Annotated in this window: 49 protein-coding genes (1 of these 49 cut by a window edge); 9 read left to right on the forward strand and 40 right to left on the reverse strand. The window is 71.2% G+C overall.

Annotated elements, in window-relative coordinates:
• Positions 1–799 precede the first annotated feature (799 nt).
• Positions 800–1,930, forward strand: coding sequence for a helix-turn-helix domain-containing protein (locus QIS96_RS30700; protein ID WP_282546084.1), 1,131 nt, complete (start codon positions 800–802; stop codon positions 1,928–1,930).
• A 23-nt stretch (positions 1,931–1,953) separates the two neighbouring features.
• On the opposite strand, the gene QIS96_RS30705 is transcribed toward QIS96_RS30700, so the two are convergent.
• Positions 1,954–2,523 (reverse strand): transcriptional regulator, encoded by a 570-nt coding sequence (locus tag QIS96_RS30705; RefSeq protein WP_282546085.1) that lies wholly within the window; start codon positions 2,521–2,523, stop codon positions 1,954–1,956.
• A gap of 337 nt (positions 2,524–2,860) precedes the next feature.
• Between QIS96_RS30705 and QIS96_RS30710 the strand changes: the two genes are divergently transcribed.
• On the forward strand, positions 2,861–4,180 hold the full coding sequence (locus QIS96_RS30710) for an MFS transporter (protein ID WP_349017426.1): 1,320 nt from the start codon (positions 2,861–2,863) through the stop codon (positions 4,178–4,180).
• A gap of 88 nt (positions 4,181–4,268) precedes the next feature.
• Here QIS96_RS30710 and QIS96_RS30715 read toward each other — a convergent pair whose 3' ends face one another.
• From QIS96_RS30715 to QIS96_RS30775, 13 genes are all read right to left on the reverse strand, one after another.
• Positions 4,269–5,102, reverse strand: a complete 834-nt coding sequence (locus QIS96_RS30715) for an NmrA/HSCARG family protein (protein WP_282546086.1) — start codon at positions 5,100–5,102, stop codon at positions 4,269–4,271.
• A gap of 88 nt (positions 5,103–5,190) precedes the next feature.
• The gene (locus tag QIS96_RS30720) at positions 5,191–6,369 is read right to left on the reverse strand and encodes a nucleotide disphospho-sugar-binding domain-containing protein (RefSeq protein ID WP_282546087.1); all 1,179 of its coding nucleotides are present in this window, start codon (positions 6,367–6,369) and stop codon (positions 5,191–5,193) included.
• An 84-nt stretch (positions 6,370–6,453) separates the two neighbouring features.
• Positions 6,454–7,965, reverse strand: a complete 1,512-nt coding sequence (locus QIS96_RS30725; protein ID WP_282546088.1) for an MDR family MFS transporter — start codon at positions 7,963–7,965, stop codon at positions 6,454–6,456.
• 11 nt (positions 7,966–7,976) lie between these two features.
• Entirely contained in the window at positions 7,977–9,062 is a 1,086-nt protein-coding gene (locus tag QIS96_RS30730; protein WP_282546089.1) for a hypothetical protein, read from the reverse strand.
• 1 nt (position 9,063) lies between these two features.
• Positions 9,064–10,101, reverse strand: a complete 1,038-nt coding sequence (locus QIS96_RS30735) for a hypothetical protein (RefSeq protein ID WP_282546090.1) — start codon at positions 10,099–10,101, stop codon at positions 9,064–9,066.
• A 190-nt stretch (positions 10,102–10,291) separates the two neighbouring features.
• Entirely contained in the window at positions 10,292–11,350 is a 1,059-nt protein-coding gene (locus QIS96_RS30740) for an LLM class flavin-dependent oxidoreductase (RefSeq protein ID WP_282546091.1), read from the reverse strand.
• Between the two features lie 49 nt (positions 11,351–11,399).
• Positions 11,400–11,798 (reverse strand): PPOX class F420-dependent oxidoreductase, encoded by a 399-nt coding sequence (locus tag QIS96_RS30745; protein WP_282546092.1) that lies wholly within the window; start codon positions 11,796–11,798, stop codon positions 11,400–11,402.
• 22 nt (positions 11,799–11,820) lie between these two features.
• Complete coding sequence (locus QIS96_RS30750) at positions 11,821–12,531, reverse strand: class I SAM-dependent DNA methyltransferase (RefSeq protein WP_282546093.1); 711 nt, start codon at positions 12,529–12,531, stop codon at positions 11,821–11,823.
• Between the two features lie 144 nt (positions 12,532–12,675).
• Entirely contained in the window at positions 12,676–13,140 is a 465-nt protein-coding gene (locus QIS96_RS30755; RefSeq protein WP_282546094.1) for a nuclear transport factor 2 family protein, read from the reverse strand.
• Positions 13,141–13,454: 314 nt separating this feature from the next.
• Complete coding sequence (locus QIS96_RS30760) at positions 13,455–14,369, reverse strand: NADP-dependent oxidoreductase (RefSeq protein WP_282546095.1); 915 nt, start codon at positions 14,367–14,369, stop codon at positions 13,455–13,457.
• A gap of 192 nt (positions 14,370–14,561) precedes the next feature.
• Positions 14,562–15,542 (reverse strand): 3-hydroxyacyl-CoA dehydrogenase NAD-binding domain-containing protein, encoded by a 981-nt coding sequence (locus QIS96_RS30765; RefSeq protein WP_282546096.1) that lies wholly within the window; start codon positions 15,540–15,542, stop codon positions 14,562–14,564.
• On the reverse strand, positions 15,539–16,609 hold the full coding sequence (locus QIS96_RS30770; RefSeq protein WP_282546097.1) for an LLM class flavin-dependent oxidoreductase: 1,071 nt from the start codon (positions 16,607–16,609) through the stop codon (positions 15,539–15,541). Before QIS96_RS30770 ends, QIS96_RS30765 begins: the two co-directional genes overlap by 4 nt.
• A gap of 34 nt (positions 16,610–16,643) precedes the next feature.
• Positions 16,644–17,114 carry a nuclear transport factor 2 family protein gene (locus QIS96_RS30775; RefSeq protein ID WP_282546098.1) on the reverse strand — a complete coding sequence of 157 codons (471 nt, stop codon included), beginning with the start codon at positions 17,112–17,114 and terminating at the stop codon, positions 16,644–16,646.
• 216 nt (positions 17,115–17,330) lie between these two features.
• On the opposite strand from QIS96_RS30775, the gene rfbA reads away from it, so the two are divergent.
• Entirely contained in the window at positions 17,331–18,263 is a 933-nt protein-coding gene (gene rfbA / locus QIS96_RS30780; protein ID WP_282546099.1) for a glucose-1-phosphate thymidylyltransferase RfbA, read from the forward strand.
• Positions 18,264–18,356: 93 nt separating this feature from the next.
• On the opposite strand, the gene QIS96_RS30785 is transcribed toward rfbA, so the two are convergent.
• Positions 18,357–19,259, reverse strand: a complete 903-nt coding sequence (locus QIS96_RS30785) for an oxidoreductase (RefSeq protein WP_282546100.1) — start codon at positions 19,257–19,259, stop codon at positions 18,357–18,359.
• Between the two features lie 228 nt (positions 19,260–19,487).
• Here QIS96_RS30785 and QIS96_RS30790 point away from each other — a divergent pair, with 228 nt between their 5' ends.
• The 5 genes from QIS96_RS30790 to QIS96_RS30810 all read left to right on the forward strand — a co-directional run bounded on the left by QIS96_RS30790 (position 19,488) and on the right by QIS96_RS30810 (position 24,862).
• Complete coding sequence (locus QIS96_RS30790; RefSeq protein ID WP_282546101.1) at positions 19,488–20,645, forward strand: DegT/DnrJ/EryC1/StrS family aminotransferase; 1,158 nt, start codon at positions 19,488–19,490, stop codon at positions 20,643–20,645.
• Between the two features lie 90 nt (positions 20,646–20,735).
• A complete protein-coding gene (locus QIS96_RS30795; protein WP_282546102.1) occupies positions 20,736–22,007 on the forward strand; it encodes a beta-ketoacyl-[acyl-carrier-protein] synthase family protein in 1,272 nt (423 codons plus the stop codon).
• On the forward strand, positions 22,004–23,272 hold the full coding sequence (locus QIS96_RS30800; RefSeq protein WP_282546103.1) for a ketosynthase chain-length factor: 1,269 nt from the start codon (positions 22,004–22,006) through the stop codon (positions 23,270–23,272). The genes QIS96_RS30795 and QIS96_RS30800 overlap by 4 nt, the downstream gene beginning before the upstream one ends.
• 80 nt (positions 23,273–23,352) lie before the next feature.
• Positions 23,353–23,880, forward strand: coding sequence for a flavin reductase family protein (locus tag QIS96_RS30805; protein WP_282546104.1), 528 nt, complete (start codon positions 23,353–23,355; stop codon positions 23,878–23,880).
• A 43-nt stretch (positions 23,881–23,923) separates the two neighbouring features.
• Positions 23,924–24,862, forward strand: coding sequence for an MBL fold metallo-hydrolase (locus tag QIS96_RS30810; RefSeq protein WP_282546105.1), 939 nt, complete (start codon positions 23,924–23,926; stop codon positions 24,860–24,862).
• Positions 24,863–24,991: 129 nt separating this feature from the next.
• On the opposite strand, the gene QIS96_RS30815 is transcribed toward QIS96_RS30810, so the two are convergent.
• The gene (locus tag QIS96_RS30815) at positions 24,992–25,936 is read right to left on the reverse strand and encodes an aromatase/cyclase (protein ID WP_282546106.1); all 945 of its coding nucleotides are present in this window, start codon (positions 25,934–25,936) and stop codon (positions 24,992–24,994) included.
• A gap of 229 nt (positions 25,937–26,165) precedes the next feature.
• On the opposite strand from QIS96_RS30815, the gene QIS96_RS30820 reads away from it, so the two are divergent.
• Complete coding sequence (locus QIS96_RS30820) at positions 26,166–27,296, forward strand: acyl-CoA dehydrogenase family protein (protein ID WP_282546107.1); 1,131 nt, start codon at positions 26,166–26,168, stop codon at positions 27,294–27,296.
• Between the two features lie 19 nt (positions 27,297–27,315).
• Here QIS96_RS30820 and QIS96_RS30825 read toward each other — a convergent pair whose 3' ends face one another.
• The 24 genes from QIS96_RS30825 to QIS96_RS30940 form a co-directional block, all read right to left on the reverse strand.
• Positions 27,316–28,164, reverse strand: a complete 849-nt coding sequence (locus tag QIS96_RS30825) for an AfsR/SARP family transcriptional regulator (protein ID WP_282546108.1) — start codon at positions 28,162–28,164, stop codon at positions 27,316–27,318.
• A gap of 190 nt (positions 28,165–28,354) precedes the next feature.
• The gene (locus QIS96_RS30830; protein WP_282546109.1) at positions 28,355–29,275 is read right to left on the reverse strand and encodes an alpha/beta fold hydrolase; all 921 of its coding nucleotides are present in this window, start codon (positions 29,273–29,275) and stop codon (positions 28,355–28,357) included.
• Positions 29,268–30,284: a Gfo/Idh/MocA family protein gene (locus QIS96_RS30835; RefSeq protein ID WP_282546110.1), complete on the reverse strand. Its 1,017-nt coding sequence runs from the start codon at positions 30,282–30,284 to the stop codon at positions 29,268–29,270. The genes QIS96_RS30830 and QIS96_RS30835 overlap by 8 nt, the downstream gene beginning before the upstream one ends.
• A complete protein-coding gene (locus tag QIS96_RS30840; RefSeq protein WP_282546111.1) occupies positions 30,254–31,672 on the reverse strand; it encodes an NDP-hexose 2,3-dehydratase family protein in 1,419 nt (472 codons plus the stop codon). Before QIS96_RS30840 ends, QIS96_RS30835 begins: the two co-directional genes overlap by 31 nt.
• A complete protein-coding gene (rfbH, locus tag QIS96_RS30845; RefSeq protein ID WP_282546112.1) occupies positions 31,669–32,973 on the reverse strand; it encodes a lipopolysaccharide biosynthesis protein RfbH in 1,305 nt (434 codons plus the stop codon). The genes QIS96_RS30840 and rfbH overlap by 4 nt, the downstream gene beginning before the upstream one ends.
• Positions 32,970–33,980: a dTDP-glucose 4,6-dehydratase gene (gene rfbB, locus QIS96_RS30850; protein WP_282546113.1), complete on the reverse strand. Its 1,011-nt coding sequence runs from the start codon at positions 33,978–33,980 to the stop codon at positions 32,970–32,972. Before rfbB ends, rfbH begins: the two co-directional genes overlap by 4 nt.
• A gap of 108 nt (positions 33,981–34,088) precedes the next feature.
• Positions 34,089–34,829, reverse strand: coding sequence for a 4'-phosphopantetheinyl transferase family protein (locus QIS96_RS30855; RefSeq protein ID WP_282546114.1), 741 nt, complete (start codon positions 34,827–34,829; stop codon positions 34,089–34,091).
• Positions 34,830–34,850: 21 nt separating this feature from the next.
• Complete coding sequence (locus tag QIS96_RS30860; protein ID WP_282546115.1) at positions 34,851–35,798, reverse strand: aromatase/cyclase; 948 nt, start codon at positions 35,796–35,798, stop codon at positions 34,851–34,853.
• Between the two features lie 47 nt (positions 35,799–35,845).
• Entirely contained in the window at positions 35,846–36,640 is a 795-nt protein-coding gene (gene fabG, locus QIS96_RS30865; protein WP_282546116.1) for a 3-oxoacyl-ACP reductase FabG, read from the reverse strand.
• A gap of 53 nt (positions 36,641–36,693) precedes the next feature.
• A complete protein-coding gene (locus tag QIS96_RS30870) occupies positions 36,694–36,957 on the reverse strand; it encodes an acyl carrier protein (protein ID WP_282546117.1) in 264 nt (87 codons plus the stop codon).
• A 103-nt stretch (positions 36,958–37,060) separates the two neighbouring features.
• Positions 37,061–38,278 carry a ketosynthase chain-length factor gene (locus QIS96_RS30875; protein WP_282546118.1) on the reverse strand — a complete coding sequence of 406 codons (1,218 nt, stop codon included), beginning with the start codon at positions 38,276–38,278 and terminating at the stop codon, positions 37,061–37,063.
• Entirely contained in the window at positions 38,275–39,543 is a 1,269-nt protein-coding gene (locus QIS96_RS30880; RefSeq protein WP_282546119.1) for a beta-ketoacyl-[acyl-carrier-protein] synthase family protein, read from the reverse strand. The genes QIS96_RS30875 and QIS96_RS30880 overlap by 4 nt, the downstream gene beginning before the upstream one ends.
• A 214-nt stretch (positions 39,544–39,757) precedes the next feature.
• A complete protein-coding gene (locus QIS96_RS30885) occupies positions 39,758–40,543 on the reverse strand; it encodes a response regulator transcription factor (RefSeq protein WP_282546120.1) in 786 nt (261 codons plus the stop codon).
• A gap of 190 nt (positions 40,544–40,733) precedes the next feature.
• A complete protein-coding gene (locus QIS96_RS30890; protein ID WP_282546121.1) occupies positions 40,734–41,543 on the reverse strand; it encodes a thioesterase II family protein in 810 nt (269 codons plus the stop codon).
• 59 nt (positions 41,544–41,602) lie between these two features.
• A complete protein-coding gene (locus QIS96_RS30895) occupies positions 41,603–43,153 on the reverse strand; it encodes a class I adenylate-forming enzyme family protein (RefSeq protein ID WP_282546122.1) in 1,551 nt (516 codons plus the stop codon).
• A gap of 30 nt (positions 43,154–43,183) precedes the next feature.
• Positions 43,184–43,654: an ester cyclase gene (locus QIS96_RS30900; RefSeq protein WP_282546123.1), complete on the reverse strand. Its 471-nt coding sequence runs from the start codon at positions 43,652–43,654 to the stop codon at positions 43,184–43,186.
• Positions 43,651–44,904: an MFS transporter gene (locus QIS96_RS30905; RefSeq protein WP_282546124.1), complete on the reverse strand. Its 1,254-nt coding sequence runs from the start codon at positions 44,902–44,904 to the stop codon at positions 43,651–43,653. Before QIS96_RS30905 ends, QIS96_RS30900 begins: the two co-directional genes overlap by 4 nt.
• A 35-nt stretch (positions 44,905–44,939) precedes the next feature.
• Entirely contained in the window at positions 44,940–45,908 is a 969-nt protein-coding gene (gene acpS, locus QIS96_RS37995) for a holo-ACP synthase (protein ID WP_282546125.1), read from the reverse strand.
• A 20-nt stretch (positions 45,909–45,928) separates the two neighbouring features.
• Positions 45,929–46,741 (reverse strand): hypothetical protein, encoded by an 813-nt coding sequence (locus QIS96_RS30915; RefSeq protein WP_282546126.1) that lies wholly within the window; start codon positions 46,739–46,741, stop codon positions 45,929–45,931.
• 5 nt (positions 46,742–46,746) lie between these two features.
• Positions 46,747–47,013 carry an acyl carrier protein gene (locus tag QIS96_RS30920; protein ID WP_282546127.1) on the reverse strand — a complete coding sequence of 89 codons (267 nt, stop codon included), beginning with the start codon at positions 47,011–47,013 and terminating at the stop codon, positions 46,747–46,749.
• 47 nt (positions 47,014–47,060) lie between these two features.
• On the reverse strand, positions 47,061–48,332 hold the full coding sequence (locus QIS96_RS30925) for a type III PLP-dependent enzyme (protein ID WP_282546128.1): 1,272 nt from the start codon (positions 48,330–48,332) through the stop codon (positions 47,061–47,063).
• Positions 48,329–49,303, reverse strand: coding sequence for a ketoacyl-ACP synthase III family protein (locus tag QIS96_RS30930; RefSeq protein ID WP_282546129.1), 975 nt, complete (start codon positions 49,301–49,303; stop codon positions 48,329–48,331). The genes QIS96_RS30925 and QIS96_RS30930 overlap by 4 nt, the downstream gene beginning before the upstream one ends.
• Before the next feature lie 61 nt (positions 49,304–49,364).
• Complete coding sequence (locus QIS96_RS30935) at positions 49,365–50,324, reverse strand: 3-oxoacyl-ACP synthase III family protein (protein WP_282546130.1); 960 nt, start codon at positions 50,322–50,324, stop codon at positions 49,365–49,367.
• A protein-coding gene (locus QIS96_RS30940; protein WP_282546131.1) for a type I polyketide synthase crosses the window boundary here: on the reverse strand, positions 50,321–56,335 show its 3' portion. The gene runs 117 nt beyond the window's last position; the window shows 6,015 of its 6,132 coding nt (coding positions 118–6,132); its start codon lies beyond the right edge, outside the window; the stop codon is at positions 50,321–50,323. Before QIS96_RS30940 ends, QIS96_RS30935 begins: the two co-directional genes overlap by 4 nt.

The raw sequence follows: 56,335 nt of genomic DNA on the forward strand, positions 1-56,335 counted from the left end.
ACTCCTAAACGACAGCCACTCAGATGAGGGGCGCTCTGGCGCGAGCTGCAGACTCTCTCTCGAAGGTGCGAAGTTCCCTCGAATTGCCGGAAGTTGAGTAACCAGGTCAACTGGTCGCCATCAAGTCGACCTTGCGGATCGATGCAGGCCACGCCTGCCGAGTCGTGTGCGTCAAACAAGAGCACCAGATAGATTATGGAATAGAGGCGCACACCCCGTACAGCCCGATTGCCTCCATTGAGGTGCCATCGCGAAACCTCGGCTGGATTCCAGCCAACACCTACAAACACCGGAACACGACGCTCCGCCACTACGTGGTGGAGCGGATTATTCGCTTGGCTCCCGAAGCGGCAGGTCAATCCGTGGCCGGCCGACGGCCAACTCCGTTGTCCGCAGTGGTATTTATTCGCTCTGCAACCACCACTCAGCATTCCCCCTCACATGCAGTCTGCGGCAAGTCAATCGGTACGCCCAACTTGCGTCGTAGGACAAGGAAAAGGGTGCTTGTACGACAGAAGAGGCGCTCCGGATGAACGATCCGACTCGTACCGATAAACTAAGTCAAAGCGACCGATCTCGTTTCCGCATTCCTGACATGCCATCCCCTCTGGGGCATAGCATGCGTACTGATATGTCGGTTCCATTGACGCTGTCACGACTGCCTCTTCCTGCCGGTGGTGCCGCCACCTTGAGGATCGATCAGAGCGAGGCTCCCCAGTAGGGGCATCTCTAGGGGCAACGCAGGGCCAACTCCCCATTTGAGCAAGGCAAGTGGCATGCGTAGGGGCATCATGGAGGGATGGACGTAAGCACACTCATCAGGGAGCTGCGCAAGACACGCGGCTGGTCTCAGGGACGCTTGGCCTCAGAGCTCAACAAGGCGTTCGGTACCAACCTTGATCGGGAGTACATCAGTCGCTGGGAGCGTTTCAAGGTCACACCGGGGGCCTACTACCTTCGGTGCTTGTCTGCTGTGCTAGACGTACCCCTATCTGTACTTGAGGACGATGTGAAGCGCCGCAACTTTCTGACCGATGCTGTTGGGGCGTCCATAGCCCCAGTCGTGGCTTCAGATCTGCTGTCACAAGGATTCTCCGCGAGACTCAACGGCGGTCCCACGATAAGCGATTGGGAGGGCAAACTAGCCACGTATGGAACCGAGTACATGTCGCTGGGGGCCGCTGACATTCAGCGCCGTATCAGCGGAGAATTGGTTGCCGTGCAACAGCAGCTCGACCAGCCTCAATTGTGGTCAGTGGCAAGTCGTTTGATGACCCTCTATGCGAAGACTTTCCCAGGGTCGGACGGTTCCAAGGCAGTGCATTGGTACCGCATGGCAGCAAAGTCCGCTGACCAATCCCAGGACGACGCCGCCCGAGTATGGGTACGCGGCCGTGCTGCCATCGCGCTGGGGTACGAAGGAGCTGCTCTGGGAGTTGCTGATGTGCTCTCTGATCAGGCGCTGGCCATCGGAGCCAAAAAGCCCTCTCTGGGGCTTCTCAATGCCATTTACGGCAAGGCCCATGCAGCTGCTCTGCGCGGAGACGCGGAAACGGCGAGGAATCTGGACACCCAGGGACGTCTGGTGTTCGACCGGACCGGGTCATTCGAGCAGACCTCCGACTATGCCGTCCCCTACTGGCGACTCAACGTGTTCCGTTCGCTGTTGCTCGCCCGCCTCGGGGATGAGAAGGGCGCAGTCGAGGCCCAGGAAGCGGCTCGCGCGGAGCTCCCAGCTGAACTACCCCGATTCGCAACCCATTTGGAGTTGCACCGAGGCCTGATGATGGCCCGCTCCGGAGACAAGCACGGTGGCTTTGCCCATGCCCGACAAGCCATGGACGCACTACCTCCAGAGAAGCACTCGTTGACACTCCGCATGCTGGTCGACGAGATCAGTGGGTCGGGAGGCACAGTCGAAGGCGGCTAGACGGGTATCCACCGCCGAAGGCCTTACGCCGCGAACCCCACCGTCGTCACATACTCGTACTGTCCCCATTGCGACCCGAGAGCGGTGATCTCGTCGCACCAGAGATCCTGGAGTGCTCGTCGGTCGCCGGCGGCCCAGGCCGTGATGATGTGTTTCCACTGACGGATGTTCAACGTGCGGAATTCCAGGATGCGTTGGTAGCGGCGGTCGACGTGGGACTGGTTGAGGGGGTGGATTTCGACTCTGGTGCCACCGCGTGACTCGAGTCGTCTGTGGAGGTAGCGGGCGACGTTCTGGCGGCGGACGGTCCAGTAGGCCTGCTCGATGCGTTCCAGGTTGCGTTTGTTGGGTGTGCGCTCTCCTGCCAGCCAGGCCTTCAGCGTGCGATCGGTAACCGTCAGGCCCGCCGCGCGGGCCGCTGCCTTCGCTCTCGGGGTTCTCGTGAGGTAGCGCAGGTGCGCCTGGAGACCCCTCCTGGTGGTGATGGGTGAGGCGATTCCGTCGACCAGGCGGTCGAGTTGACGGGCCACGGCTTCGCCGCCCTCGATTCCTGAAGCACCGTGTTTGCCGAAGTCCTTTGTCCGGTCCGGCACTTGGCTCCCTCACGTTGCAGTGGATCTTTCTTCCACTGCAACGACACCCGACCGTCGGAGATGCGCCGGAGTGAGTCCTCAGCGAAGTCCGAAATCCTCCGCCCAGGCATTCACGTCCGCTGCGGACAAGGGTCTGGGCGTGCCGCCCCGTCCCCAGGCATCGGGTCCGCTTGAGACATGACGGAGATTCGCCAGGGTCTGAACCGGGGTGCGTTGAGGCTGCGTGCGGCCAACAGTAGCCTCGGCCTCAGCGACGTCTTCGCCGCGCAAAGAAGCATCCCAACGGGCCTATTTCACAGGGGAGTTCAGTGGAGGTGTACTCGCTACGGCGATCCGCATGCGCAACATGACCAAACGGCAGCCCGATCCCCGTGCCCATCGCCTGAACATGTCCCGCTTCCTGTCGAGCACGTTCCGGTCCCTGCGGGTGCGTAACTTCCGTCTCTTCACGGTGGGTCAGCTCGTCTCTGTGGCCGGCACCTGGATGATGGTCGTCGCTCAGGACTGGCTCGTACTGTCCATCACCGACGGTTCCGCACGCGCCCTGGGGCTGGTCACCGCCCTCCAGTTCACGCCGCTGCTCTTGTTCACTCTGTACGGCGGACGTCTCGCCGACCGTTACGACAAGCGGACCCTGCTGGTGGTGGCCAACCTTGCCTCGGCATTGCTCGCCTGCGGTCTCGGCGTGATCACGCTCACCGGTCGGGTGCAGCTCGCCCATATCTGTCTCTTCGCGCTCGGCCTCGGTGTCGTCAACGCGGTCGAAGTGCCCGCCCGGATGGCCTTCGTGGGCGAGCTCGTGGGCTCGGAACTCCTGCCCAATGCCTCGGCTCTCAGCGCCGCGTACTTCAACGTGGCCCGGGTCGCGGGTCCCGCGCTGGCCGGTGCGCTCATCGCGTGGCTCGGTACGGGGACGGTGATGTTGCTCAACTCCGTGAGCTACGCAGCAACTCTGGCAGCGCTTCTGCTGATGCGCACGGCGGAGATCCACCGGGCTCCGCGGCCGGCCGAGCGGGGTCGCGTACGCGACGGGTTGCGCTACACAGCGGGCCGTCGGGATCTGGTTGTCGTGCTGGCGTTGGCGGGCGCTGTCGGTGTCTTCGGGATGAACTTCCAGCTCACCCTGCCCTTGATGGCGAAGACCGAGTTCCGCTCCGATGTGGCCGCCTTCGGCTGGCTCACCTCTGCCCTGGCCGCCGGTTCACTGGCCGCAGCCCTGGTCGCCACAGCGCGCCGCTCGCGCCCCAGCGCTCGTATGGTCACCGGCGCTGCGCTCGCCTTCGGCGCCGCGGAGACAGCTGCCGGATACGCGCCCTCGTTCGTCACGGCCCTTGCGCTGCTCGCCCTGACCGGTTTCACCAGCATCTGGTTCGCTCAAGCCGCCAACCATCGGCTTCAACTGGGCACCGCGCCCCAGTACAAGGGGCGCGTCCTCGCCCTTTACACCTTGGTCGTCCAAGGCTCCACCCCGATCGGTGCGGTCCTCGTCGGTGTGTTCACCGATCTCACCGGCGCCAGAGCGGGACTCGTCGTCGGAGGCCTGCTGTCCTGCGTGGCCGCGGCGGCCGCCATCGCCGCCGAGCGCACCCGCAGCAAACAACCCGCCGCCCTTGCGGAGATCCCCCAGTCACCCCTGCGCCCCGAGAAGCTCACCTGACGGCGAACGTGGCATTGGCGAAGGGCAGGGGCAGGTCTCCACACGAGACCTGCCCCTGCCCTTGCGTTGTTGCCGGAGTGATCCTGGGTCAGGAGGCCGGCTTGAGGCGGCGGGTGAGGAACTGTTCCAGGGTCATCAGGCCTGCGTGCCGACGGCGCAGCTGCGGGATGTCCGCCTGGTAGCCGTCCTCGGCGAACCACTCGAACATGCGGTCGTCGATGGGCTGCGGCTCGAGGCGGCTCGGGGTGCCGGTGACGCGCTCGTAGACCGCGGCGACCTCGGTGAACGTGATCTCGTCGCCGGCGAGTTCGATCTGCTTGCCGATGAACTCGTCGGGGTTGTCGAAGGCGTCTGCGGCGAAGTGGCCGATGTCGTCGGAGGCGATCAGCTGGATCGGCTTGTCCGGCTTGACCGGCAGCTCCATCACGCGCTCGCCCTCGGCCTCGGCGTAGCCGAGGAAGTTGTTCATGAAGAAGACCGGGCGCAGGACGGTGGTCGGGATGCCGAGTGCGGCGATGTGCTGCTCGATCTCGGCCTTGGTCTCGAAGTGGTCGATGCCGGTGTTGCGTTCGGCTCCGCCCACCGAGCTGTACACCAGGTGCGCGATGCCGCTCGCCTTGGCCGCGTCGGCAACGGCCTTGCCCTGGCGGACCTCTGCGGCGAGGCCTTCCGGGTCCCAGCCGAGCGGCTGCACGCTGTAGACGCCGTACACGCCGGTCATGGCGCGGCGCAGGGACTCGGTGTCGTCCATGTCGCCCTGCACGAGCACGGCGCCCTTGGCCTTGAGCTCCTGGGCCTCGGGCTTGTCGGCGTCGCGGACCAGGGCGTGCACGGTCCAGCCGCGGGAGAGCAGTTCGCGGGCGGTGGCGCCGCCCTGGTTCCCGGTGGCGCCGAGGACGAGGACGATCTTGTTTTCACTCAACGTGGTACTCCTTGATAGCTGTTGAGAAGAGTCTTGAACCTCATGTGGGGTTGAGGTCAAGGCCGGGGGCCCGCAGGGGTGGGGCGGGTCAGTGTTCCGCCAGCCTCACCAGGCGCGGCACGATCTCGCCGGGGCCCGGCGACTGGGCCAGCACGCTCGCCGCGTCCCGTACGGAGTCGCGCAGCCCGTCGTCGTAGAGCAGGGTCTTGAGCAACTCCGTGTCCACGTCGGCCGGTTCGCGGTTCAGGCCGAGTCCGCACCGTTCGAGCATGGCGGCGTTCAGCCAGTTGTCGGCGCCGTGCGGCATCGCCAGCTGGGGGATGCCGGCGTGCGAGGAGGCCAGGGTGGTGCCCGCGCCGCCGTGGTGGATGATCGCGTCGCAGGTGGTCAGCAGGGTGCTGAGCGGTGTGAAGCCGACGACCCGCACGTTGTCGGGCAGCGTGCCGAGGGGGGCCAGGTCCGGGTCGTCGCCGAGCGCCAGCACGAACTCCGCGTCGAGGCCGGTGGCCGCCTTCAGCACGCTCTCCACGCTGCCGACGCCGTTGACCTGGGGCACCGTGGTGCCGAGCGTGACGCAGACGCGGGGCCGGGTTTTGGGCTCGGCCATCCAGTCGGGCAGGGTGCCGCCGCCCTGGAAGGGCACGGACCGCATGGTCCAGCCCTCGCCCTCGCCGTGCATCATGTGCTCGGGAGCGAAGTACAGGGACGTGATGGCGGGCAACTCGGCCGGGACGCCGACGCGTTCGTACAGGGACGTCAGATACGGCAGGTAGCGGCCGGGCAGCGCGCCCTCGCGCATGAAGCTGAAGCCGTGGTCGACGGCGGGCACGCCCAGGGCGCGTGCGGCGACCAGGGCCGCGCCCTGCAGCCGGGAGTACACGATCAGGTCCGGCTGCCAGGCCTCGGCGAAGCGCAGGGTGCCGTCCAGCATGAGCTCGCTGACCCGGGAGAACTTCTCCAGGATGGTGTCCGGCGTCTGTGGGTTCTCGGCGACGGCGAGACCCAGCTCCCGCATGGCGCGCGCCTTGTCCGCGGCGGAGCCCTTGCGGCGGAAGACGGCGGCGAAGTCGGCGCCGGGTGATACGTCCCGTACCGCGAAACCCGCGTGCGCCGCGGCCTGCGTGGAGACTCCCGAAGTGGCTACGGCTACATCGTGGCCGGCGACGCGGAACGCCCAGGCGAGCCCCAGGGACGGATAGACATGGGCCAGTCCCGGAGAGACGGCGAACAGCACGCGCATCGCGTCGACCTCGTTTCCATGAGACACCGTGAGAGTTGACGGCTACCGGCGCAGAGACTGCCGGGCGCTTCTCGACGCGTCCTTGAGAACTGAGCCAGAAGATCCAGAAGGTCACGAGGCGGTGCGGCCGGAATCCGACCGTTGCTGCGGTTCCGCGTCCGCGGCGTCCGTGCCGTTGCCGTTCGCCTCTGCTCCGTCGTCGTCGGCGGGCTGTTGCTCGGCGGCGCCCGGTCTGATGCGGGGCAGCAGGGCGGCCGGGATCAGGGCTACGAGGGTCAGTCCCGCCGCCCACCAGAAGGTGTTGCCGTAGGCCTCCGCCTCGCCGGCTTTCGTGGCCGAGACGTCCGCCAGCTGTAGCCCGAGGACGAGGGCGATGGCCGCGGTGCCGGACGAGGCGCCGATCCGTTGGACGACGCTGATGGTGCCGGTCGCCCGGGAGATCCGCTCCTGCGGCACGTCCCGGTAGGCGGCCGTGGCGTTGGCGACCCCGAGCAGGCCGACCCCGAATCCGCGCACCACGAGCGCAACGCTGAGCAGCGCCACCGGCGGGTCCGAGGAGAGCTGGGTGAAGGGCAGCGTGCCGGCGAGGGTGAGGACGGTGCTGCCGATGACGAGGGGCCGGGGCCCGTACCGGTCGGCCAGCGCCCCGGCCACCGAGATGCCGATCAGCGACCCGATGCCCTGGGGTGCGAGCAGCCAGCCGACGGTGTCCGCCTCGTAGCCACGGACCCGGGCGTAGAACAGCGGCAGGAGGAGCAGGGGTCCGTAGACCGCGATGCCGTGGAGGAAGGTCATCACGGCGGAGGCGGTGAACGTCCGGTGGACGAACAGCCGCAGGTCGATCAGGGGGGCCTGCGCGCGCAGCGCGTGCACGACGAACGCGATGAGCAGCGCCGCGCTGGCGACCAGGCACAGTACGGGGACCGCGCCGACGGCTTCTCCCGCGTCGGCGACGCGGGAGAAGCCGTACACGAGCAGCACCAGGCCGGGCGGCAGCAGGGCCAGGCCCACTCGGTCAAGGGGTGCCTTGCCCGGGGGGACCGCTGCGGGCAGTACCCGCCAGGACAGGGCGAGCGCGAGCAGGCACAGCGGGATGTTGACGAAGAAGATCCAACGCCATCCGAGTGCGCCGACGATCACGCCGCCGAGCACGGGCCCGAGGATCGGGGCCAGTTGGCCGGGGATGCCGACCATGCTCATGATGCGGCCGAACCGGTCCGGTCCCGCTGCCTGGGCGAGGATCGCCATGTTCAGCGGCAGGACGAGGCCGCCCCCGATGCCTTGGAGGACGCGGAAGGCGACCAGGCTCTCCAGCGACCAGGCCAGGCCGCACAGTACCGAGCCGGCCAGGAAGACCGTCAGTGCGAACATCCACATGCGTCGGGCACCGAAGCGGTCGATCGCCCACCCCACGACGGGGGTGACCAGGGCCATGGTCAGCAGATAGGCCGTGCTGACCCAGGCGACCGCGCTCTCCGAGACACCGAACTCCCGGGAGGTGACGTCCAGGGCGACGGTGACGATGGTGGCGTCGAGCAGTGCGGCGAACGAGCCGACCATCTGGACGCCGGCGAGCACGATCAACGGCCGTCCCAGGGGCGGCGCTTCGGATGTCGAGGGCATGGGAGCCTGCCTCAGTCCTTCCAGAGTGCGGGCAGCGTGGCTCCGTCGTCGGACGTGGTGTAGCCGGCGACGTCCCCGTGGGCGTTGATCATGTATCCGTCGCTGTCGCCGGGCGTGAGGTCGCCGAGCTTCGTGACGGTGCCGTCGGGGGCCCATCGCACGGCGTGTGTCCGGCCGCCCGGCGTGTACGTGTAACCCGTGCTGTAGCCCTCGTCGTTGATGCCCCAGGAGGAGCCGCCGGTGTCGCCCGGCAGCAGGTCGAGGGCCGTCGCGTTGCCGTCGGCGTCCCACCGCAGGGGGCGGATCAGCGGCTGGGCGCCGGCGACGTACGAATGGCCCACGGCGACGCCCTTGTTGTTGATCCAGCTCGCGTGGCTGGAGTCGTCCCCGGGCAGTGGCCTGAGCTCGGTGGGTGTGCCGTCGGCGGCCCACCGCAGGGATGTGAGGACGCCGCCGGGGGTGCCCGAGTAACCGACTGCCACACCTTGGTCGTTGATGCCGCCGACGCCGCCGGCCGGGTCGCCGGGCAGCGTGGTCAGTGCGGTGACTTCGCCCGACGGGCTCCATCTGACCGGCCGGTGCACGCCGTCCGGGGTGCTGGAGATGCCGACGGCGGCGTCGTTCTCGTTGACGCCGTAGGCGCGGGTCACGGTGGCGCCGGGCAGGCCGGGCAGCCGGACGGCGCCGGACCGGGTCCACTTGACGGCGTCCTCGACCTTGTCGGGCCCGACGGACGTTCCGACGGTCAGGCCGTCCTCGCGGCCGGTGTACGCGGTGCTCTCGGTGTCGCCGGGCAGGGTGCCCAGGTCCTCGACCCGGCGGCCGTCCGCGCTCCAGCGCACCGCGTGCCGGGTCCCCGCGGCGGTGCCGGCGTGGCCCACGACCGCGCCGTTGTCGTCGATCCCGAAGGCCGTGCCGGATGTGCCGCCGGGCAGGGCGGGCAGCACGGTGCCGGTGGGCGCGGCGTGGGCTGGGGCGGTGGCAGTGGCGGCCAGGACCGCGCCGGTCGCGAGGACGGTGAGCACGCGGCGGGCTAGGCCGCCCCGGCCCTCCGTGCGCGCGGGCGTGTGCCCGTCGGCCATGGGGTGGGTTCTCACGTCAGTCCTTCCACAGGGTCGAGCGGTTCTTGCCGTCGGCCTTGCTGGTGAAGCCCGCCGTCACACCGGCGTCGTTGATGCCGTAGACCCCGGAGTCGCCCTCTCCGCCGGGCAGGTGGGTGACCGTGCCGTCGGCGCTCCAGGTGACCGCCTTCTTCTTGCCGGCGGCGTCGACGGAGAAGCCGATCACGGTGCCCGCGTCGTTCACGCCGAACGCGTTGGCCGAGGCGTCGCCCGGCAGCGGCTTCAACTCGGTGACCTCGCCGTTCGGGCTCCAGCGCAGCGCGTGCCAGGTCCCGCCGGCGGAGGAGTTGCCGACGACGATGCCGGTGTCGCTGGCCGAGATCGCCTGGGCGTTGGTGTGGCCTTCGGGGGCGTTGAGCGGGGTGACCTGTCCGGCGCTGTTCCACGTCACTGCGCGGCTGACGCCCGCCGCGTCCTTGGAGTAGCCGGCGACCGTGCCGCGGTTGGTGATCCAGGCGGCGCCCGAGGCCTTGTCGCCCGGCAGCGCGGGGAGCAGGGTCAGCTTGTTGTCCGCGTTCCACTTGACGGCCTTGTACACGCCGTCGGCGCCGGTCGCGAAGCCGACGGCGGTGCCGTCGTCGTTGACGGCGTACGCCCGGGAGGTGGTGGCTCCGTCGGGCAGGGGCAGTTCGGTGACGGCGCCGGAGCGGTTCCACTTCACCGGCTGCTCGTCGACGCCGTGCTTGTTGTACGACGTGCCCACGAGGGCGGTGCCCTTGTCGTTGACGGTGTACGCGACGCTGTTGCTGTCGCCGGGCAGCACGCCGAAGTCCTTGGCGCGGCCCTGGGCGTCCCAGAGCACGGCGCGGTTCGGGCCGCCCGCGCTGGCGTTGGAGTAGCCGACGACCAGGCCGCCGTCGTTCACGTCGAAGGCGAGGCTGTTGTCGCCGCCGGGCAGCACGCCGAGGTCGGTGCCTGCGGTCTGCTCCGCACCGGTGGCGGCGGTGGCCGTACCGGCGGTCATGGCCGCCGCGACGGCTATGGCCGCGATGCTCAGGGCAGATCGGGTCTTCATGTCGTTCCTCTCATGGGGCAGGGAGTTGGGCGCAGGCGTGGGGCCTGCAGTGCGGGTGTGCGCCGTGGCGCGGGCGTCGGTGCCGCGTGGTGGGGGCCGGAGACGCGATGGGCGTCCGGGGCACGCGGTGGGGGCGCAGGCGACGTGGGGCGTCGGGGGCGCACGGGGAGGGGCGCGGTGGGTGTTCCGGTCAGCGGCGCGCGGCGCGCGGCTGCAGGCCGAAGACTTCGGCGAGCAGCTCGTAGCAGCGCATCCGCGCCTTGTGGTCGTGGATCGAGTTGATGACGATCACCTCGTCGACGCCGAGGGTGTCGGCCAGTTCGCTGATGCGGGCGTGGACCTGCTCGGGCGTGCCGACGGCGTTGCGGACGTAGGGGTCGTGGCCCTCGTGGCCCGGTCCGGGGTCGGGGGCGAGCGCGACGTCCTCACCCAGCTCCTCGATGGCCTGCCGCGGCGAGGGCACCGGTCCCATGACGCCGCGTTCCATGCGGTGCCGGAACAGCCGGTGGCCGGAGAACAGCGCGTTGGCCTCCTCCTGCGTCTCCGCGCAGTACACGCCGATGCCGAGAATGGCGCGCGGCTTCCCGGCCGGCTCCCCCGGAGCGGTGTGCGCGACGAACTCCTCGTGGTAGCGGCGTACCGCTTCGACGGTCTGGTCGGGTCCGAGGAAGTGCGCGTAGGCGTACGGGAGTCCGAGCCGCGCCGTGGCCACCGCGCTCGACGTGCTCGCGCCGAGAACCCACAGGTCGGGGCGGCCGGGCGTCTCGGGCGAGGGACGCAGCCCGGCGTAGGTGTGGCCCGCGGGGAATTCGTCGCCGCCGAGGAACGCCCGCAGCTCCTGGACTTTGTCCAGGAAGTCGTGCGTGGCGGTGGGGTCGGCCGCGTCCCGGCGCAGCGCGCGTACGGCGGGTTCCCGGGACAGATGTGCACGGCCCAGGCCCAGGTCGACACGGTCCGGGTAGAGGGCGTGCAGCACCCGGAAGGTCTCGGCCACCTTGAACGGGCTGTAGTACGGCAGCAGTACGCCGCCGGAGCCGACCCGGATGCCGGTGGTCCGTGCCAGGATCTGGCCGACCATGATCTCGGGTGCCGGTCCGGCCTGGAACGGGGAGGCGTGGTGCTCGGCGACCCAGTACCGGTGATAGCCGAGCCGGTCCGCGAGGGTGGCCAATTCCAGGGTGTTCTCCAACGCCTCGGCGGGGGTGGACCCTTCGGGCACCGGTGACTGGTCGATTACCGACAGATGCATGCGCGTATCTCCTTCAGCTCCTGCTCCCGGGGCCCGGCGCCGGGCGGTGTCATGCGGCGTCGGCCACGTCACGGGCTTGCGTCTTGGGGTGCTCCGGGTCGAGGCCGAGGGTGAGGATCCGGGTCGGGTGGATCCGGATGATGGCGTCGTTGCTTCCCGTGGGACCGGAGATCGCCTCGGCGCGGCCGCGGATCTCCACGCAGCGCACCTGCCACGGGTCGGTGGAGGGGATGTCGTCGACCACCAGGCTGACCCGGGGGTTGGCCGTGACGTTGCGGAACTTCTGGGTGGTGCCCATGGTGTGGCCGGCGATGTCGATGGTGCCGGTCCTGGTGTTGACCGTGAAGGCGACCGGACGGTTCTGCACCTGCCCCTTGGGGCTGACGGTGGCGAGCCTGCCCAGCGGCTGCTCGCGCAGATAGGCACGTTCGAGTTCGGTGAAGGGCATTACTCGCTCCCTGTGCTGGGTGTCAGACCGCGGTGCCGACGAAGTAGCCGGGCCTCGGCCCGGTGGGCTCGGCGTAGTCGACCTTGAGGCCCGCCTGGCTGAAGGCCGCCTCGTACTGGTCGGGGGTGAACAGTGTGAGTTCGTCGATCTCGCTGCGGTGCTGCACGCCCTCGCTGTCGGCGAGTACGTAGTGGAGTTCCATCCGGGCCACGTCGCCGACCCGCGTGGAGTGCGAGACGCGCGTGATGGTGCGCCCGCCCTGGGTGAGGGCATGGCCGGAGACGTGCTTGTCGAGGAAGGTCTCCGGGAAGTACCAGGGCTCGATCACCAGGACGCCGCCGGGGTTCAGGTGCCGGGCGAAGGTGGCGAGGGCGGCGTTCAGGTCGTCGGCGGTACGCAGGTAGCCGATGGAGCTGAACATGCACACGATCGCGTCGAAGCTGTTGTCCAGCCGGAACTGCCGCATGTCACCGCGGTGCAGCACGGTGCCGGGCAGCCGCTGGGCCGCCACCTGAAGCATGTGCTCGGACAGGTCCACGCCCTCGACCCGCCCGAAGTGTCCGGCGAAGGCCTCCAGGTGGATGCCGGTGCCGCACGCCACGTCGAGCAGGCTGTCGGCGTCCGGCTTCCGCTGTCGGATCAGCTCGGCCACCTCGCGCGCTTCGGCCGGGTAGTCCTTCCTGTCCTGGTAGAGCAGGTCGTACATTTCGGCGGCGCTGTTGTTCTCGTACATGAGCCATCCCAGTTCGTCGCGTTCGGTTCGCCGGGCGGGCTGCGCCGCGGCCGGTCCGTGCTGAGCAGGGCCTATCGTCGGGACCTCGCCTAGAAGTGCGCTCGACGTCCGTTCGACGTCTCGCGGCGGCTGCCGGCGCTGTGTTCAGGCGGGCAGGCCGTCCGCTTCCAGGTGACGCCGGCTCACCAGCCAGCGGCCGTCTCGGCGCACCAGCTCGTCGCGGCAGAGCATGTGTCCGCGGATCTTCAGGGAGCCGCCCTGGGGAGTGGCCATGGCCAGGGCGTAGTAGCGGGTGTGCAGGCTGCCGTCCGGCTGCTCCTGGACGTCGACCATGCCGAACCAGTGCCGGAAGTCGACCGGTCCTTGTCCGTGGATGTGCTTCAGACCGCCGTTGAGGCTCTCCAGGATGGCGGCTCGGCCGACGTCCGGCTCCTCCTGCATGTTCGTGCCGAACACGGCGTCCTCGGTGAACGTCTGCGACCACGCCACCGGGTCGATGTCGCTGCCGTCGAGGAGACTCATCTGGCGGGCGTAGAAGGCCTGTACCTCGGCGTAGAGCTCCGCGGAGACGTACGGCGCCTCGGCCGGGCGGGCAGCGGTCGTCGTCATGCTGGTCCTCTCTGGTGCGGGCCGGAGCGCGAGATGTCTCACCGCGACTGCCGGCGCGATTGGGCACGGGGCGTACGGGCAAGGGGCGTACGGACATGGGGCTACGGGCACGGACGTACGGCTGACGCGGTACGTCATGGCGCGGTACGTCATGCGGTGTCGGGCACGGGGGCGTTCGACCCCGGGGCGAACGCCCCTTGTGCGGGGCGGTGTTGACCGCACTCGGCGGCCCCGTCCGCGCACCCCCTTGTTCCCGGGCACCGTCTCCCGGGGCGGGTGGCCGACGTGGCCGCCGAGTGCGGACGGGCCGGGAGTCAGTCCACGAGCAGGACGATCTTTCCGCGGCCGTGGCCGGTCTCGATCTCGCGGTGCGCGTCGGCGGCCTGCGCCAGCGGGTACGCCGCGCGGAGGTGAATCCTGATCAGGCCCTCGGCATAGAGCGCGGTGAGCTCGGCGAGCTGCTCCGCGGAGCGGTGCGGCTTCAGCAGCGGGATGCCGAGTTCCGACGCGACGTCGTCGTCGATCATGGTGCGGATGCGGCTCTTGTCCTTCACCACCTCGGCCGAGGCGCGCAGGGCTTCCTCGCCCACGTTGTCCATCGCCGCATCGACGCCCTGCGGGGCCACGGCACGGATCCGCTCGGCCAGGCCCTCTCCGTAGGTCACCGGGATCACGCCGAGCGAGCGCAGGTAGTCGTGGTTGGCCTCGCTCGCGGTGCCGATCACCGTGGTGGCTCCCCAGGCCTTGGCGAGCTGCACGGAGAACGTGCCGAGCGCACCGGCCGCGGCGTTGATCAGCACGGTGTCGCCCGAGCCGACGCCCATCTGCCGCAGGCACATGGCGGCGCCCTGACCGTTGCCGGTGAAGCCGCCGGCGACGTCCCAGGGCATGTTCGCGGGCTTGGGCACGACCTGGCCGACGGGCGCGACGACGTACTCGGCGTAACTCCTGGTCGTGGTGTAGCCGAGCACCTCGTCGCCCACCGCGAAGCCGTCGACGCCCGCACCGACCTGGTCGACGACGCCCGAGAACTCGTTGCCCGGGATCACCGGAAAGGTCATGTCGACGGTGGGCGGCGCCCAGCCCCGGCGGATGCGGGTGTCGAAGTGCTGGACGCCGGCGGCCCGAACCCGCACCCGGACCGTGCCGGCACCGGCCTCGGGCGCCGGCACCTCGGTCAGGGACAGGACTTCCGGGCCTCCGAAGGACGTAAGGGCCGCAGCCTTCATGGCAATCACCGCATTCTCGCTTGGTTGCTTGCCGGGGGTCGGGCACCGCGTCTGCCGACGCCGCCGGTTGGACGAAGGGTCGGTGAGCCGTCTCGAAACGACCTCAAGACCGGCTCAACGACGGTTGCCGCCCACCGGAGTTGCCGCCGCCGAGGGCTGCGCCCCCGACCCCCTGGTCGGGGCTGAACGCGCTCAACTTCGAACTTCGGACGGGCTGTCGGGGTTCCGGCCGTCAGCGTTGGACACCTCCGCGAGCGTTCTGAGGATCGCCGTCTGCTTCGTGTCGCGCTCCCGCACCAGCTCCTCGTACGACTTGTCTCCGTACGCCTCGTCCGCCTGGGCGATCAGCAGCTGGATCGTCTCGTCGTCCATGGGAGGCCGGCCGAGCAGTTCCCAGCCCTGCTCGAGGCCCGCGCCGAGCGTGGTCAGCCACTTGCGCAAGCCGCCCTGGCCGCCGCCCAGATGGAAAGCGAGGAACGGGCCGACGGTGGCCCAGCGCAGCCCGACCGAGTGGGTCACGACCCGGTCCAGCTCCTCCAGCGTCACCACGCCTTCCCGCACCAGGTGCACGGACTCGCGCAGCAGCGCGGACTGCAGCCGGTTCGCGGCGAAGGCCAGGATCGGCTTGTGCAGCACCACCGGCTCGCGGCCCACCGACGAGAGGAAGGCGACGGCCTCCTCGATCGCCTCCGGTGCCGTCCGCTCACCGCCGACGACCTCCACGAGCGGCACGACGTGCGGGGGGTTGAAGGGGTGGGCGACGACCAGGCGGCTGGAGTCCGCCATCCGCGCGCCCATGTCGTCGGGGTTCAGAGTCGACGTGGACGACAGGATCAGCGCCTCGGCCGGGGCCGCCTTGCCGATCGCCTCGAAGAGCTCCTGCTTCAACTCCAAGTTCTCCGGCGCGTTCTCGACGACGATGTCGGCGTCCGCCACCGCCCGCTCGAGGTCCGGCTCGAACTCCAGGCGCCCGGCGAAGGTCGACGGGTCCTCGGTGCCCTCGGGCAGATGGGGCGCGAAGAGTTCGAGGGCCTCCTCGACGATGCGCGGGGCCTCGGCCCTGCGACTGTTGACCCGCACCCGCAACCCATACCCGAGGAACAGGGCGATCCAGCCGAGGCCGATCGTGCCCGCGCCGACGACCGTGACGGTCGGCTGTCGTGTGCCGGTCATACGCGGCCTCCCTTGAGCTTCGGAATGACGTCCTCGGCCATCAGCCGCATCGTGGTCTCGGCGTCCTTGAAGGAAAGATGCCCGGAGTGCACGCTCAGGCTGACGCTGATGTCGTCGCCGAACCAGTCGGCGATCTGCTCCAGTTGGGCGCGCACCTGATCGGGAGCGCCGATGAGCAGCTTCTTCTGCTCCATCTTGGAGTCGAAGTGGGACTGCTTGGTCGCCGCCACGAGCCTCTCGTAGCCCGGGTAGGCCTCGGAGCGGGTGGTCTCCCAGGAGGCGACGGCGGCCGCGATCGCGGCGGTGTTGCGGTCGTCGTCCAGGCGGCCCTTGGCGCGCGCCGCGTCGCCGTCATGCGCGACCACGCACGGGTAGCTGAAGTGGATGCGCTCCGTGCCCGGTTCGCGGCCGGAGGCCGCCCACTCCGCGCGGTACACGGCCAGCCGGCTCTGCAGCTCCTCGGTGGACATCACGTTCGGCACGGTCTGCAGGTGGTGGCCGTTGCGCCCGGCCTCGGCGCAGGACTCGGCGCTGCGCGCGGTGGTCACGAACACCGGCGGGTGCGGCTGCTGCACCGGGCGCGGCAGCAGCGTCACCGGACCGAACTGGTGGAAGCGGCCCTCGAAGACGACGTTCTCCTCGCTCCACAGCCGCTTGATGGCCTCGGTGCCCTCGACGAAGCGGTCCTTGGACTCATCCATCGGAATACCGAACGCCTTGAACTCGTCCGGCAGGAAGGCCCGCCCGAAGGCCGCGTCCAGGCGGCCGCCGGAGATGTTGTCCAGCATGGCCAGCTTGCCCGCGAGCTTCACCGGGTGCTGGAAGGCGGGGATGGTGGCGCTGGTGCCCAGGCGGATGCGCTTGGTACGCCCGGCCGCTGCGGCCAGGAACGTCGTCGGGTCGGGGCTGTAGCCGCCGTACGGGAAGAAGTAGTGCTCGACCATCTTCACGTGGTCGTAGCCGAGTTCCTCCGCGAGGTCGACCAGGCGCAGGGCCTCGTCGAAGTACTCCGGGGCCGGCTTGTCCGCGGGGCCCACGGTGGGAAAGAAGACGATTCCGAATTTCACAGTGCCTCCCTGGCTGGGCCTGTCCGGGCCCGGGTCAGTCGCGGTTGGAGCCGTCGTGGTGGAGTTCGCGGCGGGCGACCTGCCAGCCGCCGTCGACGGGCACCAGGTGGTCGTTGCACACGACGCTGGCGAAGATGTCGAGACTGCCGCCGCGGGGGGTGCGCATGGCCAGGGCGTAGGCGCGGGTGCGCAGGGTGCCGTCCGCCTGCGGGTGGACCTGCAGCATGGCCAGCCAGTGCCGGAAGTCGATCTCGGCCTCGTCGAGCCGCTGCTTGCGGGCCCGGGAGGACTCGCGGATCGCGTCGCGGCCGCGCAGCGGCTCGTCGAGCCGGCTCGCCTCCTGGAACACCGCGTCCTCGGTGAAGGTGGCGGACCAGTCGTCGGGCCTGCCGTCGTCCAACAGCCCCATCTGACGGGCGTAGAACTGCTGCACGCGCGTGTACAGCTCCGCAGAGACCGGGGAGTCCGACTCCGTGAGGGAGCCGATGGGTGTCGAGTCGATCATCCGAACCGCCTTTGCTGAGTGTGCCGACTGGCCGGCTTCCGTACGTGCGGGCAGTCCGGCTCACACTGGTGGCACGGGATCCAGGGCAGCTGGAAGGGTGCTCAACACCGGGGAAGTCAGGCTGTCTTCCAGATGTGCTCGACCGGCGCCCCTCAGCCTCGACGGACCGAGGCCGCTCACGGCCTTCAGGCCGAACCGGACATGAGGTGACCGTTGATGAAAGGCATCGTGCTGGCCGGCGGAAGTGGCACCCGGCTGCATCCGATCACGCTGGGCATGTCGAAGCAGCTGCTCCCGGTCTACGACAAGCCCATGATCTATTACCCGATGTCGGTCCTGATGCTGGCCGGCATCCGGGACATCCTCATCATTTCCACGCCGGGGGACCTGCCCCAGTTCCGCAGGGCTCTGGGGGACGGATCCGCTCTCGGGCTGTGTCTGTCGTACGCCGTCCAGGACGAACCGCGGGGCCTCGCCGAGGCGTTCACGATCGGGGCCGACCACATCGGCGACGAATGCGTCGCCCTGGTGCTCGGCGACAACATCTTCCACGGGCCGGGCTTCTCCGTACTGCTGCAGGAGCACATGCCGCACACCGACGGGGCTCTGCTCTTCGGCTATCCGGTGCGCGATCCGGAGCGGTTCGGGGTCGGCGAGGCGGATGCGGACGGGCGCCTGATCTCCATCGAGGAGAAGCCGGAGCGGCCGCGCTCCGACCGGGCGATCACCGGCCTGTACTTCTACGACAACGACGTGGTGTCCATCGCCCGCGGCCTCGAGCCCTCCGACCGCGGCGAGTTGGAGATCACGGACGTCAACCGGGCCTATCTCGCCCGCGGCAAGGCGCGGCTCGTCGACCTCGGGCGCGGCTTCACCTGGCTCGACACCGGCACCCACGATTCACTGCTCGACGCGAGCCACTACATCCAGACCCTGGAGCGCCGCCAGGGGCTGCGGATCGCCTGCCTCGAGGAAGTGGCCCTGCGCATGGGGTTCATCGACGCGGACCAGTGCCATCGGCTCGGCGCCCGCCTGGAGAAGTCCGGGTACGGCCGCTATGTGATGGACATCGCCGAGTCGCTGCGGGGCGCCGACCCCGCGGTGCGCAGCGGCTCGTTCGCGACCGCGGCGGCCCGCACCCCGGCGTGACCGCCCACGGAGCCGGGCCCCGCCCTCGCACGGAGGACGGGGCCCGGCCGTCTCACGGGTCGCTTCGGGGTCCGGGGGCGCGGCCCCCGGACGTCACGCCGCCGGGCCCTGCGTGAAGTCCGTCGTACGCGCGAGACCCTCCCAGGCCTGCCACTCGTCGAGGCGGTCGCGCAGCACGCGCGGCGCGAGCTCGACGGCGCCGTTGCCGAGCAGGATCCGCAGCGGCGGCTGCTCGGCGCCGACCAGTTCCAGCAGGGCGCCGGCGGCCTTGTCCGGGTCGCCGGGCTGCAGATGGGCGTACGCGCCGGAAAGCCCGTGCCGCGGCTTGGCGAGGATCTCGTCGTACGCCGCCATCGGGGCGGACCGCACCATGCTGCCCGCGCTCCACTCCGTGCGGAACTCGCCCGCCTCGATGAGCGTCACCTTGATGCCCAGCGTCGCGACCTCGCGCGCCAGTGTCTCGCCCATGGCCTCCAAGGCCCACTTGCTCGCGCAGTACATGCCGAGGTTGGGGTACGTGGTGACGCCGGCGATGCTGGACATCTGCAGCAGGTGGCCGCTGCCCTGCCGGCGCAGCACCGGAAGCACCGCCTGCGTCACCCACAGCGCGCCGAAGAAGTTCACGTCGAACTGGGCGCGGACGTCGTCCTCGGCGACCTCTTCGACGGCGCCGGCCAGACCGTATCCGGCGTTGTTCAGGACCACGTCGATCCGGCCCACCCGCTCGGCGGCCTCGGCCACCCCGGCGAAGGCTGCCGCGCGGTCGGTGACGTCCAGGACGAGCGGGATGAGCCGCTCGCCGTACTGCTTCACCAGGTCGTCCAGGGCGCCCGCGCGGCGGACGGTGGCGACGACGGTGTCGCCGGCCGCCAGCACACCGCTGGTGATGGCCCTGCCGAGACCGCGGGACGCGCCGGTAATCAGCCAGACCCGGGGCGCTGCGCGGTCCGTCCGCGCCGCGGTCGCCGTGGCGTTCTCCTCGAGGTCACCGGTCATCGTCGCACTGCCCTTCTGATCGGCCGTCGCTGATCTGTCCCGAGCAGGATTCGGGGGGCCTCTGGAGAGCGGCTCGAAGAGCCGTGGGGGACGGCTCGCCGTCGCATTCATGCCGGACCGAAGACCACCGGCGACGGCCGGGTTCGCCGGGCCCCTCCGCTGAGCTTCGACCGAGGGCCGAGCGTGTCTGGCCAGAGTTGAGGCGATTGCAGGACGTGAGAGGTGGCTATGATCAATCTCTTTCAGCCCCAGGTCGGCGCCGAGGAACTCGACGCGGTCAACGCCGTTTTCGGGGACCGGTGGCTTGGACACGGGCCGCGCACGAAGGCGTTCGAGGAGGAGTTCGCCACGCACCTGGGGGTCGCCCCCGAGCACGTCGTCTTCGTCAACTCCGGTACCGCGGGACTGTTCCTGGCCGTCGAGGCGCTGGACCTCGAGCCCGGCGACGAGGTCGTCCTTCCCTCGCTCAGCTTTCTGGCCGCCGCGAACGCGGTGCTCGCGGCGGGCGCCAAGCCGGTGTTCTGCGACGCGGACCGGCGCACCCTCAACCCGACGCTCGAGGACATCGAGGCGGCCGTCACCGAGCGCACCAAGGCGGTCGTCGTCCTGCACTACGGGGGCTACCCCGGAGACGTCGTCCGGATCGCCGAGCGCTGCCGGGAGCGGGGCATCGCGCTGATCGAGGACGCCGCGTGCGCCGTGGCCTCCCGTGTCGACGGCCGCCCGGTGGGCACCTTCGGGGACTTCGCGATGTGGAGCTTCGACGCCATGAAGGTCCTGGTGACCGGTGACGGCGGCATGATCTACGTCAGGGACCCGGAGCAGGCCGCCCGGGTGCGCCGGCTCGCCTACCACGGCCTCGCCCAGCCCAGCGGCTTCGGCTACGCCAAGGTCTCCGCCCGGTGGTGGGAGCTGGACATCCCCGAGCCCGGCCGGCGTGTCATCGGCAACGACCTGACCGCCGCCATCGGCTCCGTACAGCTGCGCCGGCTGCCCGAACTCGTCGGCCGCCGCAAGGAGCTCGTCGCCCTCTACGACCGCGAACTCGCGGACACCGAAGGCCTGTTGACTCCGCCGCCGCTGCCCGACGGCCACGACTCCACGCACTACTTCTACTGGATCCAGGTGGACCCGCAGGTCCGGGACCAGCTGGCCAGTGACCTGTACGGGGACGGCATCTACACCACGTTCCGCTACGCCCCGCTGCACCGCGTGCCGGCCTACGGCTCCGACGCGCACCTGACCGCGTCCGACTGGGCCGCGGAGCGCACGCTGTGCCTGCCGCTGCACCCGGGGCTGAGCGACGCCGACGTGCTCACCGTGGTCGCCTCGCTGCGCAAGTCCCTGGCCGCGCGGACCGCGGAGACCACCCGGGCCGTGGCGTGAGACAGGTGCCGCGGGGGTCCGCCGCCGCGTGGCATCCGCCCTCGTACCGACTGTCCAGCGACAAGAGGACTCATTCGTGAAGGACACCCCATGACCCGTCGTGTCGTCATCACCGGAATCGGTGTCGTCGCGCCGGGGGGAGTAGGCACCAAGGAGTTCTGGTCCCTGCTCACCTCCGGAACCACGGCCACCCGTGCCATCAGCCTGTTCGACGCCTCGCCGTTCCGTTCCCGGATCGCCGCCGAGGCCGACTTCGATCCGCTGGAGCACGGCTTCAGCGAGCGCGACGCCGAGCGCCTCGACCGCGCCGCGCAGTTCGCGCTCACGGCCGCCGGTGAGGCCGTCGAGGACAGCGGCCTGGACTTCACCGGGCTCGACCCGGCGCGCACCGGCGTGGCGCTCGGCAGCGCCGTCGGCTGCACCATGGGCCTCGACACCGAGTACAACGCCGTCAGCCGGGGCGGCTCCACCTGGAACGTCGACCACACGCTCGCCGTCCCTCACCTCTTCGACTACTTCGTGCCCAGCTCGATGGCGGCCGAGGTCGCCTGGCGGCACGGCGCCCAGGGTCCCGTCGCCGTGGTCTCCACGGGCTGCACCTCCGGCCTCGACTCCATCGGGCACGCCGTGGAGCTCATCCGCGAGGGCAGCACGGACGTGATGATCGCGGGCGCCACGGAGGCGCCCATCTCGCCCATCACCGTGGCCTGCTTCGACGCCATCAAGGCCACCTCGCCCCGCAACGACGAGCCGGGGACGGCGTCGCGGCCCTTCGACGCCACCCGCAACGGCTTTGTGCTCGGCGAGGGTTCGGCCGTGCTGATCCTGGAGGAGGCGGGCAGCGCCCGCCGCCGCGGCGCCCATGTGTACGCCGAGATCTCCGGCTTCGCGAGCCGCTGCAACGCGTACCACATGACGGGGCTGCGCCCGGACGGCCGGGAGATGGCCGAGGCCATCACCATCGCCCTGGACGAGGCCCGCCTCGACCCCACCGCGGTCGACTACATCAACGCGCACGGCTCGGGTACCAAGCAGAACGACCGGCACGAGACCGCCGCCTTCAAGCACAGCCTGGGCGCGCACGCGTACGACGTTCCCATCAGCTCCATCAAGTCCATGATCGGCCACTCGCTCGGTGCCATCGGCTCCCTGGAGGTCGCCGCGAGCGCCCTGGCCATCGAGCACAACACGGTGCCGCCGACCGCGAATCTGCACACCGCCGACCCGGCCTGCGACCTGGACTACACCCCGCTCATCGCCCGCGAGCAGCGCACGGACACCGTCCTGAGCGTCGGCAGCGGCTTCGGCGGGTTCCAGAGCGCCATGGTCCTGACCCGCCCGCGCCTGGAAGAGACAGCATGACCGCGCAGACCCTGAACCGCCCCGACCCCGACCCCGACGCCGCCGCGGCGACCGCGGCGCCCGTCGTCACCGGCCTGGGTGTCGCCGCCCCGAACGGGTTCGGCGTACCGGCCTGGTGGGACGCCGTCCTGAACGGCCGCAGCGGCATCGGCCCGCTGACCCGGTTCGACCCCTCCGGCTATCCGGCCCGGCTCGCCGGGGAGGTACCGGACTTCGACCCGGCCGAGCACGTGCCGGGCCGGCTGCTGCCGCAGACCGACCACATGACGCGGCTGGCCCTCGCCGTCGCCGACGAGGCGCTCGCCGACGCCGGCGTGGACGCCGAGCAGCTGCCCGAGTACGCCGCCGGCGTGGTGACCGCCGGCTCGGCCGGAGGCTTCGAGTTCGGCCAGCGCGAGCTCGAGGCGCTGTGGAGCAAGGGCGGCCAGTACGTCAGCGCCTACCAGTCCTTCGCCTGGTTCTACGCCGTCAACACCGGCCAGATATCCATCAGGAACGGGCTGCGCGGCCCCAGCGGCGTCCTCGTCACCGAGCAGGCGGGCGGCCTCGACGCCATCGCGCAGGCGCGGCGACAGCTCCGCAAGGGCCTCGCGCTGCTCATCACCGGAGGCGTCGACTCCAGCCTGTGCCCCTGGGGCTGGGCCGCGCACCTCGCGGGCGCCGAGCTGTCCACATGCGAGGACCCGGAGCGCGCCTACCTGCCGTTCGCCGCTGAGGCCTCGGGCCATGTGGTGGGCGAGGGCGGGGCGTTGCTCGTCCTCGAGGACGCGGCCGCGGCGCGGGAGCGCGGGGCGCGGGTGTACGGCTCGATCGCCGGATACGCCGCCACCTTCGATCCCGCGCCGGGCAGCGGCGGGGCCCCGCGGCTGCGCGATGCGGCCGAACTCGCCCTGAAGGACGCAGGGTTGACGCCCGCGGACATCGACGTCGTCTTCGCGGACGCCGCGGGCCGGCGCACCGCCGACCGTGAGGAGGCCGAAGCGATCTGCGCGCTCTTCGGCGAACGCGGCGTGCCCGTGACCGCTCCGAAGACGATGACGGGCCGCCTCTCGGCGGGCGCCGCCTCCACCGATGTCGCGGCGGCGCTGCTCACCCTGCGCGACCAGGTCATCCCGCCCACCGTCAACGTCGCGGCTCCGGCCGCCGACTGCCCCGTCGACCTCGTCACCGAAGCGCGCCCGACCACGGGGCTGCGCGCCGCTCTGGTTCTGGCCCGCGGCCGGGGCGGGTTCAACGCGGCGATGGTCGTGCGCCGCGCCGCGTAGCCGGTACGCCGCGGTCGGTACGGCGCACCGCTCGAGGCCGACCGCGGCCGACCGAGAGTCAGGCTCTAGGAGGAGAAACGATGCTCGTACGTACTGGAGGTCCGTTGGCCGCCGTCGACCCCTCCGAATTCACCCGCACCATGGCCCGGGTGCCCACTCCGGTGACCGTGGTGACCACGGTGGACGCGGCCGGGCGGCCCTGGGGGTTCACCGCCAGTTCCTTCAGCTCCCTGTCGATGGACCCTCCCCTGGTCCTCGTCTGCCCCGCCAAGACGGCCTCCTGCCACCCGGCGTTCGTCGCGGCCGACCGCTTCCTGGTGAATGTGCTCTCCGCGACCCAGTCGGACATCGCCGGCCGCTTCGCGCGCTCCGGGCAGGACAAGTTCGGCGACGGCGACATGGTTCCCAGCGAGGAAGGTCTGCCGGGTCTCGCCGGCGCCGTGGCCCGTATCGCGTGCACTCTGCGCGAGGTCCTCGACGGTGGGGACCACAGCATCCTCGTGGGCCATGTCACGTCCGCGTCGGTCTCGGGCCTGGACCCGCTCGTGTACCACGACCGGCGCTTCACCCGCCCGGAGCCGACTCCGAGCCTCACGACGGCCGGCTGACCCTGCCGGACCGCTCAGCGACCCCCTTGTCAGGAGAAGCGCAGTGTCGCAACAGCCCCCGTCCGCAGTCACGTTGGCGGATTCCGCAGCCACGCTGGTCGAGGTCGCGGAGCACGTCTACGCGTACGTACAGCCCGACGGCAGCTGGTGCCTCAACAACGCGGGCCTCATCACGGCGGGCGAGCGGCCCGCCCTGGTCGACACGGCCGCCACGCGGGCCCGCACCCTGGCGCTGCGGGATGCCGCCGCCAGGGTGTCCGCCCGGCCCCCTGGCTATGTCGTCAACACCCACCCGCACGGGGACCACACCTTCGGCAACCAGGTCTTCGCCGAGCACGCCGTGATCGTCGCGCACGAGGGCACGCGCGCGGAGATGGACCTCGCCGGGCTCCATCTGACGGGCCTGTGGCCCGACGTCGACTGGGGCGACATCGAGGTGACGCTGCCCTCCCTGACGTTCCGCGACACCGTCACGCTGCACCTGGGCGAGTTCCGTGCCGAGGTCATGCACCTCGGCACGGCGCACACGACCAACGACTCCGTCGTGTGGCTGCCCGGACAGCGCGTGCTGTTCACCGGCGACATCGTGATGTCCGGGGCCACCCCGTTCTGTATGACGGGCTCCGTCGCCGGCTCGCTCACCGTGCTGAGCGCGCTCAGGGAGCTGGACCCTGCCGTGGTGGTGCCGGGCCACGGCCCGGTCGGCGATGCCGGTCTGCTGGACTCCACCGAGCGTTATCTGCGGTTCGTGCAGCGGCTGGCGGCCGAGTCGCTCGCCGCGGGCCTGACGCCGCTGGAGGCCGCCCGTACGGCGGACCTCGGAGAGTTCGCGGAGCTCCTGGACAGCGAACGCATCGTCCCCAACCTGCACCGCGCCTACGCGGAGGCCGCGGGTGCCGCGCCGGGCCATCTCCTCGACGTCGGGGAGCTGTTCGGCGAGATGACGGCTTTCCACGGCGGCCTGCCCCACTGCGCCGCCTGACTGCACCGGGAGTGGGGCGGACGGCCCGCGCGCATCTCGCACGCGGGCCGTCCGCCATGCCGCGAGGAGCCCGAACCACCGGTCTCGGCCCCGATACGCCGGACCCGGCGGCCCGGCGGCCCGGTGGTCTCAGGCTCCCTCGGCCCGGCGCTTCGCGCCGTCGAGGATCAGGCGCACCTTGGCGCTCAGTTCGCGCCGTATGAACTCCGTCGCGTCCGCGAGCACCTTGCCGTCGCCCAGCATCGCCTCGATACCGTCCTGCTTGATCACCACGGTCTGCTCCGAGCGCACGACGGCACCCCCGTCCCGGCCGGAGACGTGCCAGCGGACGTGGTGGCTGCTGCCGATGGGCGGCAGGACCAGCTGCTTGTACGCGAGGCTGCGCGCCGAGGTCCGCACCCGGGCCGTCCGCATGGCCAGCAGGGAGCCGTTGCCCTCCACCGTGTCGACCTCCACGAACTGCAGGCCGTCCGCGTCCTGGAGCGCCTCGGCGCGGGCGACGTGCGGCAGGAACCGGGGCCAGGACGTGATGTCGTAGAGGATGTCGCCGACGGTCCGCGGCTCGGCTTCGATGCCGACCGTGTCGGTGACGACGAGGCGCAACTCGGGGGTGTGCGCGGTGAGTTCGGCTGCTTCGCGCACCGCCTGCGTCTCCGTTCCGGCCACCGTGTCGATGACCCCGGCGACCTGGGCGCGCGCCGCCGGCGTGTCCTCGGCGAGCGTGTAGGTGTGCAGCAGCCGGACCAGGCAGGCGTGCTCCCCGTCGGGCTCGACGGCCCAGACCCGCTCCATGCCGGTCAGAGGCGGGGGGACGTCCTCGGGGCGGAACTCGATCCGCAGCGCGGCCTCGTCGAGGCGCCGCAGCGCACCCCAGCGCTCGACCCGGTCACCGCCGGTCGTCCACATCCCGAGCCGCTCGAACTCGCCCTCCTGGCCGGTGCGTTCGACGTGCACGAACGGCTTGAAGATCCACGGCCAGTTGTCCAGATCCGCCAGGAGCCGGTAGGTCTCCCGCGCCGGTGCGCGGACCGCGATTTCGTGGACGGCTCGCACCGCTTGCTCGGCTGTTGTCATCTCGTCTCGTCCTTCCGGCTCATGGGCACGCGCCGTGGGTACGCGGCTCGCTACCGCCTCACTGTGCACAGCCGCGGTCGAGGCCGGTTCGAGACGGCGGATGCGGGCCCGTGGACGTCGAGCCCACCTCCAGTGGACCTGGATCGGGCGGCGCCACTGTGACCGCCGTACCTGTCTGTATCGCCATGGCTACGGCCGCCGCACCCAGCCAGAAGGACAAGTGGTCCCGATGCCAGATCAGCCGACGTCAGCCGCGGACCTCAGCGCCTCCGTGCAGAGGCTCGCCTCGGTGGCGGCCCAGTACGCCGCCGAGTCCGACGCACAACGGGCCCTGCCGGACCCGGTGGTCGAGGCGCTCCTCGACGCCGGGTTCGCGGGGCATTTCGTGCCCGGGTGCTGGGGCGGCGCCGACGGCACCGTCCTTGAGCTGCTGCACTCCGTCGCCGCGGTCGCCGAGGGCTGCACCTCGGCCGCATGGTCCGCGTCCGTGCTCGCCGGCACCGGGCGCCTGGGCGCGTACCTGCCCGAACAGGGCCAGCGCGAGCTGTGGGCCAAGGGGGCCGACACGCCGCTGGCGGGCGCGCTGATCCCGCGGGGCAGCGCCACCGAGGTCAGCGACGGCTGGCGGGTGACGGGGCAGTGGGACTTCACCAGCGCGGTGAACTTCTCGGCCTGGGCGCTGGTGTGCGCGCTGCTGCCGCAGGAGGGCGGCGGGGCGCAGCCGTGGTTCTTCGCGCTGCCGCGCGCGGACTATCAGGTGGCGGACACCTGGACGTCGACCGGCATGCGCGGCACGGGCAGCAACACGCTGGTCGTCAACAACGTGTTCGTGCCCCGGCACCGCGGCTTCGCCCGCGACGCCATGGTGGCGGGCCGCAGCGTGGGGTCGGACGCCCGCTGCCACACGGCGCCGCTCCGGCTGCTCAGCGGCGTGCTGTTCGGCGCCCCGGCGCTCGGCGCGGCACGGGCGGCGCTGCGGCTGCGCTCGGCGGAGCAGCCGCCGGACACCACGGACGCCCGGGGCGCGAGCGCCCGGATCGGCCTCGCGCGGGCGGCCGGCACCATCGACGCGGCCGGGTTGCTCCTCGAGCGGGCGGCCCGGGTGGCCGACGCCCCGAGCGCCTCCGCCCTGGCCCAGGCCCGCAACCCCGCGGACTGCGCCCATGCGGTGGCGCAGTTGGTCGATTCGGTCGAGGGGCTCGTGCGGGTGGCGGGCAGTTCGGCGTTCCTGGAGGCGCATCCGCTGCAGCGTGTGTGGCGGGACATCCACAGCATGGCCAGCCATGTGGCGCTGCGGTTCGACCAGGCGGGCGATGCCTACGGCGCCCGCCTGGTCGAAGCGGCCGTCGGCACCGTATGAGGACGTGCCGCCCGGCGGCTTACGCGGGCACGCTTCCCGGAGCGGGCGCCTTCCGCGGCGCGGGCGCGTGCTCCCCGTGCCGCGCGAGGCGGTCCGGGCCCGGCGCGCCCAGCGGCTTCAGCGTCAGCAGCTGAAGCTGCAACTGCTGTAGTTCCGGGGAGGGTTCGAGGCCCAGCTCGTCGGCGAGCACCTTGCGCAGGCTCTGGTACGCCTGCAGGGCCTCGGCCCGGCGTCCGGTGGCGCCGAGGGCGGAGATGAGCTGGCTGTGGAACCACTCGTTGAGCGGGTAGTCGGAGATGAGCCGGCACAGTTCGGGGATCGACTCGCGGTACCGGCCGAGCCGCTCCTCCGCCTCGATGCGGATCTCGTACGCCCGGATGCGCAGCTCCTCCAGGTGCACGATGTGCCCGGCGAGGATGCTGCCGGCCGGAGAGCCGGACAGCACGGGGCCGCGCCACAGGTCGAGGGCCTCGGTGGACGTGCGCAGGGCCGACTCCGGCTGTCCGTCGGCGAGTTCACGGCGGGCCTGCGCCACCAGGCGTTCGAAGATCTTCGCGTCGACCTCGTCCTCGTCGACCTGGATCGAGTAGCCGGGAGCGCTGGTGACGATGAGCTGCCGGTCCTCGGGGACCAGGTTCTCGTTGATCAGCATCCGGCGGGAGTGGTAGACGTACGTCTGGAGCGTGGTGGTGGCGCTGCGCGGGGGTCTGTCTCCCCACAACTCCTCGATGAGCGATTCCGTGGTGACGACCCCGCCGGGCCGGGTGAGCAGCAGGGCTAGCGTCTGGCACACCTTGGGCGTTCCCGGACGGTAGACCCGGCCGTCGTCGGCGACGATCTCAAAGGGGCCTACGAGATTGAAGCGCATGGCGTTGACTCCCGCCGAGTAGGGATGATTTCCGGCACGGTTCGCGGCCCGGTTTCCGGAACAGTTTCCGACACGATCGAATACGTGACGAGTCTCCTCATCGGCATGACAGCACGTCAATGTGGCTTGTTTCAGAGGTCCGTGAATTTGCGTCAGAGAACTGTCGGATTCGGCCGGATTCCACCGGAACTCAATTCCCCGCCCCGACACCGGAGATGCTGCGTTCCAGCAGGCACTCCTCAAGGAACGCGAGCGCCTTGAGATGGTAGGTGCGGGCCGCCCAGCCCAGGCTGATGTTGTGGCCGGCACCGGGCTGCCGGGCGACCTCCGTCCGGGGGGCCGCCAGCGGGGCGCGCAGCTCGGCCAGGGCCCGGTCGTCGTGCTGCCACCACCGCTCCTGCTCGGCGAAGGTGAACCGCACCGGCACCCGCACCCTCGCCGCGATGCCCGGGTAGCGTCCGGGCCACAGGTGGCTCTCCTCGGACTCCCGTACCGGCACCGGCCGCACCAGGTCGCGTCCTCGCCGGAAGGCGTCCGGCGGGTAGAAGCGCAGTGCTCCCCAGTGGCGCCGCCATGCGCCGCCCCGGCCGGCCCCGGGCAGTTCGTGCAGGTCGGCGGCGTAGTTCCGGCCGAGGCCGGAGATGTCGAGCCCGATCAGGCGGCCGGCGCGCGCGTCGGCGGCCGCGGACAGGGCCAGCTTGCCGCCGTAGGAGTGCGCCACGACGAAGAAGCCCGCACCGCAGGCGTGTTGGGCGGCGAACGCGTCGAGGGTGTCGTGCAGCGTCCGTGTCTGCTCCGCGAGGCTCTGCCCGTCGGGCAGCGCGGCCGCCGACGCCCCGTAGCCGGGCCGGTCCACCGCCAGCACCGTGAAGCCAAGGGCGGCGCCGAGGCCGAGCAGCGACATGCCCGGCTGGACCCGGCTGTCGAAGTACGCGGCGCTCATGCCGCCGCCGTGCACCGCCAGTACGACGGCACGCGGCGGCAGCCGCTCCGGCAGAGCCAGCAGCCCCGAGACCGGCACCCCGCGGGCATCGAGCGTGACCCGCCGCACCGGGGCCGCGGGGCCCGCCTGGCTCTCGTCGCCCGCGGCGCTCCCGGCACCGTCAGCCATGGCGGGCCCCGCCCCGTGGGCCCCCGGCCGCGGCCTCGCGTATCGCGTCCAGCAGGTCCGCCTGCTCGACGCACGCGGGGTCGGCCGGTGCTCCGGAGCGGACGGCCGCGGCGAAGGCCTCGACCGTGTGCCGCACCTGGTCGTCGGGGTCGAGCACGAACTCCTCGGTCCCGCCCTGCCGTTGGAGCACGATCCGGGGTGCGTGGCCGGCGGGCGGGGTGAAGGCGGGTTCGACCGTGAGGCGGCCCTGGCTGCCCCAGATCTCGTACGCCGACCGGTAGGAGTGGTCGAGGCCGAAGGAGAGCTGTACAGCGACGCCGCCCGCCGTGCGCAGCAGCGCGGTGCCGGACGTGTCCACCTGGTCCCCGCGGCCCCGGGCGAGCACGGCGCCCGCCACCGACAGCGGCTCGTTCAGCAGGTGAAGGGCGGCGCGGACGGGATAGACGCCGGTGTCCCACAGGGCGCCGCCGCCGAGTGCGGGGTCGAGCCGGATGTCGCCGTCGGGCCGGCGCGGGACCGCGAACGCCGCCTGGAATGCCCGCAGTTCGCCGAGCGCGCCGTCGTCGAGGAGCGCGCGCACCGCCGCGTGCTGCGCGTGGTGGACGAACATCACGTTCTCCATCAGCGCGAGCCCGGCCCTCCCCGCCCGCGCGACGAGCTCCCGGGTGCTCGCGGCACGCGTGGTCAGCGGCTTCTCGGCCAGCACGTGCTTGCCGGCGTCCAGGGCGGCGCCGGCCCACTCGGCGTGCAGCGCCGCCGGCAGCGGCAGGTACACCGCGTCGATGTCGTCGCGCCGCAGCAGGGCCTCGTAGCCGTGCACCGCGGCGCACCCGAAGTCCTGTGCGGTCCGCCGGGCCCGTGCGGCGTCCCTGCTGGCCACCGCGGCCAGGGTGACCTCGGGGCTCGCCGCCATGGCGGGCAGCATGCGGCGGCGGGCGATGTCGGCGCAGCCGAGCACCCCGATCCGTACCGGCCCGCTCACAGCCGTACCGCCCCCGAGGCCAGGCACGAAAGCAGCGTGCGGGCCTGCACGTTGACGTAGTGGTTGTGCCGCAGCAGGCCGTTCAGCTGGCCCGGGGTGACCCACACGTAGCCGGGCGGCGGCTCCAGCGGGGCCTCGTCCGGGGTGGCCTCGACGAAGAGGTAGCGGCTCTCCGCGTTCAGGAACCGGCCGCCCTCCTCGGAGTGCAGGGCCTCGTAACGGATGCGGGACGGCTCGGCGCCGAGGACGGTGTCGAGGAAGGGCGGGCGCTCGGCTTCGGGCAGGCCTGCGTAGTTGGACGGCGTGTACTGGACCGTGGGGGCCAGTTCCACCGTGTCGGCGAAACCGGCCTCCGTGCGGGCGTGCGCGAGCAGGTGGCTCACCCCCTCGATGCGGCGCGTCAGGAACGCCGTCACGCCGGTGCCGGTCGGCTCGAACAGCGGCTGCGTCCACCCGCCCACTTCTCGGCTGCCGGCCTGCACCCCGACGGCCACCACCCGGAAGTACCGCCCGTCCTCCCGCTCGATGGACCGGTCGCCCTGCCACCAGCCGGGCAGCGAGGCCAGCGGGACCCGCTCGGCGGTCACGTCGTGGCGGGCGCGCTCGCCGGTGAACCAGGACAGCAGGCCGGTGTCCGAGTGCAGGGCGGCGGCGTCGGTGTCGTCCGCGCCGGCCTGCGGGGCGCAGGCGAGGACGGTGCGCGCGTCCATGTTCACCACGTTGTCGCGGCGCAGCAGGCGGCCTATCTGGCCGAGGGTCAGCCAGCAGAAGTCCTCGTGCAGCTCGACGTCGCCGACGGCCTCCACGAGCATGTTGCGGTTGCTCTTGCGCAGGAACCAGGCGCCGTGCTCGGACTGCAGCACGTCGGCGAGCACCCGGCCGCGGCCGGGGCCGGTGAAGTAGTCGAGGTAGCGGACGCGGGCGCCGCGGTGCGCCCCGGTGTAGTTGCTGCGGGTGGCCTGCACCGTCGGGGACAGCTGGAGCAGGTTGCGGTTGCCCGGCTCCATCTTGGCCTGCATCAGGAAGTGCAGTACCCCCTGGAACTCCTTGACCACGATGCCGAGTACGCCGACTTCGGGCTGCCGGATGACGGGCTGGTGCCAGCTGCCGAACGGGCCGTCCGTGCCGGTGACCCGCAGGCCCTCGACGGTGAAGAAGCGCCCGCTGCGGTGCACGAGGTTGCCCGACTCCGGCGCGAACGACCAGCCGTCGAGATCCGCGAACGGGATGCGGTCCACCCGGAACGGGTGGGCGCGGCGGCGCTCGGCCAGCCATCCGTCGACCTCGTCGGTGGCGAGGAAGGCGCCCTCGGGCGCGGCGGCGGAGCGCGCGATGCGCCGCGCGAGCTCCCGGTCGCGGCGGGGCCCGAGCCGGGCGACGGCGTCGCGGGGGGCGGACTCGGCGATGGTGGTCATCCGCGCGCTCCCATGAACTCCTTCACCGAGGAGACGACGTAGTCGAGCATCTCCTCGGTGAGGGCCGGATAGACGCCGATCCAGAAGGTCTGCTCGGTGATGATGTCGCTGTTGGTCAGGTCGCCGACGACGCGGTGCTCCTGGTCGATGTAGGCGGGGTGGCGGGTGAGGTTGCCGGCGAACAGTCGCCGGGTGCCGATCTTGCGTCCCTCCAGGAAGTCCACCAACTCGGCCCGCTGGAAGGGTGCTTCGGGGTCCACGGTGAGGGCGAAGCCGAACCAGCTCGGGTCGCTGCGCGGGGTCGCCTCCGGCAGGATCAGGTGCGGCAGCCCGTCGAGGCCGTCGCGCAGGCGGCGCCAGTTGCGCCGGCGCGCGGCGCAGAAGTCGTCCAGCTTCTCCAGCTGGGTGAGGCCGAGCGCCGCCTGGATGTCGGTCGCCTTCAGGTTGTAGCCGACGTGGGAGAAGATGTACTTGTGGTCGTAGCCCGCAGGCAGCGTCCCCATCTGGTACTCGAAGCGCTTGAGGCACTTGTTGGTCTCGCCGGGCTCGCACCAGCAGTCGCGCCCCCAGTCGCGCAGCGACTCCACGATCCGCGCGAGGGCCAGGTTCGAGGTCAGCACGCAGCCGCCCTCTCCCATGGCCAGGTGGTGGGCGGGGTAGAAGCTGACCGTCGTGATGTCCCCGAAGGAGCCGGTCAGCCGGCCGTCGTACGTCGAGCCGACCGCGTCGCAGTTGTCCTCGATGAGGAACAGGCCGTGGTTCTCGGCGAGTTGGGCGATCTCGGCCACCTCGAAGGGGTTGCCGAGCGCGTGGGCGATCATGATGGCCCGGGTGCGCGGCCCGATGGCCTGGGCCACCCGGTCCGCGGTGGTGTTGTACGTGCCGAGCTCGACGTCGACGAAGACGGGCACGAGGCCGTTCTGGATGATCGGGTTGACCGTGGTCGGGAAGCCCGCGGCGACGGTGATGACCTCGTCGCCGGGCACCAGCCTGGCGTCCTCGAGCAGGTGCGAGGTGAAGGACGTCAGCGCCAGAAGGTTCGCGGAGGAGCCCGAGTTGGTCAGGTGCGCCTTGCGGCGCCCCAGCTTGCGCGCGAACCGGGACTCGAACCTGCGCGAGCTGGGTCCTGCGGCGATGCGCATCTCCAGGGCCGCCTCGACGAGCGCGGCCCGGTCGGTCTCGTCGAGTACCGCGCCCGCGGGCCAGATCTCGGTGACGCCCGGCACGAAGGGGCCGTCGTCCTGGCGGCTGAGGTGCAGTTTCCTCGTCTCGTCGAGGATCAGACCCTTGTGGTCGGTCATGAGGTGTGTCCTTCCCGGCTGTTGGGGCCGGTCGCGTTCTCGGGGTACTTCACGGCCTTCCACCAGCCGGGGTTCTCCTGGTACCAGGCGACGGTCTGCGCGAGGCCCTGCTCGAAGGGGATGCGGGGCGCGTAGCCCAGCTCCTCGCGGATCTTGCTCTCGTCGAGGGCGTAGCGGAGGTCGTGGCCCTTGCGGTCGGCGACGCGGCGGACCATGGACTCGTCCGCGCCGCACAGTTCGAGGAGCCGTTCGGTGATGTGCAGATTGGTCTGCTCGTTGCCGCCGCCGACGTTGTACACCTCGCCGGCCCGGCCGCGCGCGAGGACCAGGTCGATGGCGCGGCAGTGGTCGTCGACGTGCAGCCACTCCCGGACGTTGCGCCCGTCGCCGTAGAGCGGCACGGGCAGGCCTTCCAGGAGGTTGGTGACGAAGAGGGGTATCAGCTTCTCCGGGTGCTGATAGGGCCCGTAGTTGTTGGAGCAGCGGGTGATCGACACGTTCAGGCCGTGGGTGCGCCAGTAGGCGCGGGCCATGAGGTCGGAGGCCGCCTTCGAGGCGGCATAGGGCGAGTTGGGGAGCAGCGGCCAGTCCTCGGTCCAGGCACCCTCGGGGATCGAGCCGTAGACCTCGTCCGTGGAGACGTGCACGACCCGTCCGACGCCCGCGGCCAGACAGGCCTCGAGGAGGATCTGCGTGCCCTGCACGTTGGTGCGTGCGAACTCGGTGGCCGAGTGCACGGACCGGTCGACGTGTGACTCGGCGGCGAAGTGCACCACCGCGTCGTGGCCGGGCAGCAGCCCGTCCAGGAGCCGCGCGTCGCAGATGTCCCCGCGGACGAAGTCGAGCCGGGGGTGGGACGCGGGCAGGTTGTCCCGGTTGCCGGCGTAGGTGAGTTTGTCGAGCACGGTGACCCGGGTCTGCCCGTGCCCGTCGTAGCCGCCGGCGAGCAGGGTGCGCACGAAGTGCGAGCCGATGAATCCGGCGCCTCCGGTGACCAGCATTCTCATGCGGTCACCTCGCGGGCGTGCGCGGGGCGGGCGGGATCGAGCCTCGTCATGGGTACGTCGCCTCCTGCGGGCGTAGGTGTCGGCTGCGCGGCGCGGGCGCGTCCGGCCTCAGCGTTCGTCCGGCGGATCCGCACCCAGCCACGCGGCGGGCAGCCGGCGCAGCTCGAGGACGGCAGGAGCGGGGCCGCGGACCGCGGCCGCCGCCGCGAGTGCGGGGCCGCACGGGATGTCGATCAGAGTCCAGCCGGGCAGGCGGCGAGCGGCCTCGGCGCCGACGTAGTCCGCGGCCGGGCCGTGCCTCAGACCCGTTCCGAGTCCTTTGAGATACGCCTCCTTGCGGGTCCAGATCCGGCCGAACTCCGCACTACGTTCGCCCTCGGGGATCGCGGCGAGCTCGTGCCGTTCTCGTGGATGCATCGCTTTCGAGCAGAACCGCAGGGTCTCGGGCCGCGGCAGCTTCTGCACATCGACGCCGATGGGCACGGCGGCCACCCCGATCAGGGCGGTGTCCAGGCTGTGCGACAGCGAGAAGTGCAGCGCCCGGGGATTGGGGTCGAGCGCGGGCCGGCCGTGGGCCGCACCGCACCCGGGGCACGGCTCGCGGACGAACCGCACCTGCCGGGGCGGCTGACGGGTGTACCGGCCCAGGAGTCGGCGCAGGGCGACGTGCGCGGTCACGTACAGGGCTGCGTCGGCGGGCCGCACAAACGCGTCCGCACGCGCGGACTCGGCCGCGTCGAGGTCCGAGCGGTCGAGCGGCGCCGCGTGCGGCCGGTGCACGAACCACAGGTCGACGCGGTCCGGTGACACGGTGAACGCGGGCGTCTGCCCGGTGGTCCTGAGCAGCACCGCAACGGTCGCCTCCGCCCCTCAGCCCCGGGCGCTCTCGGCGTACGTCTTGGCGTGGCCGAGCGTGGCCCGGCTGTTGGTGCTCAGCGCGTTGGTGACGTACTGCCTGGCGTCCTCGACGGTGGCGTCGTCGCCGAGCACCCTGGCGATGTTCTCCGTGTTGAGGGTGACCGTGTGCTGCGAGGACGCCGTGACGCCGTCGCCGTCCTCGGTGAAGGTCCAGTAGCCGGTGTGCAGGGTCATGAGGGCGGGCAGGGTCGTCTGCTTGTAGGCGATCTTCCAGTGCGGGAAGGTCACCCGGTACGACTTGGTGGTGTGCACCGAGCCGTCCTTGGCCCGGGTGTCCATCTCCAGCTCCTGGAGCCCCGGCGTGTCCTCGGTGAGGCGTACGGTCGCCACGTGCGGCAGCCGCTCGGACCACCGGTCGGCCTCGTTGACGAAGTCGTACACGTCTTTCGCGGAGCCCGCGACGTGCACGGTGTCCTCGAAGGAGAACGTCAGGTCCTCGGCCGCGTGGGCGGCCTCGACGTTCTTCTTCAGGGCCGCGAGCTCGGAGCGGGAGTTGCGGTCGACGGCCTGGTCGATCCACTCGAGGCTCTCGGGGTCGTCGTCGATGGCACGGTAGTCGTGCAGCAGCCGGACCCGGGACTCGCTCTGCGCCAGCGGCTCGATGATCCAGGTCCCGCCCATCGCCGCGACGGGCGGCGCGGGGACCTCCTGGCGGAAGGTGATGCGGAGCCGCTGTGCGTCGAGGGTGCGGCGCGAAGTCCAGTTCTTCGCCTCGCCGTTGGCGGTGGCCCAGATGCGGATGCGCTCCTCGTGCTCGCCGCGCTCCACGTGGTCGACGTAGATGGTCGGCGGGAAGATGCGGGGCCAGTTCTGCACCTCGGCGATGAGCCGGTAGACGGCGTCGGCCGGGGCGGAGATCACGGTCTCGTGCTCGACCTCGCGCAGTCCGGGCTGCGTCATGGTGTCGCTCCTTGGTTATCGAGTGGCAGGTGCGGCGGGCGGGTCTGTCAGAAGTTGCCGAGGCCGCCGCAGACGTTCAGGGCCTGGCTCGTGATGGACGCGGCGGTGTCGGAGGCCAGGTAGCCCACGAGGCCCGCGACTTCCTCGGGGGTGGAGTAGCGGCCCAGCGGGATCTTGGCCTGGAACTTCTCCAGGATGGCGGCCTCGTCGGTGTCGTAGGCGGCCGCGTAGCCCTGGCGGACCCGCTGGGCCATGGGCGTCTCCACATAGCCGGGGCAGACGGCGTTCACGGTGATGCCGGTGGGGGCCAGCTCGTTGCCGAGGGCCTTGGTGAAGCCGACGACTCCGTGCTTCGAGGCGGAATACGGCGCCCCGAGGACGACGCCCTGCTTGCCCGCGGTCGAGGCGATGTTGATGATGCGGCCGCGGTTCTTGTCCCGCATGCCGCCGGTGGTCAGGGCCTCCCGGGTGACGCGGAAGACGCTGTTGAGGTTGGTGTCGATGACGTCGTCCCAGAGCTCGTCGGCGATGTCCGCGGTCACGCCGCCGCCGGAGCGGCCGGCGTTGTTGACGACGACGTCGAGGGTTCCGTACCGGTCCACGGCGGTCTGGATCCAGGTCCGGATCGCGGCCTTGTCGCGGACGTCGACCGCGGCGCCGTCGACGTCGAGGCCCTCGTCGGTGAGCTGCTTGACGGTGGCGGCGACGTTCTCGGCGCTGCGGGCGCCGATGAACACCCGGTGGCCCTGGCCCGCCAGGAGCCGGGCGACAGCCAGGCCGATCCCGCTGGTGGCTCCGGTGACGACGGCTACTCGCTGCACCTGGTCGGTCTGGTCGGTCATGGTTCTTCCCTCCAAGGGAACGCGAACGGGTTGGGGGCGCGGCCGCGCCAGGCTCAGACGGCGGCCTTGAGCTGCGCGTTGACGGCCTCGACGAGGGTGCGCGGCGTGCGGTGGTCGGCGAAGATCTCGTCGTCGAGCTCGATGCCGAACTCGCGCTCGATGCGGCCACCGGTCTCCAGGAGCGCCAGCGACTCGTAGCCGAGCTCCTCGAAGTCGCGGTCGAGGATGTCGCCGTCGAGGTCGACGGCCTCGGCGGCGCCGGCGCCTTCGCGCAGGATGCGCTTGAGGTCCTGGACGGTGAATTCCTGCGTGGCCATGGCTGGTTCCTTTCGTCGGTACGCCGTGCCCTGCGGGGCACGGAGTGGGTGCGGTCGAGCGCTCCCACCGGACACGGACGCCGGCGGGAGGTGGGCGCGCTGGTCAGTCGAGGGCTCGTACGACCAGCGCGGAGTTGAAGCCGCCCGCGCCGCGGGCGAGGACGAGCGCCGTGTGCACCGAGGCGGTGCGCGCCTGTCCGGTCACCAGGTCGAGGCGGTGGTCGGGCGAGGGGCGGACGTGGATGCTCGGCGGGATCAGGCCCTCGCGGATGGACAGGACCGCGGTGGCGACGTCCACGGCGGAGCCGCCGGCCTGGAGGCGGCCGATCATCGTCTTGGGCGCGGTGACCGGAACGCCGTACGGGCCGAAGACGGCGGTGAGTGCGTCGGCCTCCTCGCGGTCGAGCCGGGCCGTGGCCGCGGAGTCGGCGAAGACGACGTCGACGTCGCGGGCGTCGGCGGCGGCGTCCGCGAGAGCCAGCTCGATGGCGCGGCGCAGGCCCGGCGGGCGGCCGCTGCCCGGCCGGGGGTCGAGGGTCGCGGCGTGCCCGGCGATCTCCGCGTACGGCGCCCTGGCACCGCGGGCGCGCGCCGCGTCCTCCCGCTCCACGATCAGCAGGGCGCCGCCCTCCCCCGGCACGTGTCCGCGCGCGGCGGCGTCGAAGGGCAGGTAGGCACGCTCGGGGTCGCCGCTGGTGGACAGCCGGCCGCCGGCCAGCTCCGCTGCCCAGCCCAGCGGGTGGATCGGCGCGTCGAATCCGCCCGCGGCCATCAGCGCGCTGCCCTTGCGGAGTCGACGGCGGGCCTGCGCGAGGGCGTCGAGGCCGCCGGCCTGTTCGCTCACGAGGACACCGGTGGGGCCGCGCAGGCCGTGCCGGATCGAGATCTGTCCGCTGTTGACGGCGTTGAACCAGGCGAAGGACTGATACGCGCTCACGTGCCGGCTCCCCCGGCTGAACAGCTTGCGCATCTCGTCCTGGACGAAGGCGGCGCCGCCTGCGGTGACGGCCGTGACGACCCCCATGTCGTCCGCGGGCACGTCGTGCGGGTCGAGGCGCGCGTCCTTGAAGGCGCGGTCGGCGGCGACGAGCGCGAGCTGGGTGACGCGGTCGGTCTGCGGCACGAGCCGTCCCGGCAGGTGCTCGGCCGCCGTGAAGCCGCGGATCTCGCCGCCGAGACGGGCCGGATACCCGGACACGTCGAACCGGGTGACGGGTCCGATGGCGCTCTTGCCCACTCGGGTGGCGGCCCAGAAGTCGGTGATGTCGAGCCCGTGCGGCGTGGCCACGCCCATCCCGGTGATCACGGTCCGGACGCTCATCGCAGGCTCCTGTCGGGGCGGGCGAGCACGATCGCGCTCTGGAATCCGCCGAATCCGCTGCCGACGGTCAGGACCGCGTCGGTGCGGTGTTCGCGCGCGGTGAGCGGCACGTAGTCGAGGTCGCACTCGGGATCGGGGGTGTGCAGGTTCGCGGTGGGCGGCACCACGTGGTGCCGCATCGCGAGGGCTGAGGCGGCGAGTTCGACCGAGCCGCTGCCGCCGAGCGAGTGGCCCACCATGGATTTGATCGAGCTGACCGGCGTGCGGTACGCGTGGTGGCCGAGGGCCGCCTTGAGCGCCGCGGTCTCGTGCCGGTCGTTCTGCTGGGTGCCGGAGCCGTGTGCGTTGACGTAGTCGACGGCGCCTGGGGGTATCCGGGCCTCGTCCAGGGCCTCGGTGACGGCTCTGGCCAGCTCGCGGCCGTCGGGGCGCAGGCCGGTCATGTGAAAGGCGCTGCAGCGTGAGGCGTACCCGGCGAGCTCGGCGTAGATGTGCGCACCGCGCCGTAGCGCGGCCTGCAGCTCCTCGACCACGAACACCGCGGCGCCCTCGCCGAGGACGAAGCCGTTGCGGCTGGCGTCGAAGGGGCGCGAGGCGTGCGCGGCGTCGTCGTGGCGCGGCGTCGTCGCCCGGATCGCGTCGAAACCCGCCATCGTGATCGGGGAGATGGGGGTGTCCGTCGCTCCGGTGATCATCACGTCGGCGGCGTCCTCCCTGATCAGGTCGACGGCGTGGCCGACCGCGTCGAGGCCCGCGGTGCAGCCGGTCGAGACCACCGCTGCGGGGCCCTCCGCCCCGGCCGCCCAGGCCACTTCGGCCGCGATCGTGCTCGGCGTGAGGTAGTCGTGCAGATGCCGCAACGCGTAGGCGTGGTCGGGCAGTTCACGCCGGCCGGCGTCGCTCAGGACGCGGTACTCGCGCTCGAGGCTCGTGGTCGCACCGAGCGCGCTGCCGATGCCGACGCCCACCCGGTGCGGGTCGAGTGCGCCCGTCTCGAGGCCGCTGTCCGCGACCGCCTCCCGGACCGCCACCACGGCGAACTGGGTCGCGCGGTCCATCCGGCGGATCTCCTGCGGCGTGAGACCGTGCAGCTCCGGGTCGAAGTCGGCCTCGGCCGCGACCTTGCAGCGGAAGGGGGACGGGTCGAAGCGCGTGATGCCGCGGGTCGCCGTGCGTCCCTCGCTCAGCAGGTTCCAGAAGGCCTTGGTCCCGATACCACCCGGTGCCAGGACCCCTATTCCCGTGATGACGGCGCGTCGGGCCACTCGCGTCAGTCCCCCTCGAATCGGTGAGTGCGCTTCCGCGCCGACGGTGCCTTTGCTGTTCGGAACGGCTCAGCGGAATGCGTCACCCAGCTTCTTCACCCCCGGTTTCGGTTTCAATATCGGCCCGTGCAGGACTCGGTCAGCTTTTGTCATGCCGTCGCGCGTACGAAAAGAACGGGTGCGAGGAACGTCAGAGAAAAGCAAGAAGAGGAATTCACGGGTGCCCGAGCCGGAAACCCACGCCCCGGACCGTGATGATCCAGGTGCTGGATCCCAACTTGCTGCGCAGGCTGCTGACATGGGTGTCGATCGTGCGCCCCGGGCGGGACCAGGAGTCGTCCCAGACCTGCGTCATGAGCTGCTTGCGCGAGACGACGGTTTCCGGCTGCATCAGGAGCAGCCGCAGCAGGTCGAACTCCTTGCGGGTCAGCGCGACGCTGCGCCCGTCGACCCGGACTTCCCGGGTGCCGGTGTCGACCCGCAGCGGGCCCCAGGTGATGATCTGCTCCGGTGCGGGCTGCGAGCGGACGCGGCGCATCACGGCGTCGATCCGGGCCACCAACTCCCGGAAGCCGTACGGCTTGACCATGCAGTCGTCCGCCCCTGCCTGCAGGCCGAGCACCCGGTCGAGCTCGCTGTCGCGCGCGGTGACCGCGATCACGGGCGTCTCGGCCACGGCGCGGATGCTGCGGCAGACTTCGAGGCCGTCCATGTCCGGCAGGTCGAGGTCGAGCAGGATCAGCTCCGCGCTCCGGTGGGCGTGCAGCGCCTCCGCCCCCGTGGACACGCTCTGCGCCCGGTGGCCGTGCCGGCACAGGCCCTGCACCAGGGACTCGGCGGCCCGCGGCTCGTTCTCGACGACGAGGACGCGCAGGGCGCTGCGGCCTGACTGGTGCGTGGTGATGTCGGGCCGGGGCCTGCGCGGCAGCGTCGCCGTGCACGCTCCCCCGTGAAACCGGTCTTCCTGTATCCCGAACAGGTCCATGGACTGCCGTTTCATCAACTGCTCCCGCATGTTGCCCCGTTGGAGTCTGGTGTCACTGGTAGACCTTCACCAGGATTTTAGAAACCGTCCCGCCGGTTTTGCAACGCGATTGAGGCGCCAACCGCCGTAACCCGGTACAGAAATGAACAAGGACCACTTGAGTGGTCGCCGACTCCGGCCTCACGCCGTCTTCTTGTCGGACGGTTCACGCAGGGGCAGTCATGGCCGCGATGATGTGCCGGGCGATGGAACGCCCGTGGTGCCGCAGATAGAAGTGGCCGCCGCTCATCATGTGCAGGCCGCGAAACTCCTGACTGTGAGCGGCCCAGGCGGCGAGCCGTGCCCGTCCCACCAGCTCGTCCTCGGTGCCGCCGAACGCGGAGAGCGGGACGGGCAGGGGCGTGGTGCCGGGGTCCGGGCGCCAGGTGTCGACGAGTGCGAAGTCATTGCGGAAGATCGGCCCGAAGAGGCGCCAGAGGCGCTCGTCGTCGAGGACCTTGGCGGGTGTTCCGCCCACCGACCCCAGCCAGTCCCGCAGTTGGCCGTCCGTCCACGCGTGCCGGTCCCGGGAACTCCTCGCCGTACCGGGAGCCCCGCAGGCGGACAGGCCGATCCACGAGGGAAGCGGCCGCCCCTCTCGTACGAGGCGCCGCGTCAGCTCGTAGGCGACCAACGCCCCCATGCTGTGCCCGAAGAATGCGAACGGTCGGTCTGTCCACGGCTCCAACTCGGCTCTGAAGAAGTCCACCAGCTGGTCGCAGGTGCCGATCAGTGGACGGCCGAGGAGCCGGCCCCGTCCCGGGGCGTCGACGAGGCAGAGCTCCCAGTCGGCGGGGAAGGCCCGCTCCCAGCCTCGGTAGAGCAGCTGTGAGCCACCGGCATGGTGGAACAGGAAGAGACGCGCGGCCGCCTCCGGCGCCGGACGTGGGACCGTCACCGCGCCGTGTGCGTCGGCGCGTGGGGCCGGGGAGGCGGTTCGGGCGGCGGTCCGGTCGGCATGGGACGTCTTCCGCACGGGCCGCGATCCTTCTTCCAGAACTCAGGGCTCAGACTCGGGGCTCAGAACTCAGGGGCTCAGGACTCACCGCTGCCGACCGGCTCGGTCCGGGCCGTGCGGTCCTCGACGAGGCGTGCCAGTTCCTTGCGGTCCACCTTGCCGTTGCGGCTCAGGGGGAGTACCTCGAGGACCACGCAGCGGCGCGGAATCTTGAACTCCTCCAACTCGTCCCGCATGCGCCCGAGTACCTCGTCGGAGGCGAGATCCGTGACCACGGCCAGCAGGGCCGGCTTCTTCTCACGCGGAGGCAGAACGGCGGCCGATACGACCTCGGGGATGCGGTGGGCCGCGGCCTCGACCTCGGTGGCGCTGACGCGGAAGCCGCGCTCCTTGTAGAGATCGTCCCGCCGGCCGGAGAAGTAGAGGTAGCCCTCGTCGTCCAGCCAGCCGTAGTCGCCGGTGCGCAGTTCGGGAAAGAGGCCGTCGCGGCGCGGGAACCTCTCCGCGTTGAGTTCGGGGCGCCGCCAGTAGCCGGACATCACATGCGGTCCGCGCACCGTGATCTCCCCGATCTCGCCGCACGGCAAGGGGTCCCCCGCGTCGTCGACCACGACGACCTCGGTGCCGGGCAGCGGCAGTCCGCAGGATCCGGGGCGGTCGAGGTCCCCGTCCGGGGGCATGATCGTCGCCCGCTTGCATTCGGTGAGGCCGAACATGACCTGACCGCGCAGACCGGGTATCGCCGTGCGCAACGCATTGAGCGTCTCCGTCGACAGGGCCGCACCGGTGTTGGTGATCAGGCGCAGGGCCGGGCGGCGGGAGGCCCGCTTGACGAGCCAGGCCAACGACTCCGCGACGGACGGAACCGCGGGCAGCACCGTCGCACCGCTGTCAAGCAGGTTGCGCAGGAGGGCCGGGCCGGCCTCGGCCGCACCGCCGAGGACCACGTGGGCTCCACTGAGGGCCCCGAGGAACAGCTGGTAGAGGCCGTAGTCGAAGGAGAGCGGCAGCGGGCAGTAGACGACGTCGTCGGGGCGGTACTCGAGGACCTGTTGGATGGCCTGGGCGGCGAACAGCACCTGCTGGTGGGTGCTCACCACCGCCTTGGGCATCGACGTGGTGCCCGACGTGTAGATGAGGGAGACCGGGTCCACGGCCAGCGGGGCGCCGGCCTTGTTCTCCGGCGCCTCGTTCTCCGGCACCTCGAAGACCTCGTCGCCGCCGAAGGCGACCGTGGTGGCGTCCGCCGCGGAGACGGCGGTGATGCTCCGCCCGCGGGCGATGTCGAGAACCGCCGCGTCGGCGCCCACGACGAGGGCCGGCTCGCAGTCGTCGAGCACGTGCTCAAGCGGGGTGCCTACGACTTGCTCGTGCAGCACCGTGTAGAGGGCGCCGATCCGCGAAGCGGCGTAGACCAGAGCCGGCGTGAGGGGGCCGGAGGGAAGGGAGATGACGATCCGGTGGCCGCGCGCGACCCCTCGGGAACGCAGCCAGGCGGCGAGGTTCAGGCTCGCGCGCCGCAGTTCGCCGTAGGTCACGGTCACATCGAGACGCGTGACGGCGGGGCGGTCGGGTGACTCCCCGGCCGTCGCGTCCAACAGGTCGTGGAGCAGGGCGGGTTGAGACATCGTGGTCAGGTCCTCAGCAGATGCGGGTGGTCAGGGGCTGGGGATCGCGCCCAGCTGGGAGAGGAGGCCGAGGCCGTCGGAGAGCACCCAGTACTCGGCCAGCCGATCGTCCTCGAGGCGGACGATGGACATGCCCGTGTAGCGCACGGGGGTGCCGACCGCGACGGTGGCGGTGGGTGCGCCGCCCGCGTACCTGCCGGTGACGGTGTACCCGCCGGACACGTAGTCGCCGTCGCGCAGCGGGCCCGGGTCCGTGGTGAAGCGGACGTCGTCGAGCAAGGTCCGTACGGAACGGACCCAGTCGAGGAGCCCGTCCCTGGTGGTGATCCGGTTGGAGTCGGGGAAACCGAGATAGCGGGCGAGTTCGGCGCTGTGGACGACGAAGTCGTCGGCGATGAAGGCGGGGGTGTCCGCGAAGTCGACCTCACCGTTCCACAGGTCGACGAACCGTTCGAAGAGGATCTTCCCGAGGTCCGTCTCCTGGCCGTCGAGGGCGCTCATGCCGCCGCCTCCTTCTGGGACACGGACTCCGTGGCGGGCGCGGTCTGGGCCGCGGTCACCCGGACCCCGACGAGCAGCGGCAGGACCGCCAGGGCGCAGACACCGCAGATCACTCCGATCACGCCGAAGGAGACGCTGTTCTGCAGGAGGGTGGCCGCGAGGCTGGTGGCCAGCATCATCCCGGCGTACTGTGCGGAGCCGTTCAGCGCAAGGGCGGTGCCGCGCATCTCCGGCCGCAGCTCGCTGACCAGGGCGTTGAGGGCCGGCTGGCCGACGCCGACGGCGGTGCCCCACAGGATGAAGGCGACCAGGACGACAGCGAGGCGATCGCCGATCAGCGGTACGGCGGTGACTCCGGCGGCCGCCACCAGTGCTGCCACGACGAGGACTCGACGCTTGCCCAGGCGGTCGGCGATCCGGCCGCCGAGGAGGGCGCCGGCCATGCTGCCCGCCCCGGATCCCATGATCGCGAACCCGGTCTGTGCCTCGTTGAAGTCGAAGCGCTCGGCGAAGAAGACGCCGATGTTGGAGAACATCCCGTACAGGGCCGCGCTCCACAGCAGGGTCGAGCCGAGGACGCACAGCAGCGCGGGCGTGGTGACGGCGCGGCGGATCATGCCGAAGTAGGCCGCCATCGGGCTGCCGGAGGCGCGCTCCTCCGGGGCCTTCGGCGCGGCGGCCGGCAGGAGCAGCAGGACCGTCACGTAGACCACGGCGGCGACGACCGCCACCGCGACGAAGGCCGCGCGCCAGTCCAGCAGGTAGGCAAGGGAGGAACCGAGCGGAACACCGAGCACCGTGGAGCTGAGCAGACCGGCCACGACGATGCCCATGACCTTGCCGCGCCGCTCGAACGGGAAGTTCTCGGCGATCAGGGCGTACACACTCGGCATGATCATGGCGGAGCCGAGGCCGGCCAGGGCCCGGGTGGCGAGGATGAAGGTGAAGTCGCTGCCGAGGCCGGTCAGGACGTTGGCGACGGCGAACACGACCAGACCGGTGCACAGGATCCGGCGGCGTCCGATCCGGTCGGACATGGCTCCGCACAGCGGTGCCACCACAGCGAACAGCAGTGCGTAGGCGCTGACGAGCAGGCCACCGGAGCGCGCGGCGGTGTCGGTGTCGGAGGCGATCTCGGGGATCAGCGGGACGGTGATCATCGAGTCGAGCCCGACGAGGAACGCGCTGCACACAGCGATGGCCAGGACGCGTCCCGGCGTGGCTGTGCGGGCGGGGGCAGGGGTGGTCATCCGAGTTTCCCTCTGGTCGCTGCTGTAGAAGTTGATCAGGTGAGGACCGGCATGTGCTGTGCCGAGTCCGTGTGTGCCGAGTCCGTGCGTGCCGAGTCCGTGCGTGCCGAGTCCGTGCGTGCGGAGGCACGGCGGGCGGCAGCGGGGGGTACGACCGCGGTGCCGACGGCACGGCAGACCAGCACGGGCTCGGCCGGCGTTTCCGCCCGGGTGGCGCCGAGGTCGTACCGGGCCACGACGGTCTTGTACGCGGTGAACTCGACGGTTCTGCGCAGCCGGCTGCGGCTGCGCAGCCGGGCGGTGGCCTCGATGTAGTCGCCCGCGGACACCGGGGCGAGGAACTCGACCTTCTGGTATCCGGTGAGCAGTCCCTCGTCGCCGTCGGTCTTGATGGTGATCTCGGTGACGAGGTCGCCGAACATCTCCAACAGGCGGGCGCCGGACACCAATTCACCTCCGTAGTGCGCGTCCTGCGGGCCCATCCGCACCCGAAGAGTGGCCGTGATGTCCGCCGGGGCCTCGGGTGTTGGCGTTCCCTGCATGTCCCCTACCTGTTCGTAGCCGAGTGATTCCGTGCGCGGCGGTACCGGTGCCGTACCCCGCTCGGTGCACGGCGGGTGCGTGGCGTCGCTGTGGTCCGCTGCGACGGCCACAGCGACGACGCACGCCTCTTTGTGCGCGATGGACACCGTGATCGCGCCGAGCCCGAGCTCCTCCGCGTGGCGCGCGGCCGCGCCGGAGAGGCGGACGACCGGTGCTGAGCGGTCAGCACGCGCCACACAGACCTGAGCCGGGCGGATGCCTCTGCCGAAGCCCGTCCCCAGAACCTTCACGACCGCCTCCTTCGCGGCGAACCGGCCGGCCAGGAACTCCCGTTCCCGACTGGGCGAGAGCGTCGCCGCGTACTCCAGCTCCTCTTCGGCATAGGTGTGCCGACGAAACCATTCGCGGGTCGTGAGCCGGTCAAGTTCTGCTGGAGAAAGGACATCGACACCGATACGCATGCGGGCGCCCCGGGCTTCCGCTAGCCCGCGGTGCCGGTCGAGCGGAGCACCGCGAGGTGTCCGCTGCCGGACAACGGGTCCACGTCGCACAGCACCACGAGGCGGTGATCCCGCTGCCACTGCTGCCAGTGCCGGGCCAGGTCGAGCCAGACACTGGTGCAGTAGCTGCCGGGAGCGACGCGGTGCACGCGCGCCGCAGAGCCGAAGTCCTGCTCCTGGACCCACGGGCCGGTGACGAGCAGGGTGTCCGGTCCGCTGCCGGCGAGTTCGCGCAGCCGGGCGAGGGTCGCTTCGGCGTCGTCGAACGACTCGACCGCCTCGGCCTGGAGCCCTGCACCGTTCTTCAGGACCAACAGCACCCCGGTGTCCGTGAGTTCGCCGGAGTCGACGAGCGGGTGGGGAGTGGGCAGCGTCGTCTGCTCGAGCACGGCGAGCACGGCGTTCTCGGACCGGCCGCCGCGCTGGTAGGCGGAGATGATCCGCAGCGCGGTGAACGGCGCCGCGAGGCCCTGCTCGCTGACGGAGAAGCTGTGCGCCCCGCCGCCGAGCCGCATGTTGAGGTGTGAGGCGACGGCCGTGAACGGGTGGACGTCGGGCAGCGCGTGGGTGACGACGACCAAGTCGGCCGTGGCGCCGGTGAGTTCCTCGCTCTCCACGAGACGGTCCACGAGGTCCTTGTGGAACACGTTCCGGCCGCTGCGCAACCGCTGTTCGTCCACCGTGGAGCCGAACGGCTCGACCAGGTCGCGATAGAAGCCCAGTACGCCCGGGTCCTCGTGGAAGGGGCCGGCGTCCGGGGAGACGACGACGGACGATGCGAAGAGCGTGGTCACGTCGCTCACCGGCCCTGCAGCTGCGGCTCGGGGGCGACGCGCGCCAGGTAGGCGGTGAGCGTGCCGACGGACTGGAAGTCCTCCATGTCGAGGTTCTCCGGGTCGATGACGATCCCGAGGCTGTCCTCGAGGTGCATCAGCATCTCCATCACCGAGGTCGAGTCCAGATGGAGGTCCTCGAGGAGCCGGGCCTCCTCGGTCAGGCCGGTGATTTCGCGCTCTAGTACCTCACTGAGGGCGGCTTCCACCTGGGCGACGATGTGCTTGTCCATGGTCAGGCTCCTTGGTTCGAAAGGGAGTTGAGGGTCAGAAGGCCGGGTCAGAACGTGACGAGACGCTGCTTGCCGAGCAGGTCGTCGAGAGTGTCGCGGCGCCGCACCAGATGGGCGGTGCCGTCGTGGACCATGACCTCGGCGGGGAAGCCATGGCTGAGGAACAGGCCGGGCGAGGCCGAGGGCCCGTACGCGCCCGAGCGTTCGACCCCGATGAGGTCGCCCACGGCGACCTCGGGCAGCGCCACGCGCTTGCCGATCACGTCGTTGGGCGTGCACAGCGGCCCGGTGATCGTGTACGTGCGGTCCGGCTGCTCGGTGTACCGGGTCAGGGAGCGGATCGGGAAGTTGCGCTTCACGAAGCTGCCGACGCCGACGGCCGCCATGTGGTGGTTCGTACCACCGTCGGCGACGACGAACTGCTCCCCCATGGACTCCTTCACCTGCAGCGCGCGGGTGACATAGGTGCCGCAGGGGGCGGTGAGGTAGCGCCCGAGCTCGTTGATCAGGCGGCAGTCCGGGTGATCGCGGTGGAACTCCGTCACGGTCTCGTTGATGCCGGCGGTGAGCGCGTCCCGGTCGAGGGGGGACTCGTTGTCGAAGTACGGGATGCCGAAGCCGCCGCCGAAGTCCACCGTGCGCAGCTCGATCCCGGTCTCGGCGGACAGTTCCCGCGCTGTCGCGAGGATCTCGCGGGTGTTGTGGACCAGGTCCTCGTGGTGGAGGAAGCGCGTGCCCATGTAGGCGTGCAGCCCCATGACATCGACGTGGCGCAGGCTCTTCAACAGCTCCCGGGACCGGCGTACGTGAGCGACGTCGATGCCGAACTGGCGGGGCTTGCCGCCCATGGCAAGACCGGAGCCCTTGGTGTGGAAGTCGGGGTTGATCCGCAGCATCACCGGTGTCGGACCCTGGTTCGTCCGTGCCGCCAGGTCGTCGAGGGCCCGGAGTTCGTCGAGCGACTCGCAGACGATCGCGTGCAGACCGGCGCTCACGCAGGCCTCCAGCTCGGCCCGGGTCTTGCCCGGCCCGAGGAAGATCGTGTTCTGCGGTGCGACGCCGGCTCGCCGTGCCGTCTCCAGCTCGGCCAGCGAGGAGACCTCCGCGCCCGCGCCCAACGACCCGAGCAGGCCGATGACGCTGATGTTGGGGTTGGCCTTCAGGGACAGGAAGATGTCCACCGCGGGGTGCATCCGGTCCCGCAACCCTTGGTACGTGTCGCGCAGGACATCCGCGTCGTAGACGTACAGCGGTGTGCCGAACTCGGCGGCGAGGTCCGAGATCGGCAGACCCTGTATCCGGAACTCACCGGTGCTCATGCCGCCTCCTGTGCCACGCCGGAGGCGCGATGCGTGATGACCATGGCCGCGAACGTGGCGCCGAGGCCGACGGTCGCGAACACGTAGGTACGTCCGTGCCGCAGGGCGCCCGCGTCCCGCAGCGTCGTGTAGTTGAGGAACACGTCGGAGGCGAAGCAGTGGCTGTAGCGCCCGACGTTGTCGAGGAAGACGCGGGAGCGGTCGATACCCAGCTCGCCGATGGTCTGCCGCCAGGACTGCAGATTGACGTTGTGCGGGATGATCTGGTCGATGTCGTCCAGGGTCAGACCCGCCTGCTCGACGGCCTCGCGTACCACCTCGGCGAGCACCGGCGCGTAGACCGTGCTGACTTCAAGGGACTTCTCCTCGTCGAGGAGCATGGCCGCGCTGTACTCGCCCAGGGTGCGGGTGGCGTACGAGCGGACCGTGTCCCCGGCGCCGTCCAGGCCCACCAGGCAGGCGGCCCCGGCGTCGCCCATGATGGCGATGTCCGGGATCAGCTGGATCTGCGGGGAGAAGGCCTGCTCACCGGTGACCACCAGGGCACGGTCGCCCGGCCCGCCCTCCGCTCTGAGGAGTTCGGCCGCGGCGTCGACCGCGGCCATGCCGCTCGCGCAGTTCTGCTGGCTCACGGCGAAGGCCTCGGCGTGTTCGAGCCCGAGCCGGTTCCTGATCTCCCGGGCGGGGTCGATGTGGGCCGGGGCCACCGCTTGCGTGGTGTGGGAGTAGACGACGTACCGAATGCGGTCGCGGACCCCCGGCCCGTCCAGGATCCGGCGGGCCGCCGGCAACACCACGTCGTACAGGGAGAGTTCGGGATCGAACCGGATCTCCTGCAGACCGTGGATCCGGCGGAAGAGACGGACCTTGGTCGGACGCAGCCGCAGGCGCTCCGCGAGCTGCTCGATGGGCACGACTCGGTCGGGCACGAACGACTCCACGGCCTCGAGGGTCGTCACGGATGTCGTCATCGCCGGCACTCCAGGGTTCTCGGTCGGACAGGCTGCGGGGGACGGGGCACGTCGACGGCGTTCACCGGGTGTCTCCTCGTCGATGGGTCAGGGTCAGGGCGGTGAACGTCGCACCGGCGCCCACGCAGGCCATCAGGTAGTGCCGGCCCTCGACGAGCCGTCCGGCGTCGCGCAGTGACGCGTAGTTGACGAACGGGTCGGCGGCGAAGCAGTGGCTGTAGCGCGGGACGTTGTCCAGGAACACGCGGTTTTGGGAGATGCCCAGTTCGGCGACGGTGTTGCGCCAGGCCATCAGATTGACGTTGTGCGGGATGACCAGGTCGATGTCGGCGAGCGTGAGTCCGGCCTCGGCGACGGCCTGCCGCACCACGTCGGCGAGCGTGGGCGCGTAGGCCTTCCCGTACAGGGCGGCCTGCTCGGGGGACATGCCGACGAGCTGCGCGTACTCGCCCAGGGTGTGCGAGACGTACGAGCGCACGGTGTCGCCGGTGCCGCCCACCGAGACCAGGCAGGCCGCGGAGGCCTCGCCCATGATCGCCGTGTTGGGAACAGTCCGGATCAGGGGCGAGTGCGGCTTCTCCCCGGTCACCACCAGCACCCGGTCCGCGGCGTCGCCGTCGCGCAGCAGCTGCGCCGCGACATCGACGGCTCCCAGGCCCGACGCGCAGTTCTGCTGGCTGAGCGCGAAGGCCTCCGCGTGCCGCAGACCCAGCGCGTCGCGGATGCCGGCGGCGAGATCGGTGTCCGCGGGAGCGACCTCGTGGATGGCGTGCGCGTAGATCACCCAGCGGATGCGGCGCGGGTCCGGCGCCTGCTCGACCACCCGCCGGGCGGCCGGAAGGACCAGGTCGAACAGGGAGCTGTCCGGATCGTCGTGCAGCGTGTGCAGTCCGTGGACCTTGCGGAACAGGGACAGCTTGGGGCGGCTGAGCCCCAGCGGCTCGGCCAGTGCCTCAATGGTCAGCCGCCGGTCCGGCACATGGAACTCGACCCGTTCCAGGGTCCCGAGTGACGCGCTCATCGCGGGCTCCCCGCACCGCCGCGGCTCTCGTCCCGGGTGAGGACCGTGCTCAGCCAGTCGGTCAGCGCCCGCGCGGTCGTCGCCGAGTGCTCGGCCAGCATCGTGAAGTGGTCGCCCTGGGCCTCCACCGTGGTGTCCGCCAGGTCCCAGCGGGGCAGAGCATGCGCGCCGGACCGTTCCCGCGCCTGGACGAGCAGCGTGGGTACGCCGCTGCGCTGCGGCTCCCAGCCGTCGAAGACGCGGATGTAGCCGCCCATCGCGATGAGCCGGTCGTCGTCGAGGAGTTGGCTGTTCTGCTCCGTCAGCATCTGGTCGGCCACCATCGACAGGTCGTCGAGGTCCAGCGGACTGGCCAGAGTGTCGATCAGCACGACGGCGGCCGGGTCGATTCCCCGCTCCTGGAGGCGCCCGCTCACGGCATGGGCGATCCAGCCTCCGGTGGAGCGGCCGAGCAGGACCAGCGGCCTGCCCGCCGCTTCCCGTACCGCCCCGTCGGCCAGGGCGTCGACCAGGGCCGGCAGGGACGCGGGCAGCGCCTCGCCCCCGGTGAATCCGGGCAGCGGCGGGACGGAGACGGCACGCCCTTCGAGGTGCGGGAGCAACTGGTCGTACTCCTGCGGGCCGGAGATGGCGATCATCGACGGGAAGCAGACGACCGCGGGCTCGTCGGCCGGGCCGTCGGCCTTCGGGAAGGGTGCTGTCCGGTCCCCTTCCCCGAAGGCGGGACGGATCTGAGAGGCGGCGACCAGCAGGTCGACCGCGTGCCCCAGACGACCGTCCTCGTGCGCGGTGCGCAGCAGCTCGGTCAGGGCGCTGGGCGGGGCCGCGGCGGTCTCGCCCGGGGCGAGCGCCTCCAGCTGCTCGTGGATGTGCGAGGCCAGAGCCCCCACGCTCGGGCGGTCGAAGGCGATGGTCGCGGGCAGCTTCAGTCCCGTCTCCCGGTTCAGCACGGTGCGCAGTTCCATGGAGGTCAGCGAGTCCATGCCGAGGTCCCGGAAGGGGGTGTCGGGCTCGATGGCGTCGGCGCTGTCGTATCCGAGCACGGCCGCGACGACGTCCTCGACCGCGTCGACGACCGCTGCGCGGCGCCGCTCCTCGGGCAGGCTCGCCAGCTTCTCGTGCAGGGACGCGGTCCCGGTGCCTGCCGCGGAGGCGGCGGAGTCGGCGGCCGGACCCGCGCTGCCGGCGCGGCGCACAGCGGTGCGGACGAGCCCCCGCAGAACGGGCGCCAGGCCGTCGCCGAGTCCGCGCAACGCCTTGCGGTCGAGGCGTGCCGGGACCAGGACGGGTGCCGTACCCGCGACGGCGGCGTCGAACAGCGCCGTGCCGAGTTCGGGCGAGATCGGCAGAATGCCGGAGCGTTCCATCCGCTTCAGGTCCACGTCCCGCAGGGCGCCTGCCATGCCGCCGGTGGGCTCCCACACGCCCCAGGCCAGAGAGGTTGCCGGCAGCCCGCTGTGGGTGCGGTGTTGGGCGAGTGCGTCCAGGAAGGTGTTGCCCGATGCGTAGCTGGCCTGACCCGGGCTGCCGAGGACTCCGGCGATCGAGGAGAAGAGGACGAAGGCGCCGAGGTCCAGGTCCCGGGTGAGGTCGTGCAGGTGCCAGGCCGCGGACACCTTGGGGCCGAGCACCCGGTCGAGCCGCTCGGGGTTCAGCGACGTGAGGATGCCGTCGTCGAGTACGCCCGCGGTGTGGACCACCGCGCTCAGCGGATGTGCGTCCGGGACCGACGCGAGCAGCTCCGCCAGGGCCGCACGGTCGGTGACGTCGCAGGCGGCGACGGTCGCCTCGGCCCCGAACTCGGCGAGTTCGGCGACGAGTTCGGCCGCTCCCTCGGCCTGCGGGCCACGCCGGCTGACAAGCAGCAGGCGGCGTGCGCCATGCGCGGTCACCAGGTGACGGCCGAGCAGCGCGCCGAGTCCGCCGGTGCCGCCGGTCACCAGGACGGTGCCCTGCCACGCCGTGGCGGGGGCAGCGGCGACGGCCTCGGCCTGCGCCGCCTTCAGCCGCGGCACGAGCAACGCGCCTTCGCGCACGGCGAGTTGGGGTTCGTCACCGGCCACGGCGGCGAGGACGCTGTCTTCGGTGTCGTGGCCGGTGCCGGTGTCGGTGTCGACGAGCAGGAAGCGTTCGGGGTACTCGGACTGGGCCGAGCGCACCAGCCCCCACAACGGTGCCGCAGCGAGGTCGAGGACGTCCTCGTCGGGGCGGGTGCCGATCGCCCTGCGGGTGACGAACACCAGGCGGGACGGTGCTTCAGGGCCCTCGTCCAGCCACCTCTGGAGCAGGGCGAGCACCTCGTGGGTGGTGCGGCGGACCGCGGCGGGGATGTCGCCGGAGGCGTCCGGACGGCAGTGCACCACGCAGGTGCGCGCCGTCACCGGTCCCGCGGCCAGGGCGTCGAGCAGCGCCGCCGGGGAGGCGAAGCTCAGGACGTCCGCGGGCAGACCGCCGGGCATGGGCACGGGCGTCCATTCCGTACGGAACAGCGCGTCGCCGAAGACACGGCGGCCCGCGCCCAGTTGCTCCGGCGCGGCCGGCCGGGAGACGAAGGACTCCACCGACGCGACGGCGTCGCCCTCCTGGTCGGCGAGGGTCATCGTGACCGAGTCCGGGGTGTCGTAGCTGAACCGCACGCGCAGCGCGTCCGCGCCGACCGCGTGCAGGCTCACCCCGTTCCAGGAGAAGGGCAGCCGCCCCGAGGCGCCGTCGGTACGGATCTCCTCCCAGGCCAGGGCGTGCAGCGCCGCGTCGAACAGCGCGGGATGGAGGCCGAAGGAACCGGCCTGCTCCTGCTGCTCCGCGGGCAGGGCGACGTCCGCGAAGAGTTCGGTGTCGCTCCGCCACACGGCGCGCAGCGCTTGGAAGGCCGGACCATAGTCGAAGCCGGTGTCGGCGAGACGTTCGTACAGCCCCTCGAGGTCCACCTCCACGGCGTCCTGTGGGGGCCAGACCCGCAGGTCCTCCGGGGCACGGCCACTGCCCGGGGCGAGCCACCCGGAGGCGTGCCGCGTCCACTCGGTGCCTTCGGGGGCGTCGTCGGCGACAGAGTGCAGCGACACCGGCCGACGTCCCTCCTCCTCGGGGGCGCCGACGGACAGCTGCACACGGATGCCTGTGTGCTCGGGGAGCACCATCGGCGCCTCGAGGGTCAGCTCCTCCACGGTGCCGCAGCCGACGTGGGCCGCGGCCCGGGTGGCCAGTTCCAGCAGGGCCGTGCCGGGCACCAGAACCGTGTCGTGCACCACGTGGTCGGCGAGCCAGGGGTGGGACTGTCGGGAGAGCCGGCCGGAGAACACCACCGTGTCGCCCGCGGCGAGTTCGGTGACGGCCCCGAGCAGCGGGTGGTCCGCGGACTGCAGGCCGAGCGCGGTGACGTCACCGGCGTCCGCGGGCTCGTCGAGCCAGTAGCGCTGCCGCTGGAACGCGTACGTCGGCAGGTCGACGCGCTGTCCGCCGAGCCCGTCGAGCACCGCGGACCAGTCGGGGGAGACGCCGTTCACGTGCAGCTCGGCGAGCGTGTTCAGGACCGACTCGGGCTCGCTCCGGCCGCGCCGCAGCAGCGGCACGACGAGGGCCTGACGGTCGTCGCCCAGGCAGCCGCCGACCAGACCCGACAGGGTGCCGTCGGGGCCGATCTCCACGAACGTCCTGGCGCGCTCACCGTAGAGCGTCTCCACGGCGTCGCTGAAGCGCACCGGCTTGCGGACGTGTTCGACCCAGTAGCCGGGGCGGCACAGCTGCTCGGGGCCCGCGAGCTCACCGGTCACGTCGGAGACCAGGGGGATGGTCGGGGCGGTGAACGTCAGACCGGACACCACCTCGGCGAACTCGTCCAGCATCCCGTCCATGTGGGGTGAGTGGAACGCGTGGCTGACCGGCAGGCTCCGGGTCCTGCGGCCCTGTGCCCGGAAGCCGTCGGCGATCTCGTCCACCACGGCCGCGTCGCCGGACAGCACCACCGACCGGGGGCCGTTGAGCGCGGCCACGGAGGCCTGCTTCTCCCGCCCGTCGAGCGCGGCGAGCACCTCGGACTCGGTGGCCTCGATCGCGGTCATCGCGCCACCGCCGGGCAGCGCCTGCATGAGCCGGCCCCGGGCGACGACCAGCTTCGCCGCGTCGGCCAGGGACAGGACGCCCGCCACATGGGCGGCCGCGATCTCGCCGATGGAGTGCCCGGTGACGAAGTCGGGGCGCAGCCCCCACGCCTCGGCGAGCCGGAAGAGGGACACCTCGACGGCGAACAGCGCCGGCTGGGTGAACTCCGTGCGGTTGAGGGTCGCCTCGCCGGCGTCGTCGTCGGTGAAGAGGACCTTGGCCAGGGGCACGTCGAGGTGGGCGTCCAGGGCCTCGCACACCTCGTCGAAGGCCGCGGCGTACACGGGGTGGGTGTCGTAGAGCTCGCGGCCCATCCGCGGCCGCTGGCTTCCCTGCCCGGTGAACAGGAACGCGGTCCGGCCGTTGTTGCGGGTCGTGCCGCGTACCACGTGTCCGGCCGGGGTGCCGGCCGCGATGGCCTCGACGCCGCGCAGCAGCTCTTCGGTGTCGCTGCCGATGACGACCGCGCGATGTTCCATCGGGGTACGGGCCGTGGCCAGGGTGAGGGCCGCATGCGCAGGGTGTTCGGCGGCAAGGGCGGTGTGCAGCTTGCGCGCCTGGGCGGACAGGGCCTCGGCGGTGCCGCCCGAGATGATCCAGGGCAGGGGCGCGCCCTCGACGGGCGGGGCGGTGGGGGCCGCCTCGACGGGCGGTTCCTCGAGGATCACATGGGAGTTGGTCCCGCTGATGCCGAAGGAGGAGATGCCTGCCCGGCGCGGTCGCTCCCGGCGGGGCCACGGTGTCGGCTCGGTCAGGAGCCGCACGTCACCGGCCGACCAGTCGACGTGTGAGCTGGGAGCGTCGACGTGCAGCGTGCGGGGCAGCCGCTCGTGCTCCATCGCCTTGATCATCTTGATGATGCCGCCGATGCCGGCCGCGGACTGGGTGTGGCCCACGTTGGACTTCAGGGAGCCGAGCCACAGGGGGACGCCGTCACGGCCCTGCCCGTACGTGGCGATCAGCGCCTGTGCCTCGATGGGGTCGCCCAGTTTGGTGCCGGTTCCGTGCCCCTCGACGGCGTCCACGTCGGCGGGCGCCAGGGAGGCGGCGGCCAGCGCGTCGCGGATGAGCTTTTCCTGGGAGGGGCCGTGCGGGGCGGTGAGGCCGTTGCTGGCGCCGTCCTGGTTGACGGAGGAGCCGCGGACGACGGCGTGGATGCGGTGGCCGTTGCGGCGTGCGTCGGACAGCCGCTCCACCAGCAGGGTGCCGGCGCCCTCCGCCCAGGCGGTGCCGTCGGCTCCCTCGGCGTAGGACTTGGCCCGGCCGTCCGGGGCGAGCCCGCGCTGCCGGCTGAACTCGGTGAACGAGAACGACGTCGCCATCAGCATCACACCGCTGACCACGGCGAGCGAGCACTCCTGGCGCCGCAGGGCCTGACCGGCGAGGTGCAGGGCCACGAGCGAGGAGGAGCAGGCGGTGTTGACGGTGGCGGCCGGGCCGTCGAATCCGAAGGTGTACGAAATCCGGCCGGAGGCAACGCTGTTGGCGCTGCCGACCCCGAGATAGCCGTCGATGCCCTCGATCGGGGTCTTGAGGAACCGCAGCCCGTATTCGTCGGACATGATGCCGACGTACACGCCGGTGTCGCTGCCGCGCATGCTGTCGACGACGATCCCGGCGTCCTCGAACGCCTCCCAGGTCGTCTCCAGGAGGAGTCGCTGCTGGGGGTCGACGGTGAGCGCCTCGCGCGGGGACATGCCGAAGAAGGCGGGGTCGAACTCGGCGGCGTCGTGCAGGAATCCGCCGCGCCGCACGTAGGTCTTGCCGACCCGGGCCGGGTCGGGGTCGTAGATGCCGTCGAGGTCCCAGCCGCGGTCGGTGGGGAAGTCGGTGATGGCGTCGCGGCCTTCGTCCACCAGCTGCCACAGCTCGTCGGGGGTCGTCACGCCGCCGGGGAAACGGCAGCTCATGCC

It is taken from the genome of Streptomyces cavernicola, from assembly GCF_029968035.1.
GTDB lineage: Bacteria > Actinomycetota > Actinomycetes > Streptomycetales > Streptomycetaceae > Streptomyces > Streptomyces cavernicola.

What these genes read in the sequence shown, in the direction of transcription:
- QIS96_RS30700 (WP_282546084.1), top strand. Translation starts at nt 800, where the DNA reads ATGGACGTAAGCACACTCATCAGGGAGCTGCGCAAGACACGCGGCTGG.
- QIS96_RS30710 (WP_349017426.1), top strand. Translation starts at nt 2,861, where the DNA reads ATGCGCAACATGACCAAACGGCAGCCCGATCCCCGTGCCCATCGCCTG.
- QIS96_RS30725 (WP_282546088.1), bottom strand. Translation starts at nt 7,965, where the DNA reads ATGCCCTCGACATCCGAAGCGCCGCCCCTGGGACGGCCGTTGATCGTG.
- QIS96_RS30735 (WP_282546090.1), bottom strand. Translation starts at nt 10,101, where the DNA reads ATGAAGACCCGATCTGCCCTGAGCATCGCGGCCATAGCCGTCGCGGCG.
- QIS96_RS30740 (WP_282546091.1), bottom strand. Translation starts at nt 11,350, where the DNA reads ATGCATCTGTCGGTAATCGACCAGTCACCGGTGCCCGAAGGGTCCACC.
- QIS96_RS30745 (WP_282546092.1), bottom strand. Translation starts at nt 11,798, where the DNA reads ATGCCCTTCACCGAACTCGAACGTGCCTATCTGCGCGAGCAGCCGCTG.
- QIS96_RS30750 (WP_282546093.1), bottom strand. Translation starts at nt 12,531, where the DNA reads ATGTACGAGAACAACAGCGCCGCCGAAATGTACGACCTGCTCTACCAG.
- QIS96_RS30755 (WP_282546094.1), bottom strand. Translation starts at nt 13,140, where the DNA reads ATGACGACGACCGCTGCCCGCCCGGCCGAGGCGCCGTACGTCTCCGCG.
- QIS96_RS30760 (WP_282546095.1), bottom strand. Translation starts at nt 14,369, where the DNA reads ATGAAGGCTGCGGCCCTTACGTCCTTCGGAGGCCCGGAAGTCCTGTCC.
- QIS96_RS30765 (WP_282546096.1), bottom strand. Translation starts at nt 15,542, where the DNA reads ATGACCGGCACACGACAGCCGACCGTCACGGTCGTCGGCGCGGGCACG.
- QIS96_RS30775 (WP_282546098.1), bottom strand. Translation starts at nt 17,114, where the DNA reads ATGATCGACTCGACACCCATCGGCTCCCTCACGGAGTCGGACTCCCCG.
- rfbA (WP_282546099.1), top strand. Translation starts at nt 17,331, where the DNA reads ATGAAAGGCATCGTGCTGGCCGGCGGAAGTGGCACCCGGCTGCATCCG.
- QIS96_RS30785 (WP_282546100.1), bottom strand. Translation starts at nt 19,259, where the DNA reads ATGACCGGTGACCTCGAGGAGAACGCCACGGCGACCGCGGCGCGGACG.
- QIS96_RS30790 (WP_282546101.1), top strand. Translation starts at nt 19,488, where the DNA reads ATGATCAATCTCTTTCAGCCCCAGGTCGGCGCCGAGGAACTCGACGCG.
- QIS96_RS30795 (WP_282546102.1), top strand. Translation starts at nt 20,736, where the DNA reads ATGACCCGTCGTGTCGTCATCACCGGAATCGGTGTCGTCGCGCCGGGG.
- QIS96_RS30800 (WP_282546103.1), top strand. Translation starts at nt 22,004, where the DNA reads ATGACCGCGCAGACCCTGAACCGCCCCGACCCCGACCCCGACGCCGCC.
- QIS96_RS30805 (WP_282546104.1), top strand. Translation starts at nt 23,353, where the DNA reads ATGCTCGTACGTACTGGAGGTCCGTTGGCCGCCGTCGACCCCTCCGAA.
- QIS96_RS30815 (WP_282546106.1), bottom strand. Translation starts at nt 25,936, where the DNA reads ATGACAACAGCCGAGCAAGCGGTGCGAGCCGTCCACGAAATCGCGGTC.
- QIS96_RS30820 (WP_282546107.1), top strand. Translation starts at nt 26,166, where the DNA reads ATGCCAGATCAGCCGACGTCAGCCGCGGACCTCAGCGCCTCCGTGCAG.
- QIS96_RS30825 (WP_282546108.1), bottom strand. Translation starts at nt 28,164, where the DNA reads ATGCGCTTCAATCTCGTAGGCCCCTTTGAGATCGTCGCCGACGACGGC.
- QIS96_RS30830 (WP_282546109.1), bottom strand. Translation starts at nt 29,275, where the DNA reads ATGGCTGACGGTGCCGGGAGCGCCGCGGGCGACGAGAGCCAGGCGGGC.
- QIS96_RS30840 (WP_282546111.1), bottom strand. Translation starts at nt 31,672, where the DNA reads ATGACCACCATCGCCGAGTCCGCCCCCCGCGACGCCGTCGCCCGGCTC.
- rfbH (WP_282546112.1), bottom strand. Translation starts at nt 32,973, where the DNA reads ATGACCGACCACAAGGGTCTGATCCTCGACGAGACGAGGAAACTGCAC.
- rfbB (WP_282546113.1), bottom strand. Translation starts at nt 33,980, where the DNA reads ATGAGAATGCTGGTCACCGGAGGCGCCGGATTCATCGGCTCGCACTTC.
- QIS96_RS30860 (WP_282546115.1), bottom strand. Translation starts at nt 35,798, where the DNA reads ATGACGCAGCCCGGACTGCGCGAGGTCGAGCACGAGACCGTGATCTCC.
- fabG (WP_282546116.1), bottom strand. Translation starts at nt 36,640, where the DNA reads ATGACCGACCAGACCGACCAGGTGCAGCGAGTAGCCGTCGTCACCGGA.
- QIS96_RS30870 (WP_282546117.1), bottom strand. Translation starts at nt 36,957, where the DNA reads ATGGCCACGCAGGAATTCACCGTCCAGGACCTCAAGCGCATCCTGCGC.
- QIS96_RS30875 (WP_282546118.1), bottom strand. Translation starts at nt 38,278, where the DNA reads ATGAGCGTCCGGACCGTGATCACCGGGATGGGCGTGGCCACGCCGCAC.
- QIS96_RS30885 (WP_282546120.1), bottom strand. Translation starts at nt 40,543, where the DNA reads ATGAAACGGCAGTCCATGGACCTGTTCGGGATACAGGAAGACCGGTTT.
- QIS96_RS30895 (WP_282546122.1), bottom strand. Translation starts at nt 43,153, where the DNA reads ATGTCTCAACCCGCCCTGCTCCACGACCTGTTGGACGCGACGGCCGGG.
- QIS96_RS30900 (WP_282546123.1), bottom strand. Translation starts at nt 43,654, where the DNA reads ATGAGCGCCCTCGACGGCCAGGAGACGGACCTCGGGAAGATCCTCTTC.
- QIS96_RS30905 (WP_282546124.1), bottom strand. Translation starts at nt 44,904, where the DNA reads ATGACCACCCCTGCCCCCGCCCGCACAGCCACGCCGGGACGCGTCCTG.
- acpS (WP_282546125.1), bottom strand. Translation starts at nt 45,908, where the DNA reads ATGCGTATCGGTGTCGATGTCCTTTCTCCAGCAGAACTTGACCGGCTC.
- QIS96_RS30920 (WP_282546127.1), bottom strand. Translation starts at nt 47,013, where the DNA reads ATGGACAAGCACATCGTCGCCCAGGTGGAAGCCGCCCTCAGTGAGGTA.
- QIS96_RS30925 (WP_282546128.1), bottom strand. Translation starts at nt 48,332, where the DNA reads ATGAGCACCGGTGAGTTCCGGATACAGGGTCTGCCGATCTCGGACCTC.
- QIS96_RS30930 (WP_282546129.1), bottom strand. Translation starts at nt 49,303, where the DNA reads ATGACGACATCCGTGACGACCCTCGAGGCCGTGGAGTCGTTCGTGCCC.
- QIS96_RS30935 (WP_282546130.1), bottom strand. Translation starts at nt 50,324, where the DNA reads ATGAGCGCGTCACTCGGGACCCTGGAACGGGTCGAGTTCCATGTGCCG.